At 72.0% G+C, this 57,281-nt stretch carries 50 protein-coding genes and 1 tRNA gene (2 of these 51 only partly in view); 41 read left to right on the forward strand and 10 right to left on the reverse strand.

Annotation, left to right across the window (positions count from 1 at the left end):
* The 4 genes in view from ileS to ndk are tightly spaced (at most 1 nt apart) and all read left to right on the forward strand, a layout consistent with a single transcriptional unit that may run on beyond the window.
* Window positions 1–1,381, forward strand: the 3' portion of a protein-coding gene (gene ileS / locus N3K63_RS07505) for an isoleucine--tRNA ligase (RefSeq protein WP_261579538.1). 1,985 nt of this gene lie to the left of the window's left edge; the window shows 1,381 of its 3,366 coding nt (coding positions 1,986–3,366); the start codon falls outside the window, past its left edge; it ends in the stop codon at window positions 1,379–1,381.
* On the forward strand, window positions 1,378–2,733 hold the full coding sequence (locus tag N3K63_RS07510) for a bifunctional folylpolyglutamate synthase/dihydrofolate synthase (RefSeq protein ID WP_261579539.1): 1,356 nt from the start codon (window positions 1,378–1,380) through the stop codon (window positions 2,731–2,733). The genes ileS and N3K63_RS07510 overlap by 4 nt, the downstream gene beginning before the upstream one ends.
* Window positions 2,726–3,127 (forward strand): DUF4233 domain-containing protein, encoded by a 402-nt coding sequence (locus N3K63_RS07515; protein ID WP_261579540.1) that lies wholly within the window; start codon window positions 2,726–2,728, stop codon window positions 3,125–3,127. Before N3K63_RS07510 ends, N3K63_RS07515 begins: the two co-directional genes overlap by 8 nt.
* Before the next feature lies 1 nt (window position 3,128).
* The gene (ndk, locus tag N3K63_RS07520; protein WP_261579541.1) at window positions 3,129–3,545 is read left to right on the forward strand and encodes a nucleoside-diphosphate kinase; all 417 of its coding nucleotides are present in this window, start codon (window positions 3,129–3,131) and stop codon (window positions 3,543–3,545) included.
* A 1,161-nt stretch (window positions 3,546–4,706) separates the two neighbouring features.
* Here the strand turns inward: ndk and N3K63_RS07525 are convergent.
* Complete coding sequence (locus N3K63_RS07525; RefSeq protein ID WP_261579542.1) at window positions 4,707–5,321, reverse strand: vitamin K epoxide reductase family protein; 615 nt, start codon at window positions 5,319–5,321, stop codon at window positions 4,707–4,709.
* A gap of 281 nt (window positions 5,322–5,602) precedes the next feature.
* Between N3K63_RS07525 and N3K63_RS07530 the strand changes: the two genes are divergently transcribed.
* Window positions 5,603–8,173, forward strand: coding sequence for an Rne/Rng family ribonuclease (locus N3K63_RS07530; RefSeq protein WP_261579543.1), 2,571 nt, complete (start codon window positions 5,603–5,605; stop codon window positions 8,171–8,173).
* Between the two features lie 6 nt (window positions 8,174–8,179).
* Here the strand turns inward: N3K63_RS07530 and N3K63_RS07535 are convergent, their stop codons facing one another.
* Window positions 8,180–8,452, reverse strand: coding sequence for a DUF4031 domain-containing protein (locus N3K63_RS07535; protein WP_261579544.1), 273 nt, complete (start codon window positions 8,450–8,452; stop codon window positions 8,180–8,182).
* 179 nt (window positions 8,453–8,631) lie between these two features.
* On the opposite strand from N3K63_RS07535, the gene rplU reads away from it, so the two are divergent.
* The 10 genes from rplU (at window position 8,632) to N3K63_RS07585 (ending at window position 15,714) form a co-directional block, all read left to right on the forward strand.
* Window positions 8,632–8,940 carry a 50S ribosomal protein L21 gene (rplU, locus tag N3K63_RS07540; protein ID WP_261579545.1) on the forward strand — a complete coding sequence of 103 codons (309 nt, stop codon included), beginning with the start codon at window positions 8,632–8,634 and terminating at the stop codon, window positions 8,938–8,940.
* A 19-nt stretch (window positions 8,941–8,959) separates the two neighbouring features.
* A complete protein-coding gene (gene rpmA, locus N3K63_RS07545) occupies window positions 8,960–9,217 on the forward strand; it encodes a 50S ribosomal protein L27 (RefSeq protein WP_261579546.1) in 258 nt (85 codons plus the stop codon).
* Between the two features lie 80 nt (window positions 9,218–9,297).
* Window positions 9,298–10,812, forward strand: coding sequence for a GTPase ObgE (gene obgE, locus N3K63_RS07550; protein ID WP_261579547.1), 1,515 nt, complete (start codon window positions 9,298–9,300; stop codon window positions 10,810–10,812).
* Entirely contained in the window at window positions 10,809–11,642 is an 834-nt protein-coding gene (proB, locus tag N3K63_RS07555; protein ID WP_261579548.1) for a glutamate 5-kinase, read from the forward strand. The genes obgE and proB overlap by 4 nt, the downstream gene beginning before the upstream one ends.
* 19 nt (window positions 11,643–11,661) lie before the next feature.
* The gene (locus N3K63_RS07560) at window positions 11,662–12,921 is read left to right on the forward strand and encodes a glutamate-5-semialdehyde dehydrogenase (RefSeq protein WP_261579549.1); all 1,260 of its coding nucleotides are present in this window, start codon (window positions 11,662–11,664) and stop codon (window positions 12,919–12,921) included.
* A gap of 43 nt (window positions 12,922–12,964) precedes the next feature.
* Window positions 12,965–13,189 (forward strand): hypothetical protein, encoded by a 225-nt coding sequence (locus tag N3K63_RS07565; protein WP_261579550.1) that lies wholly within the window; start codon window positions 12,965–12,967, stop codon window positions 13,187–13,189.
* Between the two features lie 8 nt (window positions 13,190–13,197).
* Window positions 13,198–13,794, forward strand: coding sequence for a nicotinate-nucleotide adenylyltransferase (nadD, locus tag N3K63_RS07570; RefSeq protein WP_261579551.1), 597 nt, complete (start codon window positions 13,198–13,200; stop codon window positions 13,792–13,794).
* Window positions 13,791–15,224 (forward strand): hypothetical protein, encoded by a 1,434-nt coding sequence (locus N3K63_RS07575; RefSeq protein WP_261579552.1) that lies wholly within the window; start codon window positions 13,791–13,793, stop codon window positions 15,222–15,224. Before nadD ends, N3K63_RS07575 begins: the two co-directional genes overlap by 4 nt.
* On the forward strand, window positions 15,224–15,616 hold the full coding sequence (rsfS, locus tag N3K63_RS07580) for a ribosome silencing factor (RefSeq protein ID WP_261579553.1): 393 nt from the start codon (window positions 15,224–15,226) through the stop codon (window positions 15,614–15,616). The genes N3K63_RS07575 and rsfS overlap by 1 nt, the downstream gene beginning before the upstream one ends.
* 25 nt (window positions 15,617–15,641) lie before the next feature.
* Window positions 15,642–15,714: transfer RNA gene (locus N3K63_RS07585), tRNA-Ala, on the forward strand.
* A gap of 95 nt (window positions 15,715–15,809) precedes the next feature.
* On the opposite strand, the gene N3K63_RS07590 is transcribed toward N3K63_RS07585, so the two are convergent.
* The gene (locus tag N3K63_RS07590) at window positions 15,810–16,274 is read right to left on the reverse strand and encodes a VOC family protein (protein WP_261579554.1); all 465 of its coding nucleotides are present in this window, start codon (window positions 16,272–16,274) and stop codon (window positions 15,810–15,812) included.
* Window positions 16,275–17,163: 889 nt separating this feature from the next.
* On the opposite strand from N3K63_RS07590, the gene nagE reads away from it, so the two are divergent.
* Window positions 17,164–19,179, forward strand: a complete 2,016-nt coding sequence (gene nagE / locus N3K63_RS07595; RefSeq protein ID WP_261579555.1) for an N-acetylglucosamine-specific PTS transporter subunit IIBC — start codon at window positions 17,164–17,166, stop codon at window positions 19,177–19,179.
* Window positions 19,180–19,210: 31 nt separating this feature from the next.
* Here nagE and N3K63_RS07600 read toward each other — a convergent pair whose 3' ends face one another.
* The 3 genes from N3K63_RS07600 to N3K63_RS07610 all read right to left on the reverse strand — a co-directional run bounded on the left by N3K63_RS07600 (window position 19,211) and on the right by N3K63_RS07610 (window position 21,761).
* On the reverse strand, window positions 19,211–19,921 hold the full coding sequence (locus tag N3K63_RS07600; RefSeq protein WP_261579556.1) for an SOS response-associated peptidase: 711 nt from the start codon (window positions 19,919–19,921) through the stop codon (window positions 19,211–19,213).
* Between the two features lie 92 nt (window positions 19,922–20,013).
* Entirely contained in the window at window positions 20,014–21,051 is a 1,038-nt protein-coding gene (locus N3K63_RS07605) for an App1 family protein (RefSeq protein ID WP_261579557.1), read from the reverse strand.
* Window positions 21,052–21,107: 56 nt separating this feature from the next.
* A complete protein-coding gene (locus N3K63_RS07610; protein ID WP_261579558.1) occupies window positions 21,108–21,761 on the reverse strand; it encodes a DedA family protein in 654 nt (217 codons plus the stop codon).
* 40 nt (window positions 21,762–21,801) lie between these two features.
* On the opposite strand from N3K63_RS07610, the gene pabB reads away from it, so the two are divergent.
* The 5 genes from pabB to holA all read left to right on the forward strand — a co-directional run bounded on the left by pabB (window position 21,802) and on the right by holA (window position 30,656).
* On the forward strand, window positions 21,802–23,094 hold the full coding sequence (pabB, locus tag N3K63_RS07615; protein WP_261579559.1) for an aminodeoxychorismate synthase component I: 1,293 nt from the start codon (window positions 21,802–21,804) through the stop codon (window positions 23,092–23,094).
* 96 nt (window positions 23,095–23,190) lie between these two features.
* Window positions 23,191–25,764: a leucine--tRNA ligase gene (leuS, locus tag N3K63_RS07620; RefSeq protein WP_261579560.1), complete on the forward strand. Its 2,574-nt coding sequence runs from the start codon at window positions 23,191–23,193 to the stop codon at window positions 25,762–25,764.
* 639 nt (window positions 25,765–26,403) lie between these two features.
* Complete coding sequence (locus tag N3K63_RS07625; protein WP_261579561.1) at window positions 26,404–27,030, forward strand: ComEA family DNA-binding protein; 627 nt, start codon at window positions 26,404–26,406, stop codon at window positions 27,028–27,030.
* Window positions 27,027–29,606, forward strand: a complete 2,580-nt coding sequence (locus tag N3K63_RS07630) for a ComEC/Rec2 family competence protein (protein ID WP_261579562.1) — start codon at window positions 27,027–27,029, stop codon at window positions 29,604–29,606. Before N3K63_RS07625 ends, N3K63_RS07630 begins: the two co-directional genes overlap by 4 nt.
* A 9-nt stretch (window positions 29,607–29,615) precedes the next feature.
* Window positions 29,616–30,656 carry a DNA polymerase III subunit delta gene (gene holA, locus N3K63_RS07635; protein WP_261579563.1) on the forward strand — a complete coding sequence of 347 codons (1,041 nt, stop codon included), beginning with the start codon at window positions 29,616–29,618 and terminating at the stop codon, window positions 30,654–30,656.
* 790 nt (window positions 30,657–31,446) lie between these two features.
* Here holA and rpsT read toward each other — a convergent pair.
* Window positions 31,447–31,707, reverse strand: coding sequence for a 30S ribosomal protein S20 (gene rpsT / locus N3K63_RS07640; RefSeq protein ID WP_261579564.1), 261 nt, complete (start codon window positions 31,705–31,707; stop codon window positions 31,447–31,449).
* A 182-nt stretch (window positions 31,708–31,889) separates the two neighbouring features.
* On the opposite strand from rpsT, the gene N3K63_RS07645 reads away from it, so the two are divergent.
* Window positions 31,890–33,137: an MFS transporter gene (locus N3K63_RS07645; RefSeq protein ID WP_261579565.1), complete on the forward strand. Its 1,248-nt coding sequence runs from the start codon at window positions 31,890–31,892 to the stop codon at window positions 33,135–33,137.
* Here the strand turns inward: N3K63_RS07645 and N3K63_RS07650 are convergent.
* Both N3K63_RS07650 and N3K63_RS07655 read right to left on the reverse strand, forming a co-directional pair.
* Window positions 33,103–33,885, reverse strand: coding sequence for an alpha/beta fold hydrolase (locus N3K63_RS07650; RefSeq protein ID WP_261579566.1), 783 nt, complete (start codon window positions 33,883–33,885; stop codon window positions 33,103–33,105). The two genes, N3K63_RS07645 and N3K63_RS07650, sit on opposite strands and share 35 nt — an antisense overlap.
* A 112-nt stretch (window positions 33,886–33,997) precedes the next feature.
* On the reverse strand, window positions 33,998–38,767 hold the full coding sequence (locus tag N3K63_RS07655) for an ExeM/NucH family extracellular endonuclease (RefSeq protein ID WP_261579567.1): 4,770 nt from the start codon (window positions 38,765–38,767) through the stop codon (window positions 33,998–34,000).
* A gap of 223 nt (window positions 38,768–38,990) precedes the next feature.
* Here N3K63_RS07655 and lepA point away from each other — a divergent pair, with 223 nt between their 5' ends.
* Genes lepA through era form a run of 11 tightly spaced genes read left to right on the forward strand, consistent with a single transcriptional unit; the run spans window position 38,991 to window position 49,919 of the window.
* Window positions 38,991–40,841 (forward strand): translation elongation factor 4, encoded by a 1,851-nt coding sequence (lepA, locus tag N3K63_RS07660; RefSeq protein WP_261579568.1) that lies wholly within the window; start codon window positions 38,991–38,993, stop codon window positions 40,839–40,841.
* Window positions 40,842–40,864: 23 nt separating this feature from the next.
* The gene (locus tag N3K63_RS07665) at window positions 40,865–41,515 is read left to right on the forward strand and encodes a DUF1990 family protein (RefSeq protein WP_261579569.1); all 651 of its coding nucleotides are present in this window, start codon (window positions 40,865–40,867) and stop codon (window positions 41,513–41,515) included.
* Window positions 41,515–42,732 (forward strand): radical SAM family heme chaperone HemW, encoded by a 1,218-nt coding sequence (hemW, locus tag N3K63_RS07670; RefSeq protein ID WP_261579570.1) that lies wholly within the window; start codon window positions 41,515–41,517, stop codon window positions 42,730–42,732. Before N3K63_RS07665 ends, hemW begins: the two co-directional genes overlap by 1 nt.
* A 58-nt stretch (window positions 42,733–42,790) precedes the next feature.
* A complete protein-coding gene (gene hrcA / locus N3K63_RS07675; protein WP_261579571.1) occupies window positions 42,791–43,828 on the forward strand; it encodes a heat-inducible transcriptional repressor HrcA in 1,038 nt (345 codons plus the stop codon).
* A gap of 36 nt (window positions 43,829–43,864) precedes the next feature.
* Entirely contained in the window at window positions 43,865–44,971 is a 1,107-nt protein-coding gene (gene dnaJ, locus N3K63_RS07680) for a molecular chaperone DnaJ (protein ID WP_261579572.1), read from the forward strand.
* 1 nt (window position 44,972) lies between these two features.
* On the forward strand, window positions 44,973–45,701 hold the full coding sequence (locus tag N3K63_RS07685) for a 16S rRNA (uracil(1498)-N(3))-methyltransferase (protein WP_261579573.1): 729 nt from the start codon (window positions 44,973–44,975) through the stop codon (window positions 45,699–45,701).
* A gap of 59 nt (window positions 45,702–45,760) precedes the next feature.
* The gene (locus tag N3K63_RS07690; RefSeq protein ID WP_261579574.1) at window positions 45,761–46,108 is read left to right on the forward strand and encodes an HIT domain-containing protein; all 348 of its coding nucleotides are present in this window, start codon (window positions 45,761–45,763) and stop codon (window positions 46,106–46,108) included.
* Window positions 46,109–46,154: 46 nt separating this feature from the next.
* Complete coding sequence (locus N3K63_RS07695) at window positions 46,155–47,174, forward strand: PhoH family protein (RefSeq protein WP_261580066.1); 1,020 nt, start codon at window positions 46,155–46,157, stop codon at window positions 47,172–47,174.
* The gene (ybeY, locus tag N3K63_RS07700) at window positions 47,171–47,638 is read left to right on the forward strand and encodes an rRNA maturation RNase YbeY (RefSeq protein ID WP_261579575.1); all 468 of its coding nucleotides are present in this window, start codon (window positions 47,171–47,173) and stop codon (window positions 47,636–47,638) included. The genes N3K63_RS07695 and ybeY overlap by 4 nt, the downstream gene beginning before the upstream one ends.
* Window positions 47,635–49,023 carry a hemolysin family protein gene (locus tag N3K63_RS07705; protein ID WP_261579576.1) on the forward strand — a complete coding sequence of 463 codons (1,389 nt, stop codon included), beginning with the start codon at window positions 47,635–47,637 and terminating at the stop codon, window positions 49,021–49,023. The genes ybeY and N3K63_RS07705 overlap by 4 nt, the downstream gene beginning before the upstream one ends.
* Window positions 49,020–49,919: a GTPase Era gene (era, locus tag N3K63_RS07710; protein ID WP_261579577.1), complete on the forward strand. Its 900-nt coding sequence runs from the start codon at window positions 49,020–49,022 to the stop codon at window positions 49,917–49,919. The genes N3K63_RS07705 and era overlap by 4 nt, the downstream gene beginning before the upstream one ends.
* Window positions 49,920–49,959: 40 nt before the next feature.
* Here the strand turns inward: era and N3K63_RS07715 are convergent, their stop codons facing one another.
* Window positions 49,960–50,823 (reverse strand): PAC2 family protein, encoded by an 864-nt coding sequence (locus tag N3K63_RS07715; protein WP_261579578.1) that lies wholly within the window; start codon window positions 50,821–50,823, stop codon window positions 49,960–49,962.
* Window positions 50,824–50,912: 89 nt separating this feature from the next.
* Between N3K63_RS07715 and N3K63_RS07720 the strand changes: the two genes are divergently transcribed.
* The 8 genes from N3K63_RS07720 to N3K63_RS07755 all read left to right on the forward strand — a co-directional run.
* Window positions 50,913–51,608 (forward strand): HAD family hydrolase, encoded by a 696-nt coding sequence (locus N3K63_RS07720; protein WP_261579579.1) that lies wholly within the window; start codon window positions 50,913–50,915, stop codon window positions 51,606–51,608.
* Entirely contained in the window at window positions 51,605–52,666 is a 1,062-nt protein-coding gene (locus N3K63_RS07725; RefSeq protein ID WP_261579580.1) for a tRNA (adenine-N1)-methyltransferase, read from the forward strand. Before N3K63_RS07720 ends, N3K63_RS07725 begins: the two co-directional genes overlap by 4 nt.
* Window positions 52,667–52,670: 4 nt before the next feature.
* Complete coding sequence (locus N3K63_RS07730; protein WP_261579581.1) at window positions 52,671–53,639, forward strand: FKBP-type peptidyl-prolyl cis-trans isomerase; 969 nt, start codon at window positions 52,671–52,673, stop codon at window positions 53,637–53,639.
* 30 nt (window positions 53,640–53,669) lie between these two features.
* Window positions 53,670–54,665 (forward strand): helix-turn-helix transcriptional regulator, encoded by a 996-nt coding sequence (locus tag N3K63_RS07735; protein WP_261579582.1) that lies wholly within the window; start codon window positions 53,670–53,672, stop codon window positions 54,663–54,665.
* A complete protein-coding gene (locus N3K63_RS07740; protein ID WP_261579583.1) occupies window positions 54,662–55,621 on the forward strand; it encodes a helix-turn-helix transcriptional regulator in 960 nt (319 codons plus the stop codon). The genes N3K63_RS07735 and N3K63_RS07740 overlap by 4 nt, the downstream gene beginning before the upstream one ends.
* 53 nt (window positions 55,622–55,674) lie before the next feature.
* Window positions 55,675–55,935: a twin-arginine translocase TatA/TatE family subunit gene (gene tatA / locus N3K63_RS07745; RefSeq protein WP_261579584.1), complete on the forward strand. Its 261-nt coding sequence runs from the start codon at window positions 55,675–55,677 to the stop codon at window positions 55,933–55,935.
* A gap of 65 nt (window positions 55,936–56,000) precedes the next feature.
* Window positions 56,001–56,753: a twin-arginine translocase subunit TatC gene (gene tatC / locus N3K63_RS07750; protein ID WP_261580067.1), complete on the forward strand. Its 753-nt coding sequence runs from the start codon at window positions 56,001–56,003 to the stop codon at window positions 56,751–56,753.
* On the forward strand, window positions 56,750–57,281 hold the 5' portion of the coding sequence (locus tag N3K63_RS07755; protein ID WP_261579585.1) for a DEAD/DEAH box helicase. Its footprint extends 1,931 nt past the window's final position; 532 of the gene's 2,463 nt are visible here — the first part of the coding sequence; its start codon is at window positions 56,750–56,752; the stop codon falls past the right edge of the window. Before tatC ends, N3K63_RS07755 begins: the two co-directional genes overlap by 4 nt.

The following is a 57,281-nucleotide window of genomic DNA, read 5'->3' on the forward strand; positions in this document are numbered from 1 at the left end:
CGACCGCGACGGCTCCGACGCGATGCGCTGGTTCCTGATGGCCTCGTCGGTGCTGCGCGGCGGCAACCTCGTGGTCACCGAGGAGGGCATCCGCGCCGGCGTGCGCGAGTTCCTGCTGCCGCTGTGGAGCGCCTGGTACTTCTTCGCCACGTACGCCAACGCGGCCGGCGGGGTCGACGGCACCGGGTACACCGCCCGTCGCCGCACCGACTCGACCAACCCGCTCGACCGCTACATCCTCGCCCTCGCCGGCGACCTCGTGCGCGAGGTGGCCGCCGACCTCGAGGCGCTGGATTCGACGATGGCCGCCGCCAAGCTGCGCGACTTCGCCGAGGCGCTGACCAACTGGTACATCCGACGCTCCCGCGACCGCTTCTGGGTGGGCGTGAGCGAGGACGACGCGGCATCCACCGAGGCCTTCGACACGCTCTACACCGTGCTCGAGACGCTCACCCGGGTGGCGGCGCCCCTCATCCCGCTCGTGTCCGAGCAGGTGTGGCAGGGCCTCACCGGCGGGCGCAGCGTGCACCTGCAGGACTGGCCCGACGCGGCCGAGTTCCCCGCGGCGCACGACATCCGCGCGGCGATGGATGCCGTCCGCGAGGTGTCCAGCGTCGCCAATGCGCTGCGCAAGAAGGAGGGCAAGCGCGTGCGCCTGCCGCTGCCGCGCCTGACGATCGCCGCCGCCGATGCGGCCGCGCTCGCGCAGTTCGACGACATCGTCCGCGACGAGCTCAACGTCAAGGAGGTCGAGGTCGTCGAGCTCACCGACGGGCTCGCCGAGGGCTACGGCATCAGCCAGCGCCTGGCCGTCAACGCCCGCGCGGCGGGGCCGCGTCTGGGCAAGCAGGTGCAGCACGTCATCGCCGGCGCCAAGGCGGGCCTGTGGAGCGAGAACGGCGGCGTCGTGGTCGTCGACGGCATCGCGCTGGAGCCGGGGGAGTACGAGCTCACCCTCGAGGCCGGCGGCGTGGCCGAAGGCACCGCCATCGCGCTGCTGCCGGGCGGCGGGTTCGTGCTGCTGGACACCCAGACCACCCCCGCCCTCGAGGCGGAGGGCCTGGCCCGCGACGCGATCCGCGTCGTGCAGGAGGCGCGCCGCAGTGCCGGGCTCGAGGTGAGCGACCGCATCGTGCTCGCCCTGAACGTCGACCCCGACACCGCCGATGCCCTCACCGCCCACACCGGCCTCATCGCCGAGGAGACCCTCGCGGTCGCCTTCGCGGTGCAGGCCACCGACGAGCTCGACGGGCTGGTCGACGAGGTCACCAGCCCCGGCGACGGCGTCTACCGCACCGGCGCCCGGGCGCTGGGCACCGCCAAGGCGCCCATCATCGTCACGATCGACCGCAACGTGACGGCATCCGAGGAGGACGCATGAACGACCGCACCCGCGCCGACGCGGTGTACGAGGCGCTGCTGACCCGTCAGGGCGAGCAGTGGGTGCAGCCGCGCGTGGAGCGCACCCGGCGGGTGCTCGAGCTGCTCGACGACCCGCAGCGCACCTACCGCGTCGTGCACGTGACCGGCACCAACGGCAAGACCTCGACGAGCCGCATCGTGGAGAGCATCGTGCGCGCCCACGGGCTGCGCACGGGCCTGTTCACGAGCCCCCACCTGGAGCGGTTCACCGAGCGCATCATGATCGACGGCGAGCCCATCGACGACGCGGCCGTCGCGGCCGCGTGGGACGAGATCGCCCCCATCGTGGAGCTCGTGGACACCGAGCTCGAGGCCGCCGGCGACGCCGCGCTCACCTTCTTCGAGCTGCTCACCGTGCTCGCCTTCGTGGCCTTCGCCGACGCGCCGGTCGACGTGGCCGTCGTCGAGGTGGGCATGGGCGGGGCGTGGGACTCCACGAACACCGCCGACGGGGACGTGGCGGTGTTCGCCCCGATCGACATCGACCACGCCGACCGCCTCGGCGACACGATCGCCGAGATCGCCACCGTGAAGTCGGGGATCATCAAAGACGGCGCGATCGCCGTGTCGGCCGTGCAGCACGCCGATGCCGCCGCCGTGCTGCAGCGCGCCGCCGTCGAGCGGCAGGCGACGCTCGCCGTCGAGCAGGCCCAGTTCGGCCTCACCGCGCAGCAGCTGGCCGTCGGCGGTCAGCAGATCAGCGTGCGCGGCCTCGCCGGTGCCTACGACGACCTCTACCTGCCGCTCTACGGGGCGCACCAGGGCCACAACGCCGCGCTGGCCATCGCCGCCGTCGAAGCGCTCATCGGGGGCGGCACGCAGCCGCTCACCCCGGAGATCGTGGGGGAGGGCCTGGCCCAGGTGACCTCGCCCGGCCGCCTGCAGCTGCTCGGCGTCGCGCCGACCGTGCTCGTCGACGCCGCGCACAACCCGCACGGTGCCCGCTCGCTCGTGGCGGCCCTGCGCGACTCGTTCGACTTCGACGAGTGGGGCCTCGTGCTCGGGGTGTTCGGCGACAAGGATGCCGACGGCATCGTCGCCGAGCTGTCCGGCGCCGCCGCGCAGGTGTTCGCGACCGAGCCCGCCTCCGAGCGGGCCGCGTCGGCCGACCGCATCGCCGACCTCGTCGAGGCCCACGGCGTTCCGGTGAGCGTGCACCGCGACCTGTCGGAGGCCGCCGAGGCCGCCCGCGCGTGGGCGGCCTCCGCCGATCGCCGGGCCGTCGTCATCGCGGGCAGCGTCGTGCTGGCCGGCGAAGCCCTGCAGCTGGCCGCGGCGGAGGACTGGAAGAGCGGCTGGCGCGATGACTGAGCGCCGCCGCCGCGGGGCCGCGGAGTCGCTGGCATCCATCGTTCTCGGCTTCGAGTCGGTGATCGTGTTCCTCGGCGGGCTCGTGCTGTTCGGGCTGCGCGCCCTGCCGGCGGGGATCGAGCCGTGGTGGGGGATCGTCGTGGGCAGCGTGCTCGCGGTGCTGATGGTGCTCACCGCCGGAGTCGTCCGCCACACCTGGGGCATCGCGCTCGGGTGGTTCTGGCAGCTGCTGCTCGTGCTCGGCGGGCTGCTCGAGCCCACCCTCGCCGTCGTCGGGCTCATTTTCGGCCTGATGTACGCCTATGCCACCATCAAGGGGGCGTCTTTGGACCGCCTCAACGCCCAGCGCCGCATCGATGCGGAGCGGGCCGCAGACCAACCGAATGGAGATTGACATGCCCACGGAAGAGACCCTCGTCCTCGTCAAGCCGGACGGCGTCGCCCGCGGGCTGACCGGCGCGATCCTCGCCCGCATCGAGGCGAAGGGCTACGCCCTCGTCGACATCAAGCTCGTCGAGCCCGACCGCGAGACCCTGGAGGAGCACTACGCCGAGCACGTCGGCAAGCCCTTCTTCGAGCCGCTCGTCGAGTTCATGCTGTCGGGCCCGTCGGTGGCCATCCGCCTCGCGGGCAACCGCGTGATCGAGGGCTTCCGCTCCCTCGCCGGCACCACCGACCCCACCACCGCCGCCCCCGGCACCATCCGCGGCGACTTCGGCCGCGACTGGGGCCTCAAGGTGCAGCAGAACCTCGTGCACGGCTCCGACAGCCCCGAGTCCGCCGCCCGAGAGCTCGGCATCTGGTTCGGCTGAGTCCGGTGTGACCCGCCCGGGCGGGTCCGTCGGCGCTCGTGCGGGGTCTGTGTCTCGTGCGGGCGTGCGCGGGTGCGCGGGGTACGTGTCCCGTGATGTGCGGGTGCTGGTGCCCCGACCCGCGGTTTGTGGGACCTGGCATCCGTGCGTGTCCCGTGTTGGGTGGGTGCTGACGCAGTGAGGTCAGCGTTCGCGTGACCTGCTGCTCTGGTGGGTCCCGCGATCGGTGGGTGGTGGTGCTGAGACCCGCAGTTTGTGGGACGCGGCATCCGCGCGTGTCCCGAACTGTGTGAGTGCTGCCGCACCCGCCGTCTGCGGACCAAGCATCCGTGCGTGTTCCGCATTCTGCGGGGTGATGGTGTGCTGACCCACGGTTTGTGGGACGTGGCATCCGTTGGTGTCTCGCATTCCGCGGATGCTGGTTCCCCGACCCGCGGTCTGTGGGCCCTCGCATCCGTGCGTGTCCCGTGTCTGGTGGGTCTTGCTGCCCGGACCAGCGGTTTGTGGGACCTCGCATCCGTGCGTGTCCCGTGATGTGTGGGTGCTGGTCCCGATGCCCGCGGTTTGTGGGACCTGACGTCCGTTGGTGTTCCGCATTCTGCGGGTGATGGTGTGCTGACTCGCGGTTTGTGGGACATGGCATCCGTTGGTGTCTCGCATTCTGCGGATGCTGGTGGCCCGACCCGCGGTCTGTGGGACCTGGCATCCGTGCGTGTCCCGCGATCTGCGGTCGGTGGTGCGCTGAGCCGCGTGGTCCCGGGGGCGAGGTGGTGGTCGGGTCGCGCGAAGGGCGGGGTGGATGCCGTCGCCCGCCGGTCCCGCTGCCGTCACCGCCTCAGCGGGACGCAGCGGCGCCCAGTCCCAGAATGCGCGAGTACCGGCAGCAAACAGCAGTCTGCGGGACGTGGTCTCTCGCCAGGTCCCGCTAACGGCGGGTGCTGAGGCCCGTCACCCGCGATCTGCGGGACGCGGTCTCGACACAGGTCCCGCTATCGGCGGGTGTAGAGCCCAATACCCGCACATTCCGGGACACGTTCCGGCGGCATGTCCCGCGATCTGCGACCACGGATGCGGTCAACCCGATATCCGGTCACCGCGATACCGGTCCCCCGACCCCCGGAGCACGCGGAGCACACCGCCCTCCCGCGCACCGGCGCTCACTCAGAACAGGATGTCGATGAGCTGCGGGACGGCGTCGAGGCGAATCTGGGCGAGAAGGAGCACGACGGCGTAGGTGACGAAGGCCATGAGCGGCACCCACGCCGACAGGGCCGCGCCGATCGAGCGCGCGCGCTCCGACGACGAGATCGTGCCGTTGCGCAGCAGCTGCACCCACACGGCGTAGAACGTCGGGATCGTCACGAGCCAGGTCACCATGCACCACGGGCAGAGGGTGCCGAGCACGAAGATGCTCTGCCCGATGAGCCACAGCACGAAACCGAACGCGAAGGTGATCCCGGCGGCGAAGCACCACCAGAACCAGCGGGCGAAGCGCGCTCCGGCCAGGATCGCCATGCCGACGACGATGGGGGCGACCCATCCGGTGAGGCCGAGGATCGGGTTGGGGAAGCCGAACGCCGACCCCTGCGGAGAGTCGAGGTTCGCCGAGCACTGCACGATCACACTGAAGTCGCAGGACGCCCCGTCGCCGGGGGAGGTGAGCGCGTGGAACTTCTCGAGCGTCAGGGCGAATGCCGCGATCCAGCCGATCACGCCGGCCACGACGAGCCAGATCGCGAACACGGTCGGACGGGCTTCTGCGGGGCGTGACGGCATCCGCCGATTATCCCATCCGCAGGCCTCCGGCACGCGCGGGACGGCGCGTCCGCGCAATCGAACGGGCCGCGTGCGATAATGGTGCCCGACGTCTCCGCGGCCGCGCCGCGATCCACGTCACAGCAGACTTCGGGCGACGACCGCCCAGTGCGATGCGCACCCAGCCCTGGAGCGGGTGCATCGCAGACCGAATGAGTTCGCGGCTCCTCCGAATCGGAGCGGCGCCGCCAGAGGTGAGCGGGACGGCACGCGGAGCCGTACCTGCGAGGAGTTGGCCAGCGATGGCAGATGCAAAAGACCACAACGACACCAGCGTCGAGCTCCCCGAGACGCCGGATGCCCTTCCCACCAGCGCCGATGAGACGGTGACCGGCGACGAGACGCCCGCGTCCGAACGCGCCGCAGAGCAGGCCCCCACAGAGGATGCCGTCCCGGCCGAGGTTGCTGCGGATGCTGCGCCCGCCGAGCCCGACGCGCCGGCCGAGGAGCCGGCCGAGGAGCCCGCGGCCGAAGCCGCGGAGCCCGCCGAGGCCGAGCCCGAAGCCGCTGAGCCCGTCGAGGACGCGGCGCCCGAGGCGCCCGCCGCCGAGGCTGACGTCCCCGCCGACACCGCCGCCCCCGCCGACACCGCCGCCCCGGCCGACACCGACGCCGTGGAGCGCACCCCCGAGGCCCCCGAGCCCGACGCCACCCCCGAGCCCGAGGCCCCGGCCGAGGACCTTCCGGTGACGGCCGTGACGCTGGGCCTGCTGCCCGAGGTGTTCGTCTCGCAGGTGTCGACCCAGCTGCACTTCTACGCGCCTGCCGTCGCGCTGCTGCCCACCCCGCCCGCCGACGACAGCGACGACGACAACGTCGCCGAGCAGTCCGGCAGCAGCCGTCGGCGCAACCGTCGCCGCAGCGGCGGGTCGCAGCGCGACGATGCCGCCGACGAGCCGGCCGCGCCCAGCGCGCCGAGCAACCAGGGCGGCCGCCGCCGCGCCGTCGAGCTCATCACCGAGCCGCAGCGCATCAAGGGCTCCACGCGGCTCGAGGCCAAGAAGCAGCGCCGTCGCGACGGCCGCGAGGCCGGGCGCCGCCGCGCCGTGGTGACCGAGGCCGAGTTCCTCGCTCGCCGCGAGTCGGTCGACCGCGTCATGATCGTCCGTTCCAAGAACGGCCGCGTGCAGATCGCGGTGCTCGAAGACAACGTGCTCGTCGAGCACTACGTCGCCCGCAACCAGGACGCGTCGCTCATCGGCAACGTGTACCTGGGCCGCGTGCAGAACGTGCTGCCCAGCATGGAGGCCGCCTTCGTCGACATCGGCCGCGGCCGCAACGCGGTGCTGTACTCCGGCGAGGTCGACTGGGATGCCGTCGAGACCGGCAACCAGCCGCGCCGCATCGAGCTGGCGCTCAAGAGCGGCGACCGCGTGCTCGTGCAGGTCACCAAAGACCCGGTGGGCCACAAGGGGGCCCGCCTGACGAGCCAGATTTCGCTGCCCGGCCGCTACCTCGTGTACGTGCCCGGCGGTGCGATGAACGGCATCTCGCGCAAGCTCCCCGACACCGAGCGTGCACGCCTGAAGAAGATCCTCAAGGAGGTGCTCCCCGAGTCGTCGGGCGTCATCGTGCGCACCGCGGCCGAGGGCGCCACCGAAGACCAGCTGACCCGCGACGTGCAGCGCCTCACCAACCAGTGGGAGCACATCAGCCGCCAGCTCGAGTCGATCCAGGCGCCTGCCCTGCTGCACTCGGAGCCCGACCTGCTGGTCAAGATCGTGCGCGACGTCTTCAACGAGGACTTCTCGCGCATGCTCATCCAGGGCGAGGACGCGCACCAGACGATCACCCAGTACCTCACCGGTGTGGCCCCCGACCTGCTCGAGCGCATCGAGAAGTTCGAGGGCGACCACGACCCGTTCGACGAGTTCCGCATCACGGAGCAGATCGAGAAGGCGCTCGACCGCAAGGTGTGGCTGCCCTCCGGCGGTTCGCTGGTCATCGACCGCACCGAGGCGATGACCGTCGTCGACGTCAACACCGGCAAGTTCGTCGGGTCGGGCGGCAACCTCGAAGAGACGGTCACCAAGAACAACCTCGAGGCCGCGGAGGAGATCGTCCGTCAGCTGCGGCTGCGCGACATCGGTGGCATCATCGTCGTCGACTTCATCGACATGGTGCTCGAGTCCAACCGCGACCTCGTGCTGCGCCGTCTGGTGGAGTGCCTGAGCCGCGACCGCACGAAGCACCAGGTCGCCGAGGTCACCTCGCTCGGCCTCGTGCAGATGACCCGCAAGAAGCTGGGGCTCGGCCTGCTCGAGACCTTCAGCGAGGCGTGCGAGGTGTGCGCCGGCCGCGGCGTCATCGTGCACCACGACCCCGTCGTCAAGCACCGCGCGCCGCAGCAGCAGTCAGGCTCCAACCGTCGCGGTCGCGGCGGCAACAGCAACGGCGGCGGCAACGGCAACGGCAATGCCCCGGCGGCCACGGCCACCGGCGGCACCCACACGATCACCGACGGGGTGAAGTCGGCGCTCGCCCAGATCGCCGCCTCCACCATCCAGCCCGCCCACGACGAGGCGGAGGCCCCGCAGGTGCCCGAGCAGGCGAGCGAGGCTCCGGCGCAGGACGAGCAGCCGCGCGGCGGCTCCCGTCCCGAGCGGTCGGGCGGCAAGGCCGAGCGTGCCTCCAAGCCGCGCCGCCGCAAGGGCGAGGGCGCCTCGGCGCCCAAGACCGAGAAGGACATGCTCCTCGACTCGGTCCTCAGCGCCCTTCCCGAGCCCAAGGCGCCCGGACAGGGCCGCGCACGGCGCCGTGTGACCACGGCCGCCCTCAGCGGCACCCCGGTGCAGGCCACGCCCGAGGACTGAGCCCGGTCAGCGGGTGCGCCGCTCCCGGGCGGTCACCCGCAGACCCGACGCGATGAGTCGGCGTACCAGCTCGTGACCCGTCACGTGCTGGGCGCCGGCGGCGATCAGCCGGTCGACGGCGTCTTCCGGGACGTCGTAGTGGTCACGGTCGAAACCGCGCCGGGGGATGCCGTTGGCGTCCGCGAACCGGTGCAGTTCCTCGATCGACGCGTCGCTGACCAGGTGGGCCCAGAGGCGGCCGTGCGCCGGCCAGCGTGCGTCGTCGATGAGGATCGCCATCCGCCGATCCTACGGCGGGCGACACGCGGAGCCGGCCGCTTTTGCCAGACCGGTGGGTCATCGGGTAAAGTTGACCCTTGGTGCGTCGAGGTCCGCCTCCGCACTGGATATCTTTCGGGACTTGCCGGTCCCACAAGGACAATCGGAGCCGAGCGCTCCACAGAAGAAACAGGTGTGAAGTGGTTTACGCAGTTGTGCGCGCCGGTGGCCGTCAGGAGAAGGTCCAGGTCGGCACCATCGTCGTCCTCGACCGTCAGCAGGCGAAGGTCGGCGACACGCTCGAGCTTCCCGCCGTGCTGCTCGTGGACGGCGACGCCGTCACGACCGACGCCGACAAGCTGGCGAAGGTCTCCGTGACCGCCGAGGTCCTCGGCGAGGAGCGCGGCCCGAAGATCGTCATCCAGAAGTTCAAGAACAAGACCGGTTACAAGAAGCGCCAGGGCCACCGCCAGGACCTCACGCGCGTCAAGATCACCGGCATCAAGTAAAGCCAGGGAGATACGCGAGATGGCACACAAAAAGGGCGCAAGCTCCACCCGTAACGGTCGTGACTCCAACGCACAGCGCCTCGGCGTGAAGCGTTTCGGCGGCCAGGCCGTCAGCGCCGGCGAGATCCTCGTCCGCCAGCGCGGCACCCACTTCCACCCGGGCGCCAACGTCGGCCGTGGTGGCGACGACACGCTGTTCGCCCTCGCCGCCGGTGCGGTCGAGTTCGGCCAGAAGGGCGGCCGCAAGGTCGTCAACATCGTGGCGGCTGCAGAGTAAGTCGCACAGCGAGCTTTCACAGCGAGGGGCGGGCGTGAGCCCGCCCCTCGCTTCATTTCATTTCACTTGAGGAGACCGACATGGTGACCTTCGTCGACCGCGTCACGCTGCACCTGCGTGCCGGAAAGGGCGGCAACGGATGCGTGTCGGTGCGCCGGGAGAAGTTCAAGCCCCTCGCCGGCCCTGACGGCGGCAACGGCGGGCACGGCGGCGACGTCGTGCTCGTGGCCGACCCGCAGGTGACCACGCTGCTGTCGTACCACCACTCGCCGCACCGCCACGCCGGCAACGGCGGGTTCGGCATGGGCGACAACCGCTCCGGCGCCGCCGGTGAGGGCCTGGAGCTGCTGGTGCCCGTGGGCACCGTGGTCAAAGACCTCGACGGCGAGACCCTCGTCGACATGGTCACCCCCGGCATGCGCTTCGTCGCCGCGCCGGGCGGCCAAGGGGGCCTCGGCAACGCCGCGCTCGCCTCGCCCAAGCGCAAGGCCCCCGGCTTCGCGCTGCTCGGCACGCCCGGATGGGAAGGCGATGTCCTCCTCGAGCTGAAGACCGTCGCCGACGTCGCCCTCGTGGGCTACCCGTCCGCCGGCAAGTCGAGCCTCATCGCCGCCATCTCCGCTGCGCGGCCCAAGATCGCCGACTACCCGTTCACCACGCTGCACCCGAACCTCGGCGTCGTGCAGGCCGGTGACGTGCGCTACACCGTCGCCGACGTGCCCGGCCTCATCGAGGGCGCCAGCGAGGGCAAGGGCCTGGGACTCGAGTTCCTCCGCCACGTGGAGCGCTGCACGGCGCTCGTGCACGTGCTCGACTGCGCCACCCTCGAGCCGGGCCGCGACCCGCTGAGCGACCTCGACGTCATCCTCGCCGAGCTGGCCGCCTACCCGGTGCCGGAGGGGCAGACCCCCCTCCTGGAACGTCCGCAGCTCATCGCCCTCAACAAGGTCGACGTTCCCGAGGCGCAGGAGCTCGCCGAGTTCGTGCGCCCCGACCTCGAGGCCCGCGGCTACCGCGTGTTCGAGATCTCCACCGTGAGCCACGCGGGCCTGCGCCCCCTCACCTTCGCGCTGGGCGAGATCATCGCCGCGCACCGCACCGAGCTGGCCGCGGCCCCCGCGCCCGAGCGCATCGTCATCCGTCCCACCGGGTCGGAGCGCGACTTCTCGATCCGCGTCGAGGGCGGCACCTACGGCAACGTGTACCGCATCCTCGGCGACAAGCCGGTGCGCTGGGTGCAGCAGACCGACTTCCAGAACGAAGAGGCCGTCGGCTTCCTCGCCGACCGGCTCGACAAGCTGGGCGTCGAGGACGAGCTGTTCCGCGTCGGCGCGGAGGCCGGCTCGACCGTCGTCATCGGCGAGGGCGACGGGATCGTCTTCGACTGGCATCCGTCGCTGTCGTCGGCCGCAGAGCTGATGACCGCCCCGCGCGGCACCGACCCGCGTCTCGACCTCAACCCGCGTCGCACCACGTCGCAGCGCCGTGAGCGCTACCACGAGCGCATGGATGCCAAGGCCGAAGCGCGCGCCGAGCTCGAGGCCGAGCGCCTCGCGCGGCGGGGAAGCGACGAGGTTTCGGAGGACCAGGCGTGACGCTGACCGGTCGCGGCGACCTGCCCGGCGTGCGCCGGCTGGTCGTCAAGGTCGGCTCGTCGTCGATCAGCGGCGACGGGGCCCACCGCATCGGCCCGCTCGTCGACGCCCTGGCCGCCGCCCACGCCCGCGGCACCGAGGTCGTGCTGGTGTCGTCGGGTGCGATCGCGACGGGGATGCCGTACCTCGCGCTCGACTCGCGTCCCACCGACCTGGCGACCCAGCAGGCCGCCGCCGCGGTGGGGCAGAACGTGCTGATCTACCGCTATCAGGAGGCGCTGCGCCACTACGCGATCGTCGCCGGTCAGGTGCTGCTGACGGCCGGCGACCTCGAGAACCCGACCCACCGGTCCAACGCGCGACGCGCGATGGAGCGGCTGCTCGGGCTGCGGATCCTGCCGATCGTCAACGAGAACGACACCGTCGCCACCCACGAGATCCGCTTCGGCGACAACGACCGCCTCGCGGCGCTGGTCGCCCAGCTCATCGGCGCCGAGGCGCTCGTGCTGCTCAGCGACATCGAGTGCCTCTACACCCGGCCGCCCGGCGAGCCCGGTGCGCAGCCGATCCGCGAGGTCGCGCACGGCGACGACCTCTCCGGCTACGAGTTCGGCTCGGTCGTGGTCAACAGCGTCGGCACCGGGGGAGCGGCCACCAAGGCCTCCGCCGCCAAGCTGGCCAGCGACGCCGGGGTGGCGGTGCTCGTCACCAGCGCCGACCTCGTCGGCGAGGCGCTCGGCGGCGCCGACATCGGCACGTGGTTCGCACCCGACCCCGAGCCCCGCGCGACCGCCTTCACCGGCGCTGTGCGCACCGGCTCGCACGGCTGAGCCCGACTAGACTGGCGCGATGACGACCATCGCCGCCACCGCCGAAGAGCGGATGCTGCTCGCGAAGGACGCCTCGCGCCAGATCGGCCTGCTCGGCGACGCCGACAAGGCCCGACTGCTGCGCGGGATCGCCGATGCCATCGACGCCGACGTGGCGCAGATCGTCGCCGCCAACGCCGACGACCTGGCCCGCGGCGACGCCGACGGCCTCAGCGCCGGACTGCTCGACCGGCTCCGTCTGGATGCCGGCCGCGTGGCCGCCCTCGCCGCCGCTGTGCGCGACGTCGCCGACCTGCCCGACCCGGTGGGGCGCGTGCTCGACGAGCGCGTGCTGCCCAACGGCATCCGTCTGCAGAAGGTGTCGGTGCCCTTCGGCGTGGTCGGCTCGATCTACGAGGCCCGGCCCAACGTGACCGTCGACATCGCCGCTCTCGCGCTGCGTTCGGGGAACGCCGTCGTGCTGCGCGGCGGGACCGCCGCCGCCTCGACCAACGCCGCCCTCGTCGCGGTGATGCGCGGCGCGCTCGTCGACGCCGGACTCGATCCCGAGGCCGTGCAGACGGTCGACGACTTCGGGCGCGCCGGCGCCGACGCGCTCATGCAGGCCCGCGGTGTCGTCGACGTGCTCGTGCCGCGGGGGAGCGCGGAGCTCATCGAGACCGTCGTCACCCGCTCGCAGGTTCCCGTCATCGAGACCGGCGCCGGCGTCGTGCACATCGTGCTCGACGCCACCGCCCCGCTGGAGTGGGCCAGCGACATCGTCGTCAACGCCAAGGCTCAGCGCCCGAGCGTCTGCAACGCCGTGGAGACGGTGCTCGTGCACCGCGACGCGGTCGACCGGCTCGTGCCGGTGCTCGGCGCGGCGCTGGCAGAGGCCGGCGTCACCGTGCACGGCGACGACGGCATCCGCGCCCTCCTTCCCGCCGCGCTGCCCGCCGGCGAGGACGACTGGGCCACCGAGCACATGAGCCTCGACCTGTCGATGCGCGTCGTCGACGACCTCGACGAGGCGCTCGCCCACATCCGCACCTACTCCACCCACCACACCGAGTCGATCATCACCGCCGACGAGGCCAACGCCGAGCGCTTCCTCGCCGAGGTCGATTCGGCCGTCGTCATGGTCAACGCGTCGACCCGCTTCACCGACGGCGGCGAGTTCGGCTTCGGTGCCGAGGTGGGCATCTCGACCCAGAAGCTGCACGCGCGGGGCCCGATGGGCCTCGCGGAGCTGACCAGTACCAAGTGGCTCGCCCGTGGCGCCGGGCAGATCCGCCCGTGACGCCGTAAACTGGCCCCTGCGCACCCGACCGAACGGAGCCCGTATGACCCTCGCCACCATCGCCGCCCTTGCCGGGGCGGCGGAGCATCACGGCAACCCCCAGGCCGAGACCTTCATCTTCGGCGTGATCGCGTTCGTCGTCTTCCTGGCGCTGGGGCTGGTGACCGTTTCGTACCGCAACGTGGCCAACCGCCACGCGCACAAGGCTGACGCCTACGCCAAGACCCACCCCGTCGACCTGTCGCAGGCGGGCCACGGCCACCACTGAGGGCTCCGATGACAACGGAGCGGGCCCCGCGGATCGGGGTCATGGGCGGCACGTTCGACCCGATCCACCACGGTCACCTCGTGGCCGCGAGCGAGGTGGCGCAGTCGTTCGACCTCGATGAGGTCGTGTTCGTCCCCACCGGGCGCCCCTGGCAGAAGCAGGAGGTCAGCCCCAGCGAGCACCGCTATCTCATGACGGTGATCGCCACGGCATCCAACCCGCGCTTCACGGTGAGCCGCGTCGACATCGACCGCACCGGGCCGACCTACACGATCGACACGCTCCGCGACCTGAAGGCGCAGCGTCCCGACGCGCAGCTGTTCTTCATCACCGGCGCCGATGCGATCGCGCAGATCCTCGGATGGCGCGACCACGACGAGCTGTGGGAGCTCGCCCACTTCGTGGCCGTCTCGCGTCCGGGGCACGTCCTCAGCACCGACGGACTGCCCAGCGAGGTCGTCAGCCAGCTCGAGGTCCCCGCCCTCTCCATCTCTTCCACGGACTGCCGGGCACGCGTACGTCGCGGTCACCCGGTGTGGTACCTCGTACCCGACGGGGTCGTCCAATACATTGCGAAGCACCATCTGTATCGGAGCAAGGCATGAGCACACCCGACCAGCCCGACGAGCCGCAGCTGACCCGACGTCAGCTGCGCGAACTGCGCAACACCGCCGCCACGCCGATCATCACGCCCGAAGAGGCGGCCGCTGCCGCCGAGGCGCAGCAGGCGCCGGCGCCGGTGGCACCCCTCCCGCGGGCGGCCGAGCCGGTGGAGATCCCCGCCGCGCCCGAGCTTCCCGACGACCCGGAGCCCGCCGACGACGGCAGCGAGGGGCCCGTGCTCACCCGCCGCCAGGTGCGCGACCGTGAGCGCCTGCGCACCGCGTCGGTGCCGGTGATCGACCCCGACGGCGCGATCGCCGAGCAGGCGGATGCCGAGGGGCACGAGGCCGATGGGACTGACGGCGCCGAGGGCGCCGAGGGTGCCGAGGCCGGTGACGACGTCGACGCGCACGCGGACGCCGACGAGCACGAGGGTGCCGACGAGCACGCGGATGCTGACGAGCACGCGGATGCTGACGAGCACGCGGATGCTGATGAGCGCGCGGACCGTCCGTCCGACGTCGCCGCGGGCGAGCAGTCGGACGAGGTGTCGCCGTGGGCACCGGTGGCCGCGACGCCGGCCGCCGAGGATGCGGACGGTGACGACCACGCTCCGGCCGACGGTGACGCCGAGGCGTCCGAGCCGGTCGACCACGCCGACGACGAAGACGATGAGACGCCCGCGGCCGCCGCGGACGATGAGACCCCGGCGGGCGAGACCGAGGACGCCGAGACTCCCGACGCCGAGACGACCGAGTCGTCGGAGTCGGAGTGGGCGGACGGGACTGCGGCCGACGAGACGCCGGAGACGGTGGTTGCGGTCGAGGTCGTCGTCGACGACGACGACGAGGTCGAGGCTGCCGACGCCGATGCCGAGGCCGACCCGCTCGCCGTGCTCACCACGGATGGCGACGATGCCGCGGAGGCGCGTCGTGCGGCGATCTCGCCGACGTTCGGCGCGAATCTGTTGGGCGCGGAGTCCGTCGAGGCCCCGCTGCCGCCGTCGTTCGACCAGGTGCTCACCCGCGGCAGCGGTTCGTCGTCGTCGGGCACCTCGAACGCCCTGATCCTGTCGCAGACCCCCGAGACCGGTGCGTTCACGGCGCCCGTCACGGCCACCGGCGAGGTGCTGATCACCGGCACCTTCCTGCTGCCCGACAACTACGGGTCGACCGGCAGCGCCCCGGGCACCGCCGACGGCAAAGACATCGATGCGGTGCTCGTCGACGGCGAACTGCCGCCGGCATCCTCGCCGACGCCGATCGCCGCCAGCTCGGCGATCAGCACGATCAAGGCCGCCGACGACATCATCAAACCCCCGGCGCCCGAAAAGGGCAGCCGACTCATGATGGTGCTGGCCATCACCGCGGGGGTGCTCGCCGTCGCTCTGGCCGGCGTGCTCATCCTCGCGTTCGCGACAGGAGTGCTGTGATGACCGCCGCTGATTCGACCCGTCTGCTCGTGCAGGCCGCCGCCGAGGCGGCCGCCGGCAAGGGCGGCGAAGACCTCGTCGCCTTCGACGTCTCCCAGCCGCTGCCGCTCGTGGATGCCTTCCTGCTCGTCACCGGTCGCAGCGAGCGCAACGTCGCCGCCATCGCCGACGAGGTCGAGGAGAAGATGCTCGAGCAGGGCGTCAAGCGCCTGCGTCGCGAGGGCCGCGGCGAGTCGCGCTGGGTGCTGTTGGACTTCGGCGACCTCGTCGTGCACGTGTTCCACGAGGAGGAGCGTTCCTTCTACAGCCTCGAGCGACTGTGGAAAGACTGCCCGATCATCCCGATCGAGGCGCCTGTGGTTCAAGGCACCGGTTCAGATGTAGTAAGCTGAACAAGTTGCCGGGAACGGCAGCCGAGGGCCTGTGGCGCAGCTGGTAGCGCACCTGCATGGCATGCAGGGGGTCAGGGGTTCGAGTCCCCTCAGGTCCACGAAAAACCCCCGCTCAGGCGGGGGTTTTCGTGTTTTCCGGGGGCGCGTGGGGTGCTCCGGGGGAGTCCGCCCGTGCTGGAGGGACAGGGCCGGGTCAGCGGGGTCGTTCCTCATCGGTTGTGAATCCCTCGCGCGCTGCACGCTCCTCCAGCGTCTCCAGCTCCTGGAAGAACGTCACCTGCCAGCCATCCGGCCCCTGCACCCGCGCGTTCAGGCTCTGGAACGGGGTGCGCACCGGCGCCGCGATCACCTCGGTGCCCTCATCGCGCACGGTCGCGACCGCCTGCTCGGTGTCGGCCACCTCGAGCGCGATCCGCAGCACGCCCGGCGCGTGCGGCGCGTTCTCGACCTCGTCGATGTTCCGCGCATGGGCTGGCGTGGCGAGCTCGATCGTCGCGATCCCCGCGTGCAGGATCGCCACCCGGTCGTCGCCCTCGGTCGCGAAGGCCAGCTGCTCCGGCATCCCCAGCACGTCGCGGTAGAAGCGCACGGCGCTGTCGAAGTCGGCGGTCTCGATGATCAGGCGGAGCTGGCGGGGAGCGTTCTCGTGCGATGTCATGCCCCTCATTCTTCCCGCGCGCGGCGGCGGCGGCATTCGCCGTGTGTGCGACGGGCGTGCGGGGGAGGTCCCGCACCGTGTGGGTGCCCGCGCACCGCACTCACCGTTCGCGTGACCCGCGCCGAGTGGAGGTCCCGCGACCTGTGGGTGCCGCATCCGTCACCCGCGGATTGTGGGACATGCACCGTGGGGAGGTCCCGCGACCTGTGGGTGCAGCATCCGTCACCCGCGGATTGTGGGACACGCGCCGAGGGGAGGTCCCGCGACCTGTGGGTGCAGCATCCGTCACCCGCGGATTGTGGGACATGCGCCGTGGGGAGGTTCCGCGACCGGTGGCTGCAGGATCCGTCTCGCGCCGATAGTGGGACACGCGCCGAGAGCGGGTCCCGCAACCTGCGGATGCCGCACCCTCGACCCGCGGTTTGCGGGACGCGCGCTGAGAGCGGGTGCCGCGACCTGTGGGTGCAGCACCCGTGACCCGCCGATTGTGGGACATGCGCTGAGAGCGGGTCCCGCCACCTGTGGGTGCAGCATCCGTCACCCGCCGCCTGCGGCGACACCCGGGCATGTCCCGCAAGCTGCGGGTGCAAGCGCCCGCCACCCGCCTTCTGCGTGACGCACCCCGGAAGCATGTCCCGCAACTCGCGGGTGCTGCGCCCACCACCCACCAGCTGCGTGACGCGCCCCCACGCCGTGTCCCACAGAGTGCGGATCCCACGCCCTGACACCGGCCACTCGCGGGACCTCGCGCCCGCACCCACCGCCGCGAAACGAATTCGTTAACCTTCTTTCGTTTTAACCGGGCGAGTCCTGTGCGTTTGCTGGGAGCGAGGAGTAGCGTCGCTTCGAACCCGTACCCACGGGCGACCTCTCTCAGGTTGGAGTCCTCATGAAGTTCTTCCAGAGACTCGGCAGATCGATCATGCTTCCGGTGGCTGTGCTGCCGGTCGCCGCAATCCTGTCCGGAATCTCGTACTGGATCGCCTCGGCCGCGGGCGGTGCGAACGTCGTCTCGACGTTCCTCGGCGCCGCCGGCGGCGCGCTGCTCGACAACATGCCGCTGCTGTTCGCGGTCGGCATCTCGATCGGCATGGCGAACAAGACCGACGGCACATCGGCGCTGGCCGGTCTGGTGTCGTGGCTGACGATCACCACGCTGCTGAGCCCCGCCAATGTCGGCGGTCTGCTCGGAATCGGCGACGTCGCCGAGGTGAACCCCGCGTTCGGCAAGATCCAGAACGTGTTCGTCGGCATCATCGCCGGTCTCATCGGCGCCTGGTGCTACAACAAGTTCAAGGACACCAAGCTGCCCGACGCGCTGTCGTTCTTCTCGGGCAAGCGCTCGGTGGCGATCGTGACGGCCGCCTTCTCGCTCGTGGTGGCCGTGGTGCTGCTGTTCGTCTGGCCGGTCATCTACACGGGCCTCGTGATGTTCGGCGAGTGGATCGCCACGATGGGTCCCTTCGGCGCCGGCCTCTACGGCTTCTTCAACCGCCTGCTCATCCCGACCGGCCTCCACCACGCGCTGAACTCGGTCTTCTGGTTCGACGTGGCCGGCATCAACGACCTCACGAACTTCCTCAACGGCGCCAACGGCGACGGCGTCTACGGTGTGACCGGTCAGTACATGGCCGGCTTCTTCCCGATCATGATGTTCGGCCTGCCGGGTGCGGCGCTGGCCATGCTGCTCACCGCGAAGGACAAGCGCCGCAAGATCACCTACGGCATCATGCTGTCGGCGGCCATCGCCTCGTTCTTCGTCGGCGTCACCGAGCCGCTCGAGTTCGCCTTCATGTTCGTGGCGCCCTGGCTCTTCCTCGTGCACGCCGTGTTCACCGGCATCTCGGTCGGGTTGGCGGCATGGCTGCCCACCCGCCTCGGCTTCGGCTTCTCGGCGGGCTTCATCGACATGGTGCTGCAGTGGGTCAACCCCCTCACGCAGAACCCGTGGATGCTGTTGCTGATGGGTGTCGGCTGGTTCTTCATCTACTTCTTCACGTTCTACTTCCTCATCAAGCGCTTCCGCCTGAAGACCCCCGGACGCGAGGAGGACGAAGACACGCAGGACGCCGACAACATCGAGACGAGCCTCACCGGCTACCACGGCACCGCGGAGAAGTTCATCACCGCGCTGGGCGGCAAGGACAACATCATCGACGTCGACAACTGCGCGACCCGTCTGCGCATGGAGATCGAGAACCCCGCCGTCATCGACGAGCACGCCCTCAAGCGCGCCGGTGCCGCGGGCGTCATCAAGCCCGGTGGCAAGTCGGTGCAGGTCGTCTACGGCCTGAACGTGCAGTTCGTGAAGGATGCCATGGACGACATCATCAACGACCGCACCGAGCGCATCGAGGCTTTCGGCCGTGCGACGGCCGCCGAGACCGGCGCCGCCATGGGCGCGGCCACGATGCTCGGCGTGCCGAACGTGGCCGCCGGTGCGGTGGCCGCCGGTGCGGCCGCGCAGCAGCGGTCGGCCGAGCAGCGCACGGCGCCGTCGGCGGTCGTGACGCTGCGCCAGCCGGTGGCGGGCACCGTCGTGCCGCTGTCGGAGGTGCCCGATCCGATGTTCGCCGAGGGGACCATGGGCCCGGGCCTGGCGGTCGACCCGACCGGTGACACGATCGTCGCCCCGGCCGATGCCACGGTCGCGTCGGTGTTCCCGACCGGTCATGCGATCGGGTTGGCGCTGAGCGATGGCACCGAGCTGCTCATCCACGTCGGCATCGACACCGTCACGCTCAAGGGCGACGGTTTCGAGACGCTCGTGCAGGCAGGTCAGCAGGTGACGGCGGGAACGCCGCTGCTGCGGTTCGACGTCGCGAAGATCCGCGCCGCCGGCCTCTCGCCGATCACCCCGGTGATCGTGCTGAACAACGAGTCGGCGACCGTCTCGTTCTCGTGAGACATCGGGTGACCGGGGCGCCCCGCCCCGGTCACCCGATCGGCTCGATGAGCTCGGGGCCGTTGTTGCGCACGTTGCCCACGGCACGGTCGACGACGTAGGCCTCGAGCGTGTCGGCGAGGGTCGGCGCCGCATCGATGGCGGCATCCAGCACGTCGCCGACGTTGTCGGTGGTCGGGTCGAGCCAGGCATCGGCGAAATCGGGGTCGAGGAACAGCGGCATCCGGTCGTGGATGGAGCCGAGGTCGCCCACCGCGTCGCGGGTCATGATCGTGAAGCTCAACAGCCACCGGGCGGGGTCGTCATCGGCCTTCGCCGGGTCTTTCCACCACTCGTAGAGGCCGGCGAACATCATCGGCGAGCCGTCGGCGGGCCGGATGAAGTGCGGCGTCTTCACGCCGTCTTCGGTCTTCCACTCGTAGTAACCCGTCGCCGGCACGACCGCGCGACGCTTGATGAGCGCCTGACGGAACATCGGCTTGTCTTCGACCTCTTCCGAGCGCGCGTTGAACGCCCGCGAGCCGACGCCGGTGTCTTTGGCCCATGCGGGCACCAGGCCCCACCGCGCGGCCTCGAGCCGGCGGGTGGGCGGCTCGGTCTTCGCCGAGTCGAGCACGATCGCCACCCGGTCGGTGGGGGCGATGTTGTACGACGGCTCGGGCAGGTCGTCGCCGACGACGTCGACGCGCAGCACCCCCACGAGCTCGGATCCGGCCTGGGCCACCACGAAACGTCCGCACATGGGTGCCACCCTACGCGCGGCCACCGACAGCGCGTCGCGCCCGCGGGACGACGGCGCCCGCCGGCCCGCGGCCGCGGCGTCGCGCCGGTCGGTCAGTCCTCGTCGATGACGCCGACCTCGGCGAGCCGGTCGAGCAGACCCGCGCCGTCGATGTCGGAGACCCACGGCACCTCGGCGGCGGTGTGGTCGTTCACGGCGGTGCGACCACCGGCGAGCACGGCCTCAGTGGGGGAGAGCTTGCGGATCGCGACCGCGCGCACCCGGTCGGGGAACTCCGCGGTGAACGCGGTGTACAGCTCGTCGTCGTGCTGCCCGTCGTCGCCGATCAGCATCCACTTCATCTGCGGGAACTCGCGCGCGAGACGGCGGAGGTTCTCCTCCTTGTGGGCCTTGCCGCTGCGGAACCACCGGTCGTGGGTGGGGCCCCAGTCGGTGAGGAGCATCGAGCCCGGCGGGAACAGGTGGCGCCGCAGGAACCGCACGAGGGTGGGTGCGACGTTCCACGCGCCCGTGGACAGGTAGATGATCGGCGCACCCGGGTGATCGCGCACCAGCCGCTCCAGCAGCACCGCCATGCCGGGCACCGGCTGCCGGGCGTGCTCGTTGAGCACGAACGAGTTCCAGAACGCCACGAACGGGCGGGGGAGCGCGGTGACCATGACGGTGTCGTCGATGTCGGAGATCACGCCGAACCGGGTCTCGGCGCCCACGACGAACACGCGGGTCTCGATCGGCGCCGAGCCCTCCACGCTCATCGTGATGGTCTGCCACCCGGCATCCAGGCGTGCCGGCAGGGTCGCGTCGATGACGCCGCCCCGGTCGGCCACCACGTGGTGCTCGACCCCGTCGATGGTGACGGTCACCGTCGCCCGGGCCACGGCGACGGCCGCGAAGCTGCGCCAGCCGCGCACGCCGGCGAACTCGCTGCGCTGGCGCCGCTTCGACATGGCGGGGACGATCAGCACCCGGCCGAGCACGCGCACCCAGTCCTCCCCGCCGTAGCCGGGGAAGGCGGCCACCGTCGCGCGCTGCCCGCGGGCACGCGCCCGCCGTTCGCGCCAGGCGTGGAAGCCGTACTCCAGTCTGGCGAGCCAGAGCACCTTCGAGTTCGCTTCAGCGGGAGACGTCATCGTCCCCAGTCTTTCACGCCCGCGCGCCGGGGCAGCCCCGGGAACGGGATCGGCTTTCAGGAGGCGTCGTCGTCCAGGCGCAGGTGCCGGGCCTCGCGGCGCGAGATGACGCGCTTGATCACGACGACCAGCACGAGGAAGACGACGATCACCGCGACGAACACGTACCCGGCGTAGTGCAGCTGATCGGCGAGCTCGCGGTAGGTGCCGGCGGCGGCCGCCGTCACGCTGACGTACAGGGTCGCCCACACCACGCAGGCCGGCGCCGTCCACGCGAGGAACCGCCGATACGAGTAGCCGCTCATCCCGACCGTCAACGGCACCAGCGAGTGCAGCACCGGCAGGAACCGCGACAGGAAGATCGCCGGCCCGCCGCGGCGTCGCAGATACAGCTCCGCCCGCGTCCAGTTGTGCTCGCCGACCATGCGCCCCACCCGCGAGAAGCGGATCTTGGGGCCGAGCCACCGCCCGAGCCAGAAGCCGATGCTCTCACCCAGCAGGGCGCCGACGACGACCGCGAGCCCGAGCACGATCCCCTCCAGCGGCGTGGCGACCGCGGTGCCCGCGATGATGACGATCGTGTCGCCGGGCACGACCAGTCCGACCAGCACGCTCGTCTCGAGCATGATCGCGACCCCGGCCAGCACCGTGCGCAGCACCGGGTCGACGCTCTGCACCGTGTCGAGCAGCCAGGTGAGGAACTCGTTCACGATCCCAGATTAGGGCGCGCCGCCCGTCTAGCCTGGGAAGGTGCCCGAACCCCTCGTCGCCCGCGCGCTGAGCGCCTGGATCGACCCGGCCGAGCGGTTCGTCTCCGGTCCCGGTCGGGGCCCCGACGCGTTCTGGCTCGACGCCGGTCCGGATGCCGTCGACGGGTGGAGCTGGTTGGGTGCCGGCACCCCGGTCGCCGACGCGCCCCGCGAGGTCGCCTGCGCACGCGACGAGCCGGACCGCGCGTGGGGGCCCTTCGGCGGGGGCTGGGTGGGCTGGCTCGCCTACGACGATGCGGCCGCCCGTGCGGGGGCGCCGGCCACCCCGGATGCCGGGACCGCGGCGGCCGCCTTCGTGCACGTCGACCGGTTCCTCGCCGTCGACCACGCCGCCCGGCGGCAGTGGGCGGTGGCCCCGGCATCCGCGATCGACGCCTTCGCCGCCGAGGTCGAGCAGTGGCGCGGGGTCTCGGCGAGCGCGCCGCCCGCCCCGGCCACGACCGCGCGGGCGCGCCACACCGCCGGTGCTTACGCCCACCTGATCGCGCGCTGCCGCGACGCGATCCGCGAGGGCGACGCCTACCAGCTGTGCCTCACGACCCGCTTCGACGTCGACGGCGACATCGACCCGCTGGCGGCCTATCTGCGGCTGCGGGCGGCCTCGCCCTCGCACCACGGCGGGTACCTGCGCACCGGCGGCATCGCGCTGGCCTCGGCGACCCCGGAGAGATTCCTCGAGATCACCGCCGGGCGCGTGCGCACGAGCCCGATCAAGGGCACGCGTCCGCGCGGGGCGGATGCCGCCGCCGACGCGGCCCTGGCCCGGGAGCTGGCCGCGAGCATCAAGGAACAGGCCGAGAACGTCATGATCGTCGACCTCATGCGCAACGACCTGCAGCGGGTGTGCGAACCCGGCTCGGTGATCGCCGAGCGCCTGCTCGAGGTGGAGAGCTACCCGGCCGTGCACCAGCTGGTGAGCACCGTGTCGGGGCGCCTGCGCGACGGCATCCGCATCGGCGATGTGCTGGATGCCGCCTTTCCGGCCGGCAGCATGACGGGCGCCCCGAAGCTGTCGGCCATGTCGATCCTGCACGCGCTGGAGCAGGGCCCGCGGGGCGTGTTCTCGGGCTGCTTCGGATGGATCGGATCCGACGGCGCCGCCGACCTCGCGATGGTGATCCGCTCGATCGTGGTGCATCCCGGCGGCGCATACGTCGGGGCCGGCGGCGGCATCACCTGGCGCTCCGACCCCGCCGAGGAGGTGGCTGAGGTGGCGCTGAAGGCCCGCCGGCCGCTCGCTGCGATCGGAGCCGCCCTGCCGAACGGCTGGTGAAAAGGCCGTTCCGGTAGGCTGGGGACACGCGCCCGCGCGTTCCCGCGCGCCTTCCGCGCGTTCCCGAACTTTCCGCACGATTGGTTCCGCCGTTCCATGAGCACCCCCGTCGAGTCCGCCGCCGCACGCAACCCGTTCGATCCGTACGCCATCCAGCAGAAGTGGCAGGAGCGCTGGGAGGCGGCCGACCCGTTCCGTGCCGGCGGCGAGAGCGACACCCGCCCGCGCAAGTACGTGCTCGGCATGTTCCCCTACCCCTCCGGCGACCTGCACATGGGTCACGCCGAGAGCTACGCCTACGTCGACATCGTGGCGCGGTTCTGGCGCCACCGCGGCTACAACGTGCTCAACCCCATCGGGTGGGACTCGTTCGGCCTGCCGGCCGAGAACGCCGCCATCCAGCGCGGCGCCGACCCGCGCGAGTGGACCTACGCCAACATCGCCCAGCACAAGAAGAGCTTCCGCGAGTACGGCTCGTCCTACGACTGGTCGCGCATCCTCCACACCAGCGACCCCGAGTACTACCGCTGGAACCAGTGGCTGTTCCAGAAGATGTTCGAGCGGGGCCTGGCGTACCGCAAGGAGAGCCCGGTCAACTGGTGCCCCAACGACCAGACCGTGCTCGCCAACGAGCAGGTCGTCGACGGCCACTGCGAGCGCTGCGGCGCCGAGGTCATCAAGAAGAAGCTGACGCAGTGGTACTTCAAGATCACCGACTACGCCGACCGGCTGCTCGACGACCTGAACCAGCTCGAGGGCTTCTGGCCGCACAAGGTGCTGCAGATGCAGCGCAACTGGATCGGCCGCTCCATCGGCGCCGACGTCGATTTCGAGATCGAAGGCCGTGACGGCAAGGTCACCGTCTTCACCACGCGCCCCGACACCCTGCACGGGGCGACGTTCATGGTCATCGCCCCCGACTCCGACCTCGCCGCGGAGCTCGCCGCCGGGTCCTCCGACGACGTGCAGGCGCGCTTCCAGGACTACCTCGCGACGGTGCAGAAGACCAGCGAGATCGACCGGCAGATCACCGACCGGCCGAAGACCGGCGTGTTCCTCGAGCGCTACGCCGTCAACCCGATCAACGGCGACCGCCTGCCGATCTGGGCCGCCGACTACGTGCTGGCCGACTACGGCCACGGCGCCGTCATGGCCGTGCCCGGCCACGACCAGCGCGACCTCGACTTCGCCCGCGCGTTCGGCCTGCCGGTGCGCGTGGTGGTCGACACCACCGCGCCGGTCACCGGTGCCATCCCGGTGATCGAGCTCGACGAGCAGGGCGTGCCGATCGATCCGGGCAACCCCCAGCTCGACGAGCTCGACCCCGCCACCACCGGCATCGCCCTCACCGGCGACGGCCGCATGGTCAACTCGGGCTCGCTCGACGGCCTCAGCAAGCGCAACGCCATCGCCCGCGCGATCGAGGAGCTGACGGCATCCGGCAACGGCCGCGCCAGCAAGACCTACCGCCTGCGCGACTGGCTCATCTCCCGGCAGCGGTTCTGGGGCACCCCGATCCCCATGATCCACACCGAGGACGGGCGCATCGTGCCCGTGCCCGAAGACCAGCTCCCGCTGACGCTCCCCGACGCGCAGGGCCTCGACCTCGCGCCCAAGGGCACCTCGCCCCTGGGTGGGGCGACCGAGTGGATGCAGACCGTCGACCCCGAGACCGGTGAGCCGGCGCTGCGCGACCCCGACACGATGGACACGTTCGTCGACAGCTCGTGGTACTTCCTGCGCTTCCTCGCCCCCCACGACGCCACCGAGGCGTTCCCGCGCCGTGAGGCTGACCGCTGGGCGCCCGTCGACTCCTACATCGGCGGTGTCGAGCACGCGATCCTGCACCTGCTGTACGCGCGCTTCATCACCAAGGTGCTCTTCGACCTGGGCGAGATCGACTTCACCGAGCCGTTCTCCAACCTCATCAACCAGGGCATGGTGCTGCTGGGCGGCTCGAAGATGTCCAAGAGCAAGGGCAACCTCGTCGAGTTCGCCGCCAGCATGGTCGACCCGGGTGCGGATGCCGTGCGCGTGGCGATCGCGTTCGCCGGCCCCGTCGAAGACGACATCGAGTGGGAGGACGTGTCCACCACCGGTGCGCAGAAGTTCCTCGCCCGAGCCTGGCGTGTGGCCGAAGACGTCACCAGCGCGCCCGACGTGGTGTGGGCCGAGGGCGACACCGCCCTGCGGCGCGTCACCCACCGGCTGCTGGCCGACGCCCCCGGCCTGGTCGAGCAGACGAAGTTCAACGTCGTCGTCGCCCGCCTGATGGAGCTCGTCAACGCCACCCGCAAGGCCATCGACACCGGTGCCGGCCCCGCCGACCCGGCCGTGCGCGAAGCCGCCGAGGCGATTGCGATGATCCTCGACCTGTTCGCCCCGCACACCGCGGAGGAGATGTGGGAGATCCTCGGCTACGAGCCCTTCGTCGGCCTCGTGCCCTGGCGTCAGGCCGACCCGACCCTGCTGGTCGAGGAGTCGGTCACCGCGGTCGTGCAGATCGACGGCAAGGTGCGCAGCACCCTCGAGGTGCCCGCGCGCATCAGCCCCGACGAGCTCGAGGCCCTCGCCCGCGCCGACGAGAAGGTGCTCCGCTCGCTCGGCGACCGCGAGATCGTCCGCGTCGTCGTGCGCGCCCCGAAGGTCGTGAGCTTCACCACCGCCTGAGTGGTGGGCGCTGCGGCGCTGGGCGCTGGTGCTGCGGTGCTGGTGTGCTGGGCGTTGCGGCGCTGCGCCGCTGCGGTGCTGCGGTGCTGCGGTGCTGCGGTGCTGGGCGTTGTTGCTGAACGGGACGCCCCTGAGGGGTTGTCCCGTTCGGTGTTGGTGGGGCTGTGCCCCGTTCGCTCGCGCCCTGTTGCGGCCCCAGGCGCCCCCACTCGGCAGTTGGGCGCCAGTGAACGCGAGCCCCGGGGCGTCCCGGAGGTTCACTCGCGGCCAAGTGTCGCCTTGGGGGTCCTCACGCCGCAGTTGGGCGCCAGTGCACGTGGGGAGGCCGCGCCCAGGTTCGCTCGCGCCCAAGCGTCGCCTTGGGGGTCCTCACGCCGCAGTTGGGTGCCAGTGAACGCGGGGCGGTGCGCGAGCCCGTGGCTCGCTCGCGCCTTGATGTGGCCTCGCGGGGCCCCAGGGGACAGTTGGGCGCGAGTGAGCGATGGGCAGACAGCCCGGCGGGGCCTCGGGGGTGAGGGTGTGCGGCGGCGCGGATGCGTGATCGCACAGCTTCCTCACCGGAGGGGTCGCGGGGCGATTCCTCCACGGATCGGGCAGGTCGGCGTCTGACGCAGGGCGAGGCCTGCGAGCCTCGGTGGAATGACGGCCGGCGACGGGCAACGACGAAGGAGGCTCGGCCTCGGCGCCGCGATCGTCCTGGTGATCGCCATCGCCGCGGTCACCGTCGGCATCGGCGTCGTGCGCACGGTCGCCGCGCCGGCAGCCTCGGTACCCCGCCCGACCGCCGCGACCACCACCGCAGACGCGGGGGTCACGCCGGCAGCGCTCTACGTGCACGTCGCCGGCGCGGTCGCCGCTCCTGGGCTCTACCGCCTCGACGCGGGCACGCGCGTCGTCGACGCCATCGGCGCCGCCGGGGGCCTCGCCCCCGATGCCGATCCCGCCGCGGTCAACCTCGCGCGGCCGCTCTCCGACGGCGAGCAGCTCATCGTCCCGCGGGTCGGCGACGTTCCCGCGGCCGGAGCCGGCGGCGCGAGCGACACGGGCGGGAACGCCGGTGGCGTCGGGCCCGACGGCAAGATCGACCTCAACACGGCGGATGCGACGGCGCTCGAGACGCTCCCGCGCATCGGGCCGGCCTTGGCCGAACGCATCCTGCAGTGGCGGGAGCAGAACGGACGTTTCACGAGCGTCGACGATCTGCTGTCGGTGCCGGGCATCGGCGACAAGATGCTGGCCGGCCTCCGGGATCTGGTGCGGGTATGACCGGGCGCCGAGCGCGACGCACCGACCTGCGACTGGTGCCGGTGGCCGCGGTGGCATGGGCCGTCGCCGCGCTCACCACCGCGCTGCCGGGCACCGCCGTCGCCGTCGCGGCTATCGGCGGTACCGTCACGGTGGTGGCGCTGCTGGTCGCGGCGCGCGCGGCGCGGGGCGGCGCGGGGACAGCGTCGAGGACGGATGCGACGCATGAGAGCGACGGGCGACCACACGGCGCCGCGTCGCGCGCGGCGATGGCGAGAGCTCTGGGCCCGCGCGTCGCACTTCCCACCCCGGATGCCACGGCTCCGCCCGCTGACCCGGTGCACGGCCGGATGGAAGAGGCGCGGCCGGAGCCACAGCAGGGCGCGGGGCAGGCACGCGGCACCCCGGCATCACACACGCGGCACAGAGCCCCTCGCCGCCGCATCGAACACTGGCAGGGCCTCGCGGCGCTCGTGGCGGTCGCCGCTGCGGTGGGCGTCGGCGTCGCGTTGCACGTGGCGGCGGCGGCCCCCGCGCGCGACGCGGTCGCAGCGCTGCCGGTCGATGGTGGCCGCTCGCTGCGGCTGGAGGCAGTCGTCGTCGGGAAAGTCGAGCCGGGAGCGGTCGGCATCCGCTTCGACGCCCATCTCGAGCAGGTGGCGGTCGGTTCCGCCGTGCAGGCCGTGAGCGCGCCGATCGTCGTGCGCGCCGACGCCCGCGTCGACGGCCTCGACGTCGGGGCGCGGGTGGCGCTGGAAGGCACCGCGTTCCGCGCCGATGCGGGGGCGCGGGCGGTGCTCGTCGTCGACGCGTCGACTCTCAGCGTGCGGGCCCCGCCGCAGGGGGTGTTGGCGGCCGCGGCCGGTCTGCGCGGAGGACTCCACGAGGTCGTCCGCGGGCTCCCCGAACCGGGAGCGGGGCTCGTCCCGGGTCTTGCGGTGGGCGACACGGCCGGGGTGTCCGCCGAGCTCGACGCGGCCATGAAGGCGTCATCGCTGTCGCACCTCACCGCCGTCTCCGGGGCCAACTGCGCGCTGGTGGTCGGCATCGCCTTCGCAGCGGCGGCGCTGTGCGGCGCGCGCCGCTGGGTGCGCGTCACGCTCGCTCTCGCCGTGCTGGCGGGCTTCGTCGTCCTGGTCACACCCGAACCCAGCGTCGTGCGCGCGGCGGTGATGGCCGCCATCGGGATGCTGGGACTCGTGCTCGGCCGCATCGGCGCGGGCGTGTCGCTGCTGACGGCCGCCGTCACCGGCATCCTGCTGCTGGACCCGTGGCTGTGCACCTCGCTCGGTTTCGCGCTCTCGGCGGCTGCGACCGCGGCGCTGCTGCTGCTGGCGGGGCCGCTCGCCGACGGGCTCAGCCGATGGATGCCGGGCCCCGTGGCGCTGGCTGTCGCGGTGCCCCTGGCCGCTCAACTGGCGTGCGGACCGCTGCTGATCCTCATCGCGCCGACCGTACCGCTGCAGGGTGTGCTCGCCAACATCCTCGCCGGGCCCGCCGCGCCCGCCGCGACGGTGCTGGGGCTGGCGGCCTGCCTGCTGGCGGGGGTGCCCGTGCTGGGGGCAGGACTGGCGGGGCTGGCCTGGCTTCCCGCCGCATGGATCGCCGGCACGGCCGAGGTGCTCTCCGGCATCCCCGCGGTGCCATGGCCGGACGGGCCCCTCGGCGCGGCGCTGCTCGCGGTCGTCGGCGGGGCGGTGGCCGTGACCGTCGTCGCCGTCCGCGGTCGCCTGCGCGCCGCGTCGGTCGTGGTCGTCTGCGCGGCCGCCGGGATCATCGCCGGGGCGGGGCCGGGGCTGGGACTTGTCGAACGGGCCACGACGCCGGGGGAGTGGACCGTCGTCGCGTGCGAGGTCGGGCAGGGGGATGCCGTGCTGCTGCGCAGCGCGGGTCGCATCATGCTCGTCGACACCGGGCCCGATCCGGAGCCGCTGGGCGCCTGCCTCGATCGGTGGGCGGTCGGCCGCATCGACGTGCTGGTTCTCACGCACTTCGACGCCGATCACCGCGGCGGGATCGCCGCCGTGACCGGTCGGGTCGACCTGCTCGTGCACGGTCCCACCGACGACGCAGCCGACGCCGCGCTCGTCGACGAGCTGGTCGCGGGAGGCGCCCGCGCGGTGGCCGTGACGACCGGGATGACGGGCGTGCTGGGCGAGGCGACGTGGCGGGTGCTCTGGCCGCGCACGCGCGCCGAGCCCGGCAACGACGCCAGCGTCGTCGTCGACGTGTCAGGCGGCGGGCTGCCGTCGACCCTGCTGCTCGGCGACCTCTCCGCCTCGCCGCAGCAGTCGATCCTGGCATCCGGAGCACTGCGCGGCCGCTACGACGTGGTCAAGGTCGCACATCACGGCAGCGCCGACCAGTCGCCCGACCTCTATCGCGCGACGCGGCCCGGAATCGCGCTGGTGACCGTGGGCGAGAACGACTACGGGCACCCGCGGGCGTCGATCCTCGAGACCCTCGCCACCGTGGGCGCTTTCACGGCGCGCACCGACCGGGGCGGCGACGCGGCGCTCTGGCTCGACGGCGACGTGCTGCGGGTGTGGCGCCGCCGGCCCGACGAGGCGGCGGGCGACGTCGCACCCGGTGGCTAGGCTGGTCGGATGACGCCCGCGCCCCGTCGATCCGCCTCCCGCACGCCCGCGCGCTCGGCGATCCCGCAGCAGTCCTGGCGCGCCCCGCAGCCCGCGCCGATCGTGCTGGTCTCCGGCCCCGAAGAGATCTGCGCCGAGCGCGCGACCGCCGGCATCCGCGACTACCTGCGCGCCGAAGACGAGAGCCTCGAAGTCAGCGACCTGCGCGCCGACGACTACGCGCCCGGTTCCCTCCTCGGACTCACCTCGCCCAGCCTGTTCGGTGAGCCGCGTCTCGTGCGCGTGGGCGGCGTCGAGAAGTGCAGCGACGCGTTCCTCACCGAGGCCCTCGCCTACCTCGAGTCGCCGCAAGAGGGTGCCACCGTCGTGCTGCGACACACCGGGGCGAGCGTGCGCGGCAAGAAGCTGCTGGATGCCATCCGCTCCGGCCTCGGCGGCGGCGTCGAGATCGCGTGCCCCGCGGTCAAGCGCGACTCCGACCGGTTCGACTTCGCCGCCGGCGAGTTCCAGGCAGCGGGCAAGCGCATCGCCCCCGCGGCGCTGCGCTCGCTCGTCGGCGCGTTCACCGATGACCTCACAGAGCTCGCCGCGGCCTGCCAGCAGTTGATCTCGGATGTCGCCGGCGACATCGGCGAGCAGACCGTCGAGCGCTACTACGGCGGCCGCGTCGAGACGACGGCGTTCACCGTCGCCGACACCGCCATCGCCGGACGCTACGGCGACGCGCTCGTCGCCCTGCGCCACGCCCTCACCAGCGGCGCCGACCCGGTTCCCCTGGTCGCCGCGATCGCCTCGAAGCTGCGCACCATGGCGCGTGTGGCCGGCTCGCGCGAGCCGGCCGCCGCCCTCGCCGCGCGCCTGGGCATGAAGGACTGGCAGGTCGACCGCGCCCGCCGCGACCTGTCGGGGTGGAACGAGGCCTCACTCGGCCTCGCCATCCAGGCCGCCGCCCGCGCGGATGCCGAGGTCAAAGGCGCGTCCCGTGACGCCGTCTTCGCCGTCGAACGCCTCGTGACCGTCATCGCTACCCGCGCGCCGTACGGTTCCTGAGCCGGAGCCTCCTGCGCCGGGGGTCGGTGCCGGTGTCGGTCGTGGGGCTGCGCGCCGACGGCATCCGGGTGTTGCGGGCGCCATACCCGCGCTATGTGGGACCTGCCTCGGCGGCGCGTCCCGCGAACGGTGGCTTGCGGGCGCGGTATGCGCGTTCTGGACGACGTGTCTCGGTGCCGTGTCCCGCGAAAGGTGTCAGCGTGTCCCGGAGACGGTGGGTTGAGGGCGCTAGATCCGCATTCTGTGTGGCGTGCCTCGGTGCCGTGTCCCGGAGACGGTGGGTTGAGGGCGCTGGATCCGCATTCTGTGTGACGTGCCTCGGTGCCGTGTCCCGGAATCGGCGGGTTGCGGGCGCTGCACCCGCGGTCTGTGGGACTTGCCTCGGTGCCGTGTCCCGGAATCGGTGGGTTCTGGGCGCTGCACCTGCGTTCTGTGGGACTTGCCTCGGTGCGATGTCCCGGAATCGGTGGGTTGCGGGCGCTGCATCTGCATTCTGTGGGACCTGCCCTAGCTGCGTGTCCCGGAGACGGTGGGTTCTGGGCGCTGCGCCCGCGTTCTGTGGGACCTGGCTGCGCTCGGCGCGGGTGGCCCCGCCTTGGGGTTCACTCGCGCCTAGATGTGGCCTCGGGCCGCGCGAGGCGGCAACTGGGCGCCAGTGAACAGCGGGAGCGGTTCCGGTACCGCGCCGCGCACGGCCCCGCCGCCGAGCGGGCGCCGCAGAGCAACCACCCGCGCCGTGAACGACGAAGGCCCGCCCCTGACGGGACGGGCCTTCGGGTGCGCGCTCGGATCAGAGAGCGGCGACCTGCTTCGCGATGGCCGACTTGCGGTTCGCGGCCTGGTTCTGGTGGATGACGCCCTTGCTCACGGCCTTGTCGAGCTTCTTGGACGCCTTCGCGAGGGCCTTCTCCGCGGCGGCCTTGTCGCCGGCGGCGACGGCCTCGCGGGTGCGGCGCACCTCGGTCTTCAGCGCGCTCTTGACGGCCTTGTTGCGCTCGTGCGCCTTCTCGTTGGTCTTGTTGCGCTTGATCTGCGACTTGATGTTCGCCACGTTCGACGTATCTTTCGTTCGGAGTTATCGGTTGGATGTGCCGGGTGGGCGGTAGAGGGGCGCCTCCGGCGGTCGCACGGTGTGGGAACCGTACGCGCAAGCCAAACAGTGAGTCTACCAGGTTCCGGCGCGTCGCATCGGACATCGACGGCCGCGCGGCCCCGCTGCGGCATGATCATGCCATGCGCGTCGGACCCCGCTGGTTCCTGCTGTTCACCCTCGCCTGGCTGGCCCTGTGGACGGTGCAGCTCACACCGCTGCAGCTGCTCATCCCGCTGCAGCTGGACACCCCCGACGATGCCTCCGGGTGGGTGTCGGGCGTCGTGTGGTCGGGACTCGTGCTCGCCGTCGGCGGCGTCGCGGGCGTGATCGCCGCGCCGATCGCGGGCGGACTGTCCGACCGCACGCGCGGACGGTTCGGCAGACGCCGTCCCTGGGCGCTGGCCGGCGTCGTGGTCGCGGCGGTCTCGCTGGTGGGCATCTCCGTCGCCTCCGGCCCCTGGAGTGTGGGGCTCGCCTGGATCGGCGTGTCGGTGGGCACCGCGGTCGCCTCGGCGGCGTTCACGGCGATGATCGCCGATCAGCTCGCGGGGCAGCGCGGCACGGCATCCGCGGTGGTGTCGTCGTCGCAGGCGCTCGGGATCGTGCTCGGCGTCGGCGTGGTCGTCGTGTTCGGGCTCAGTGTGATGGCCGGCTACCTGGTGCTGGCCGGCTTCCTGCTGGTGGCCGGCGCCGCCGCCGCGCTGCTGCTGCCCGACCCGCCCGAGGCCGCGGCATCGGAGCGGGCGCGCACACCGCGGCGGCTCGGCGAACGGCTCGCGGCGCTGCGCGACCGCGACTTCGCGTGGCTGCTGGCCGGACGCCTCACCGTCAACATCGGCAATGCCCTGGGCACCGGGCTGCTGCTGTTCTTCCTGCTGTACGGCCTCGGCCTCGACCCAGCGACGGCGGAGGAGGACCTGCTGCTGCTGATCGTCGTCTACACGGTCTTCGTCGTGGCCTCGTCGGTGGTCGCCGGCGGCATCTCCGACCGCACCGGCCGCCGCCGCGGCATCGTCGTGTGGTCGGCGATCGTGCAGGGCGGCGCCGCGCTGCTGCTGGCCGCGTTCCCGTCGCTGACGGTCGCGATGGTCGCCGCGGCGCTGCTGGGCGTCGGCTACGGGGCCTACATGGCGGTCGGGCTCGCCTTCGCGACCGACCTGCTGCCCCACCCCGACGACCACGCTCGCGACCTCGGCTTCGTGAACGTCTCGGCCAGTCTCGGGCAGCTGCTCGGCCCGCTCATCGGCGCCGGACTCGTCGCCGCGGTCGGCGGCTTCGCCCTCATGTTCGCCGTCGGCGGCGCACTGTCGATCGTCGGCGGCATCATGACCCTCGCCATCCGCCGCCGCGACGTCACGACCCCGCAGACGGCCCCTGCTCGGGCGTGACCGCCGGCTCGACACTCCCCGGCGCACCCTCGCCCTGTTCGAGCGTCACGAGCGCCAGCTCGAGCATCAGGTTGAACACGTCGGGGCGCATCGCCGTCACGAGATGGGTCGTGCGCGGCACGACGTACAGCTCGGCGTGGGGCACTGCGGCGGCGAAGACGCGCTCGTTGAAGCGCAGCTGATCGAACTCGCCGTTGATGAACCAGGTCGGCACCCGGATGCGGCGCAGCGCCGCCACCAGGTCGAGCGACGACAGCGAGGCCAGCGCGATGTCCTGTGCATCGTAGGCGTAGCCGCCCGCCCCGAAGTCGGCGCGGGTCTCCACCGGCAGCGTGCGGTCGAGCATCCGGTCGGCCAGCCACTGCCCGCGGCCGGGAAGGGCGTCGACGCGGCGGGCCAGCGCCCGGTAGGTCGCCAGCGCGATGCCGCGGGGGAAGGCGGTGCAGGATGCCGCGACGAAGCCGGCCACCGGCGGCGGCTCCTCCGCGCCGACGTAGGCGGTCGACACGAGCCCGCCCATGGAATGACCCACCAGCAGCACGGGGCCGCGCGCGGCGGCGGAGCGCACCGCGTCGTCGATCGTCTCGAGCGCGCCGGGGAGGGTGAAGGTCTCACCCATGCGGGTGCCGTGTCCGGGCAGATCGAGGGCGACGGCATCCGTGCCGCGCTCGGCGAGATAGGCCAGCTGTGCGCGCCACATCGTGGCGGACGTGCGGATGCCGTGGACCATCACCACCGAAACCGACATGCCCCCAGCCTGTCAGAACAGGCCGGGGGCGGGTCGGGATGCCCAGCACTCGCTCAGTGCAGCAGCATTGCTCTGCTCCGGAAAGCGCTCAGCAGCACTCAGCAGCATGCGCTCACCGCAGCGCGTACACGCTCACCTCGTTGCTGACGGAGCCGTCGACCGTGGCCGGGTCGCTGGGCACGAACACCGCCGTGTAGCGGTGCGTGCCGCGGCTGAGCACGCCCAGGCGCAGCGTCGCGACGCCCCGGCGCACCTCGGCGGTGCCCACGAGCGTGCCCTCGGGCCCGCCCTCGCGATACTCGACGACGCCCTCGGGGCGCCCGCCGTCCTGCGAGACGGCGGCGATGAGCGTGGTGGGCAGGAGGCGGTTGAGGTGCACCGGCAGCAGCGCGATGAGGCGCGTCGAGGTGGCCGCCTTGACGACGGTCTGCTCGACCTGCAGCGGCACCTGCACGACCGTGCCCGACGGCGCCGCCGTGAGGGTGAGGGTCACCGCGCCGGCGGGGGTGCCCGCGGGGATCGTCGCGGTCACCGTGGCCGCGCCGGCGGCGACCGGCACCTCGCCGAGCACCTGGTCGCCCAGGGCGACGGTCACCGAGGTGTTCTCGGGGGCGCCGCGGCTGGTGAGGTTGAGACCGGCCACCGAGAACTCGACGGTCTCGCCCGCGGCGACCGTCTCGGGGACGCCCGAGACCTGCACGGCGTGCTTGGCGTAGTCCGGCGCCACGGGGGAGCGGTCGGCGAGGAAGTCGATCCACTGCTCGTAGTCGAGCAGGCCGGTGTCGACATAGCCGGTGCCCTCGGTGAAGGCGCGGAAGTTGTCACCGCCGGTGGCCAGGAACGAGAACGTGCCGATGCGGTACTCGGCGGCCGGGTCGATCGGGGCCCCGTCGACGGTCACCGACGTGATGCGCGAGCCCTCCGGCAGGGCCGGGTCGTAGGTGTACGACACGTTGTCGGACAGCCCGAGCTGCAGGTAGGGGCGCGAGGGCACGTTGCCCGCGGCGTCCCGCTGCCACTGCTGCTCGAGGAGCGTCGTGAACTGGGCGCCGGTGAGGGTGACCAGGGCCAGCGTGTTGTTGAACGGCAGCACGGCGTTGGCCTGCGAGTACGAGATCGTCCCGTCGGGAAGACCCGGCACCGCGGTGGAGCCGAACTCGGCCTGCGTGTCCCACAGGTCGGCGCGCAGGCCGCCCGGGTTGGTCACACCGATCTGGGCGCCGCTGGGCAGGGCCGACAGCGAGTCGCGCAGCATGTCGGCGACGGTGTTGCCCAGCACCGACTCGCTGGCGCGGTCGTCGCGAGTGCCGCCGGTGTAGACGCCGTTGACGAACGCCCCGCCGCTGTAGGCGGTGGTGAGGTCGCCCGACACCTCGGCGACGGCCGTGTTGCCGATCTCGGCCGCTGCGGCCAGCGCGTCGGCGACGATCTGCGACACCTCGGCCACCCGCGGGTAGGCCGCGACGAGGTCGGCGTCGGCGGTCGTGGTGCGCGGGATGTTCGTCTCGGTGTGGGCGGTCGCCTCGCCGGTGGCCGGGTCGACGGTCAGCGTGATGCGGCCGAGGTTGGCGCCGTAGGAGCCCGTCTGCACGACGGGACGCGTGCGGTCGGTGCCGGGGATCTGCGCCGACCACGCGTACTCCTTGTGCGTGTGACCGGTGAAGATCGCGTCGACCTCGGCGGAGGTGTCGTCGACGATCGCGGCGAAGGCGCCGCCGGCGGCGAGCTCCTCGTCCAGCGTCGCCCCGTCGGGCGTGCCCGCGCCGGCACCCTCATGGTAGAGGGCGACGAGCACGTCGGCCTCGCCGTTGGCGGGGTCGCCGTCGCTCAGCTGCGCGGCCACGCGGTTGACGGCTTCGACCGGGTCGCCGAAGTCGAGGTCGGTGATGCCGGCGGGGGAGACCAGCGTGGGGGTCTCCTCGGTGACGGCGCCGATGACGCCGACGGTGAGCCCGCCCGCCTCGAGCAGCGTGTACTCGTCCAGCGCCGGGGTGGTCGTGCCCGCGAGGTACACGTTGGCCCCCAGCTGCGGGTAGTCGGATGCGTCGCTCACGCGACCGGCGAGGTCGGCGAAGCCGCGGTCGAACTCGTGGTTGCCCACGGCGCTGGCCTGCAGCCCGAGGGCGTTGAGCACATCGATGGTGGGCTGGTCCTGCGCGACGGCGGAGGGGAACAGCGACGCGCCGATGTTGTCGCCCGACGACAGGAACAGCACGGGCCCGGATGCCGCGGCGCGCTGCTGCTCGACGGTTCCCGCGAACTTCACCGTGTTGGCGTCGATGCGGCCGTGGAAGTCGTTGATGCCGAGCAGGGTGAGCTCCACCGGAGCGGCCTGGGCCGACAGGCCGACGACGACGGGGTCGTGGTCGGAGGAGCGGTAGGCGTCGGGGGCGTAGAACTCGGTGCCGTGGTAGCGGAACCGGCTGTACTCCAGCGCGAGGGCCTCACCGGAGTTGATGTTCCAGATGTCGGCGCCGGTGGCCCGGCCCAGAGCCGCCTCGTTGAGCAGGATGTGGTCGAGCGAGCCCGACAGCCCCTGGAAGCTGTACGACGACGAGTCCACCTCGAGGGCGGCCTCCGCGTCGGCGTAGCCGGCGGCGAAGAGCACCTGCAGCGGGTCCTCCTGCGAGTAGGAGTTGAAGTCGCCGGCGAGGGCGACGGCATCCACGTCGCCGCGCACCTGGTCGACCCAGTCGCGCAGAGCCGTCGCCTGACGCACCCGCGACTCGTTCGACGAGCCCTGGCCGTCGCCGGTGTCGGCGTCGCCGGGCCACGGGCCGGCGGAGCCCTTCGACTTGAAGTGGTTCACCACGAACAGCAGCGGTGCGCCGCCGGCCGCCGGCTCGAACACCTGCGCGATGGGTTCGCGCGCGTTGCCGAAGGCCTGGTCGTCGCCGCTCTGGTCGCCGAGAGCGCGCGCGGCGCCCACGGGCGTGGCCGCTGCGGTGCGATAGATGATCGCGTTGGTGATGACGTCCTGCTCGGATGCCGGGGGCAGATCTGCCGACGAGGGCACGAACGCCCACTCCTGGCGACCGGCGGCCGCGTTGAGGGCGGCCACCAGGGTGGCCGTGGCCTCGTCGGGCTGCTCGCCGAGGGCGGCCGAGTTCTCGATCTCCATGAGACCGACCACATCGGCGTCCAGAGCGGAGATGGCCGCGACGATCTTGTCCTGCTGACGCTCGAGGTCGCCCGCGTCCCACGCGCCGCGCTGGTCGCAGCCCTCGCGCACGGTCACGCCGTCGCCGAAGCGGTCGCTGTAGGCCACGCACGAGGCGCTGTCGGTGCCGAGGGTCGTGAAGTAGTTGAGCACGTTGAACGACGCGATCGACAGGTCGCCGCCGACGGCGTCCGGGCCCGCCGAGCGGGTGTTCTCGAACACGACCTCGTCGGTGCCGCTGCCGTCGGCCACCAGCGCGGTGGTGGGGTTCAGCTTCCACGCGTTGTTGCGGTAGTCGACGATGACCGGGGCGGAGAAGCTCACGCCCGCGCCCACGATGATCGGCTCGTCGAGGGAGACGTAGGCGGGGGTGAGGGCGGCGTTCGCGGCGCTGAGGAAGTTGGTCGTGGCGCCGTCGTCGAGGGTGACCGCACGGGCGGCGTTGTCGGCGACGACCGCGGCGGCCTCGGCCGAGCCGGGGGCCGCGACGTCGGTGGGCTGCCGCAGCGGCTCGTCGCCGGCAGCCAGGCCCACCTCGCCGTACTGGTTGGTGCTGTAGGTGTTGGTGACGGTGAAGGCGCCGTCGGGTGCGATGAGCATCGACTCGAGGGCCTCGCGCTCGGCGGCCGTGCGCGGCCAGCCGACGGCGACCGGCACCGGGGCGGCCGCGTCGGCGACCTTCACGGCGCCGCCGGCGCCCACGGTGAGCTGGGTGAGACCGAAGTACTCCGACACCGCGCCGGTGACCTGCACGGTGTCGCCCGGGGCGACCTCGCCCACTGCGCCGGGCGCATAGACGAAGACGGCGTCGGAGGCCGTGCGGGCGGCGTCGCCGCCGGAGCCCGGGGTCTGGATGACGTAGCCGTTGAAGCCGCCGGTGGGGTAGTGGGCGGTCACGACGCCGGTGGTGGTGACCGTCTGCCCGGCCAGCGGCGAGGTCTCGCCGGTGCCCTGGATCTCGGCGATCGCCACCGTCGCCGGCGCGGTCGGCGTCGGAGTGGGCGTGGGCGTGGGGGTGACGGTGGGCGTCGGGGTGGGGGTGGTGGTGCCGCCCAGGCCCTGCGGGCTCGGGACGCCGGCGGTGAAGTCCGCCGCGTTGTCGGCGGTGTTGGCGAACTGGGCGTTGCGGGAGACGCTCGTGGCGTTGGAGGTGGCGGGAGCGGGCGCCGAGCCGGCGAACGCCGAGGCGGTCGGCCCCCAGCCGACCAGGTCGACGACCTCGGGCAGGGCGGCGGTGCCACCGGCCCCCGACAGCGCGGTGGTGGTGTTCACCAGCGCGACCTTGCCGGTCGTCCCCGACAGGGCGATGGTGCCGTCGACGTCGGCGGTGAATCCCGGCAGCGCCGTGTTGGCGCCGGTGGCCTGCCCGATGAGCAGCTGCTGCCCGGCCGGCAGCGTGAGATCGCCCAGCGGGGTGACCGCCCACGAGGCGCCCGTCGCCGAGGCGTACTGCACGCTGTAGCCGCTGAGCGAGGCCGGGGCGTCGCCCACGTTGGCCAGCTCGATGAAGTCGCGGTTGAAGGCGGCGCCGTTGTTGCCGCCGCCGCCATAGACCTCGGAGATCACCAGGTCGGCCTCGACGCTGACCGCCGCCGCCGCGGGCAGCGGCGCGAGGGCGAGGCCGGCGGCGACGGTGGCGGCCGCGGCGATGGCCGCGACCGTGCGGCGGCCGCGCGGCGGGGAGGCGATGGTGGGGGCGGGCAGGGCGTTGCTGTGCGTCACGATGCGTCTCCGGGGCGGCTCGGGCGCGACTGGGGATATCGCGCAGCTTCCGACCGCAAGATTGAGCATTCGGGGTGGTCCCGCCCCGCGACAAGAGGCAGAACGGTTAACTCTTTCTCATCGACCGCTGCCCTGGCGCGTCGCGGCGGGTGTCGGCTATTCTCCGGTTCCGCCGCGGGCGGCGACGGCCGGGCGTGCACCCGGCCGGTAGACTCCTCCAGACATGTCTCCGCGCGCCCTGAAGCCTCTCGAGCCGTCTGCGACCCCTCCAGAGCTGATCCGCAACTTCTGCATCATCGCCCACATCGACCACGGCAAGTCCACGCTGGCCGACCGCATGCTGCAGATCACCGGCGTGGTCGCCGACCGCGACATGCGCGCGCAGTACCTCGACCGCATGGACATCGAGCGCGAGCGCGGCATCACGATCAAGAGCCAGGCCGTGCGGATGCCGTGGGCCAGCGACGACCGCACGTTCGCACTCAACATGATCGACACGCCCGGTCACGTCGACTTCACCTACGAGGTGTCGCGCTCGCTCGCCGCGTGCGAGGGCGCGATCCTGCTCGTCGACGCCGCACAGGGCATCGAGGCCCAGACCCTGGCGAACCTGTACCTGGCGCTGGAGAACGATCTGCAGATCATCCCGGTGCTCAACAAGATCGACCTGCCCGCCGCCGACCCCGAGAAGTACGCCGCCGAGCTGGCGAACCTCATCGGCGGGAAGCCGGAGGACGTGCTGCGGGTCAGCGGCAAGACCGGCATGGGCGTGGAGGAGCTGCTCGACCGCATCGTGGAGCAGATCCCCGCCCCCCGCGGCGATGCGAACGCGCCCGCACGCGCCATGATCTTCGACTCGGTCTACGACTCCTACCGCGGCGTGGTCACCTACGTGCGCATGGTCGACGGCAAGCTCGAGCCGCGTGAGCGCATCCAGATGATGTCGACGCGCGCGCAGCACGACCTGCTCGAGATCGGCGTGTCCAGCCCCGAGCCGGTGCCCACCAAGGGTCTCGGCGTGGGGGAGGTGGGCTACCTCATCACCGGTGTGAAGGACGTGCGCCAGTCGAAGGTCGGCGACACGATCACCAACCACCGCAAGCCCGCCACCACCGCCCTGGCCGGCTACACCGACCCCAAGCCGATGGTGTTCTCGGGCGTCTACCCGATCGACGGCAGCGACTACGCGGTGCTGCGCGAAGCGCTCGACAAGCTGAAGCTGTCGGATGCCTCGCTGCAGTACGAGCCCGAGACCTCGGTGGCGCTCGGCTTCGGGTTCCGCTGCGGGTTCCTGGGGCTGCTGCACCTGGAGATCATCACCGAGCGACTCGCGCGCGAGTTCGACCTCGACCTCATCACGACGGCGCCGTCGGTGACCTACGAGGTCACCACCGACACCGGTGAGACGGTCGTGGTCACCAACCCGAGCGAGTACCCCGACGGCCGGGTGGCCGAGGTGTCCGAGCCGGTCGTGAAGGTCGGCATCCTGCTGCCCAAGGACTACGTCGGCACGGTGATGGAGCTGTGCCAGACTCGCCGCGGCACCCTGCTGGGCATGGAGTACCTGAGCGAAGACCGCGTCGAGCTGCGCTACAACATGCCACTGGGCGAGATCGTCTTCGACTTCTTCGACCAGCTCAAGTCGAAGACGCAGGGCTACGCGAGCCTGGACTACGAGCCGGCCGGCTCCCAGACGGCCGACCTGGTGAAGGTCGACATCCTGCTGCAGGGCGAGAAGGTCGACGCGTTCAGCTCGATCGTGCACCGCGAGAAGGCCTACGCCTACGGGACCCTCATGACCGAGCGGCTGCGCAAGCTCATCCCGCGCCAGCAGTTCGAGGTGCCCATCCAGGCCGCCATCGGCGCCCGCATCATCGCCCGCGAGAACATCCGCGCGATCCGCAAGGACGTGCTCGCCAAGTGCTACGGCGGTGACATCACCCGCAAGCGCAAGCTGCTCGAGAAGCAGAAGGAAGGCAAGAAGCGCATGAAGATGGTGGGTCGCGTCGAGGTGCCCCAGGAGGCGTTCATCGCCGCCCTGTCGGGAGATGTCGACGGCAAGGACAAGAAGTAGACGCCGCGGTTAGGCTGGCATCCATGCGTCGCGGAAGCTTCCAGGAAGGCACGGTCGACTACGCCGCCGTCGGTGCCACCCAGGCCGCCGACCTCATGGGGTACCCGCCGGAGAAGAGCAGGCCCGCCGAGCAGTCGTGGCGTCTGGGCAGCGGTGAAGACCGCTTCGCCGGCGCCGCAGATTCGCTGTTGGCGTGGGGCGCGCTGCGCGGTGCCGGTCTCTCGGTCACCGATGTGCGCCCGGCCTCGGGCCCGATGTACTCGGGCGTGAGCTTCGACGCCGACGGCAACGCCGTGGCGCCCTCGCGCCTCGAGGCCGAGCAGCGCTTCGACGCCGACGGCATGCCCTACGTCGGCGCCGGTTCGTCGGCGCGGATCTCGGGCCGGGTCAAGGGGCACAGCGCCGACGCGTCGGTGCGGGTGATCTTCGTCGTCGAGGAGCCCCGCCGCGTCGGGTTCGCCCTCGGCACCATCGGCGATTCGGTCGTCAGCGGCGAGGAGTCGTTCATGATCGACTGGTACGACAACGACGAGGTGTGGTTCACGGTGCGCGCCTTCGACCGCCCCGTGTCGGCGTTCTACCGGATGCTGCCGCCGCTGGTCACCCGCCGTCGCCGGGAGCTCTTCCAGGGTTACCTGCGCGCCATCTCGCCGCTGTACACAACCCCGTCCTGATGGGTTCTGCTCTTCCGATCGGCGATCCCGCACCCGCCGACGGCGCCCTGCCGCGAGAGCTCGTCGTGTCGCCCGACACCGACTTCGGCGCGTACGTGCACGTGCCGTTCTGCCGTGTGCGCTGCGGCTACTGCGACTTCAACACCTACACCGCCACCGAACTGCGCGGCGCCCGGCAGGACGCCTACGCCGATGAGGTGCTGCGCGAGATCGCCCTCTCGCGCGGCGTGCTGGCCGCCGCCGGAGCGCTGCGACCGGCATCCACGGTGTTCTTCGGCGGGGGCACGCCCACCCTGCTGCCCGCCGGCGACCTCGCCCGGATGCTGGGCGGCATCCGCGACACGTTCACGCTGGCACCGGGCGCCGAGGTCACCGTCGAGGCCAACCCCGACACCGTCACCGACGCGGTGGCCGATGAGCTGGCCGCGGCGGGGGTGACCCGCATGTCGATCGGCATGCAGTCGGCGGTGCCGCACGTGCTGGCCGCGCTCGACCGCACGCACGATCCCGCCGCCGTGGCGACCGCCGTCGCCGCAGCCCGGCGGGCCGGTCTCGATGTCAGCGTCGACCTCATCTACGGGGCGCCGGGGGAGTCGACGGCCGACTGGCGCACCTCGCTCGAGGCGGCGATCGCCCTCGAGCCCGACCACATCTCGGCCTACGCGCTCATCATCGAAGACGGCACCGCGCTGGAGCGTCGCATCCGCCGCGGCGAGGTCGACGCGCCCGACGACGACGTGCAGGCCGACATGTACGAGCTGGCCGACGAGCTGCTGGGCGCGGCGGGGTTCAACTGGTACGAGGTGTCGAACTGGGCGCGCGGTGACGCGCACCGGTCGCGCCACAACCTCGCCTACTGGCGCGGCACCGACTGGTGGGGCTACGGGCCGGGTGCCCACAGCCACGTCGCCGGGCTGCGGTGGTGGAACGTCAAGCATCCCGCCGCGTACGCGCAGCGCCTGGACGCCGGGTCGTCGCCGGCCGCCGGCCGTGAGCGCCCCGACGCCGAGGCGCGGCGGCTGGAGAGCGTGCTGCTGCGCTCGCGCATCGTCGACGGCCTGCCGCTGAGCGAGCTGCCCGACGCGCCCCGGCGCGCCGTGGCCGCCCTCATCGCCGACGGGATGATCGAGGGCGCCGCCGCCGTGCGCGGCCGTGTCGTGCTCACCCTGAAGGGCCGACTTCTCGCGGATGCCGTCGTGCGCGCTCTCACTGAGTAGAATTGGCACTCACGGCTGACGAGTGCCAACCGATGCGAGTGGCCGACGAGGAGGGGTGATGGTCTCGGAACGCGGTCTGCAGGTGCTGCGGGCGATCGTGCAGGACTACGTCGACACCCGCGAGCCCGTCGGCAGCAAGTCGATCGTCGACCGGCATCACTTCGGGGTCTCGGCGGCGACGATCCGCAACGACATGGCCCTGCTCGAGGACGAAGAGCTCATCGCCGCGCCCCACACCTCGTCGGGACGCATCCCGACCGACAAGGGGTATCGCGTCTTCGTCGACCACCTCGCCGAGGTGCGGCCGCTGTCGCCGGCCCAGCGCGCGGCGATCACGTCGTTCCTCGACGCCCCGGCCGACCTCGACGACCTGCTCGTGCGCACGGTGCGCTCCCTGTCGCGCCTGACCGGCCAGGTCGCCCTCGTGCAGTACCCGTCGTTCGCTCGGGCCCACGTGTCGCACGTGGAGTTCGTGCACCTGGGCGGCGGGCGCATCGTCGTCATCGTCGTCACCGACACCGGCCGCGTCTCGCAGCGCGTGGGGTTCCTGCAGAGCGACCTCGACGAGGCCGACGTCGCCCACGTGAAGGCGGCCGTGGCGGCGCTGGTGACCGGCTCGAGCGTGCGCGACGGCCTGCAGACGGTGGCCGACCTCCTCGCCACCCCCGGCGACGGCTCCCGCGTCGACGCGGCGGTGCGCGGCGTCGCCCGCATCCTCGCCGAGGAGCTCGAGGAGTTCCGCCAGGACCGGCTGGTCATGGCGGGCACCGCCACCCTCGCCCGCAGCGAGGCCGACTTCCGCGGCAGCATCTACCCGGTGCTGGAGGCGATCGAGGAGCAGGTGACGGTGCTGCGCCTCATGAGCGAGATGGTCGCCGACGAGCAGGGGCTCGCGGTGAGCATCGGCCGGGAGAACGAGCCGTTCGGTCTCGGCGAGGCCTCGGTGCTCACCAGCGACTACGACCCGGCCGGGTCGCGGGCGCGCGTGGGCGTGCTGGGCCCGACCCGCATGGACTACCCGACGAACCTGGCGGCGGTGCGAGCCGTCGCCCACTATCTCGGCCGGCTGCTCGACGAAGACGAGCGAGCCCGCTGACAGCGGACCAAGCCCCACGGGGCGGGAAAGGCGAAAGTGGCTGACCACTACGAGGTGCTGGGCGTGTCGCGCGAGGCGACGCCCGATGAGATCAAGAAGGCCTACCGGCGTCTGGCGCGCGAGCTCCACCCGGACGTGAACCCGGGCGAAGAGGCGTCGGAGCGCTTCAAGCTCGTCACGCACGCCTACGACGTGCTGAGCGACCCCGAGCAGCGTCAGCGCTACGACATGGGCGGTGACGGCGGCGGCTTCGGCGGTGCCGGCGGGTTCGGCGGCTTCGGCGACATCTTCGAGACGTTCTTCGGCGGGGGCGGTGGCCGCGGCGGACGCCCGCGCGACCGTCGCGAGCGCGGCCAGGACGCCCTCGTGCGGGTCACCCTCGACCTGGCCGACGTCGTGTTCGGCGTGCACCGCGACCTCGAGGTCGACACCGCCGTGCTGTGCGAGACCTGCTCGGGCTCGTGCTGCCAGCCCGGCACCCAGCCGGTCACCTGCGACATCTGCCACGGCGCCGGTCACGTGCAGCGCACCGTGCGCAGCCTGCTGGGCAACGTCGTCACCTCGCAGCCGTGCACCACTTGCCAGGGCTACGGCACCACCATCCCGTACCCGTGCTCCACGTGCGCCGGTCAGGGGCGCGTGCGCGCGCGGCGCACCGTGTCGGTCGACATCCCCGCCGGCGTCGAGTCGGGCCTGCGCCTGCAGATGCCCGGCTCGGGCGAGGTCGGCCCTGCCGGCGGCCCCAACGGCGACCTCTACCTCGAGGTCACCGTCGCCCCCAACGAGGCGTTCAGCCGCGAGGGCGACGACCTGCTGGCCACCCTCGAGGTGTCGATGCCCGACGCCATCCTCGGCGCGGGCGCCACCATCACCTCGCTCGACGGCGACGTCGACCTGGAGGTGAAGGCGGGAGCGCAGTCGGGCGACGTCCTCACCGTGAAGGGCCGCGGCATCACGCCGCTGCGCGGCGGCCAGCGCGGCGACCTGCGGGTCGGCATCCACGTCGTGACGCCCACGCGACTCGACGCGAAGGAGCGCGCCCTCATCGAGGAGTTCGCCAAGCGCACCAAGGCCCCCGGGCCGCGCCTGGCCGAATTCCACCAGGGTCTGTTCGCCAAGCTCCGCGACCGCTTCCGGGGCTGAGATGGCGCTGCACTTCGTCGTCGACGACCTGGCGGATGCCGGGGAGAGCGTCGTGCTCACCGGGGCCGAGGCGCACCACGCCGTGGCCGTGCGGCGGGTGCGCGTGGGCGAAGAGGTGACCGTCGGCGACGGCCGCGGCCTGTGGCTGACCGGTGTGGTCGCCGAGCCGCCCGCGCCCAAGCAGCTCACCGTGCGCATCACCGCGCGCCGCCAGGTGCCGGCCCCGACGCCGCGCCTCGTGCTGGTGCAGGCCCTCGCCAAGGGCGACCGCGACGAGCTCGCGATCCAGGCGGCGACCGAGCTCGGCGTCGACGAGATCGTGCCGTGGCAGGCGGCGCGCAGCGTGTCGCGCTGGGACGCGGCCAAGGCCGCCAAGGGCGTCGCCCGCTGGCAGAGCATCGTGCGGGAGGCGGCCAAGCAGGCCCACCGCGCGTGGGTCCCCGCCGTCACCGCCCCCGTCACGACGGCGCAGCTGGCCGGCCGCTGCGCCGACGCCGACGTGCTGCTGCTGGAGCCGACGGCATCCGACCCGCTCTCGCGGCTGCCCCTGGCCACCGGCCGCGACATCGTGCTGGTCGTCGGACCCGAGGGCGGCATCGCCCCCGAGGAGCTCACCGCGCTCGGCGCCGCCGGAGCGCGTGCGGTGCGCCTGGGCGACACCGTGCTGCGCACCTCGACGGCCGGGCCCGCCGCCCTCGCCGTCGTCAGCGCCGGCCTCGGTCGCTGGTGAGCGGGACGCCCATCAGCCGCGCCCGCGACGACGGCCCGGCCCCTCAGTAGACTGGGCGTATGAGCGAGCCGTCGATCTTCACGCGCATCTACAACGGCGAGATCCCGTCCGAGATCGTCGCGGAGACCGAGAACGTCTTCGCCATCCGCGACATCGCCCCGAAGGCCCCGGTGCACCTGCTGGTGATCCCGAAATCGCAGGACTACCGCGACGTCGTGGAACTGGCCGCCGGCGACCCGGCGCTGCTGGCCGAGGTCGTGGGACTGGCCAACTCGCTGGCCCACGAGCACACCGGCGGCGATTTCCGCCTGATCTTCAACACCGGCGCCGACGCCGGACAGACCGTCTTCCACGTGCACGCGCACGTGCTGGGCGGCGGCCTCACCGAAGGGAGTCTCGGTGCCTGACGGCCCCGAACCGATCATCGACCGCATCTACGCCGACGGCGTGGCGATGGTGCAGCTGCTCGGTCCGCAAGACCGGCTTCTGCGCGTCGTCGAGCGCGAGCACCCCGACGTGCAGGTGCACGTGCGCGGCAATGAGATCACGCTGACCGGCGAGGCGGATGCCGTCGCGGCGGCGCGCTCGCTCGTCGACGAGCTGATCTCCCTGGCCCGCTCCGGCCAGGGCCTCGACCCGTCGGACGTGCAGGCGTCCTCGCGCATCATCGACGCGGGCCTGCGCCCCTCCGAGGTGCTCGGCGAGGCGATCCTGTCTTCGCGCGGCAAGGTCATCCGCCCCAAGACCGTCGGTCAGAAGGCCTACGTCGACGCGATCGAAGACCACACGATCGTCTTCGGCATCGGCCCCGCCGGTACCGGCAAGACCTATCTCGCCATGGCGAAGGCGGTGCAGGCGCTGCAGCGGCGCGAGGTCAGCCGCATCATCCTCACCCGTCCCGCCGTCGAGGCGGGGGAGCGGCTGGGGTTCCTGCCGGGCACGCTCACCGACAAGATCGACCCGTACCTGCGGCCGCTCTACGACGCGCTCAACGAGATGATGGACCCCGAGCTGGTGCCCAAGCTCATGGCATCGGGCACCATCGAGGTGGCGCCGCTGGCCTACATGCGAGGCCGCACCCTCAACGACTCTTTCGTCGTGCTCGACGAGGCGCAGAACACCACCCCCGAGCAGATGAAGATGTTCCTCACCCGCCTCGGGTTCGGCACGCGCATGGTCGTCACCGGCGACATCACGCAGGTCGACCTGCCCCAGGGCGCGTCGGGCCTGCGCCTGGTGACCCGGGTGCTGAAGGACATCGACGACATCCACTTCGCCTACCTCACCAGCGCCGACGTGGTGCGTCACACCCTCGTGGGACGCATCGTCGACGCCTACACCGAGTACGACGAGCAGCGACTCGTCGCCCGTCGCGAGCGCGACGAAGCGAGCGAGTTCGCCAACCGCGCGGAGCGCCGCGCCGCGCGCCCGTCCGGTCCGCGCGACCACCAGCCCAAGCGAGGACGCTCATGACGATCGAGATCACCAACGAGTCCGGATTCCCCATCGACGAGACGGTGCTGCTGCGGCTCACCGAGAACAACCTCGCCGAGCTGCACGTCAGCGCGGATGCCGACCTCGCGATCCTGCTCGTCGACGAGGGCGCCATGGAGGCGCTCCACGTGCAGTGGATGGACGAGCCCGGCCCCACCGACGTGCTGAGCTTCCCGATGGACGAGCTGCGCCCCGGCACCGAGGAGCAGCCCACCTCGCCGGGCCTGCTCGGCGACATCGTGCTGTGCCCGCAGGTGGCCGAGACCCAGGCCGTCGCCGCCAAGCACTCCACGGTCGACGAGCTGATCCTGCTCACCACGCACGGTCTGCTGCACCTGCTCGGCTTCGACCACGCCGAGCCGGAGGAGGAGCGGGAGATGTTCGGCCTGCAGCGCGAGCTGATCGCCGCCTTCCACGACTCCGAACGTCGACGACGCGCATGACCGAAGCGCTCCTGCTCGTCGCAGCGGGTCTCCTCGTGGCCCTCGGCGGTCTCATGGCCGCCATCGACGCCGCGCTCGGGGTCACCTCGCGCTCCGACATCGCCGACCTCGCCCAGACCGGACGCAACCAGCGCGCCCTGGCGCGCATCGCCGGCGAGCCCGAGGCGCACGCCAACGCGGTGATCTTCATCCGCATCCTCGCCGAGACGACGGCGGCCGTGCTGGTCACCGTCGCGTTCACGGTCATCCTCGAGAGCACCTGGTGGGCCATGCTCGCCGCGGCCGTGCTGATGACGGCGGTCTCGTTCGTGCTGGTGGGCGCGAGCCCGCGCAGCGTCGGCCGCCGTCACGCCAAGGGCCTGCTGCGTGCCTGCGCGCCGCTCGTGCGCGGCGCGCGCATCGTGCTCGGGCCGCTGGCGCACCTGCTGGTCGCCCTGGGCCAGCGCCTCACCCCGGGCGTGAGCCGCAGCGCGTCGTTCACCTCGGAGGAGCAGCTGCTGAGCATGGTCGACGAGGCCGCCTCGCAAGACCTCATCGAGGCCGACGACCGCGACCTCATCCACTCGGTGTTCGACTTCACCGATGCGTTCGTGCGCTCGGTGATGGTGCCGCGCACCGACATGGTCACCATGGACGCCGCCGCCACCACGCAGGAGGCGATGCACCTCTTCCTCGACAAGGGCGTCTCGCGCATCCCCGTCGCCGACGGCGAGGCCGATGACATCACCGGCGTGGTCTACCTGAAAGACCTGGTGCAGTTCGCCTACCGCGACGAGACCGCCTGGCGCGACGTGCCCGTCACCCAGATCGCTCGGGCGGCGGTGTTCGTGCCCGAGTCGATGAAGGCAGAGACCCTGCTGCAGCAGATGAAGCGGGATGCCGTGCACGTCTGCCTCGTCGTCGACGAGTACGGGGGCGTGGCGGGCCTGGTGACCCTGGAAGACCTCATCGAAGAGCTCGTGGGCGAGATCGCCGACGAGTACGACCCGCGCGCGGCCGAGGTCGTCGACCTCGGCGACGGCCGCTTCCGCGTCAGCGCCCGACTGGGCCTGGACGAGGTGGGCGAACTGTTCGGCGTCGAGCTCGACGACGACGACGTCGACTCGATCGGGGGTCTCCTGGGCAAGGCGCTCGGGCGCATCCCGCTGCCCGGAGCCACCGTCGAGGTGCAGGGGCTCGTCCTCACCGGCGGAGCCTCGCGCGGCCGCGGGCGGGGCCTGGCGACCGTGTTCGTCGAGCGCAGCACCGCCCTGCAGGCCCTCTCCGACTCCCTCACCCCGCGCGCCCCGCGCACCGGGTCGATCTCCATCATCGGCCCGACCGGGACCGACACCCACGACCCCCGCAGCACGGCGAAGACCGCCACGAAAGAGGACGCGCGATGAGCGACGCAGAGTTCCGGTCCGGATTCGTCACCTTCGTCGGGCGCCCGAACGTGGGCAAATCCACGCTCACCAACGCCCTGGTCGGCGAGAAGGTCGCCATCACCAGCGACAAGCCGCAGACCACCCGTCGCGCGATCCGCGGCATCCTCACCCGGCCGTCCGGCCAGCTGGTGATCGTCGACACCCCCGGCATCCACAAGCCGCGCACCCTGCTGGGCCAGCGCCTCAACGACCTCGTCGAGCAGGTGCTGGGCGACGTCGACGTGATCGGGTTCCTGGTGCCCGCCACCGACAAGGTCGGCCCGGGCGACCGCCGCATCGCCGAGTCGCTCGACGGCTACGGCCGCGCCCGCAAGGTCGCCATCGTCACCAAGACCGACATCGCCTCGCGCGACCAGATCACCGAGCGGCTCATGGAGGTCGACAGCCTGCGCGAGGACTGGGCCGCCGTCATCCCGCTGTCGGCGGTGGCCGGTGAGCAGCTGGACGTGCTCGCCGACGAGCTGCTGACGCTCATGCCCGAGGGCCCCGCCCTCTATGAGGAGGGCGTCGTCACCGACGAGTCGGTGGAGGACCGCATCGCCGAGATCATCCGCGAGGCGGCGCTGGAGGGCGTGCGCGACGAGCTGCCGCACTCGATCGCGGTGACCGTGGAAGACATCGCCGAGCGCGAAGACGGCGAGATCACCGACATCCACGCCAACATCGTCGTCGAGCGCGACAGCCAGAAGGGCATCATCATCGGGCACAAGGGGTCGCGGCTGCGCGACGTCGGCTCGCGCGCCCGCGCGCAGATCGAGCCCCTCGTGGGCACGAAGGTGTTCCTGAAGCTGCACGTGCGCATCGCCAAGGAGTGGCAGCGCGACCCGAAGCAGCTGGGGCGGCTCGGCTTCTGAGGCGGCGCCCCGGCCCGGCCGCTCTCGCGGCCGGCGGGTGTCAGCGGCGCGGGTCGTCGCGGCCGGGCTTGGTGGGCCCGTCGCCGCCGCGGCGCAGGTACCGCTCGAACTCCTGGGCGATCGCATCGCCCGAGGCCTCGGGGGAGTCCCACGTGTCGCGGGTCTGCTCGAGCTGGTGGATGTACTCCGTCATCTCCTCGTCGTCGGCGGCGGCCGCGTCGATCGACGCCTCCCACGCCAGCGCCTCGGCGGGCAGCTCGCCCCGGGGGATCTCGGCGCCGGTGATCTCGGCCAGCCGGTCGATGAGCGCCAGGGTCGCCTTGGGCGACGGCGTGTGCCCGGCGACGTAGTGCGGCACGCTCGCCCAGAGGGCGGCGGTGGGGATGCCGGCGGTCTCGGCCGCGGCGGTGAGCACGCTGAGGATGCCGACCGGCCCCTCGTAGCTCGGCCGTTCCAGGTTGAGGGCCACCCGCAGCCGCTCGTTGTCGGTGCCCGAGAAGATCGAGATCGGGCGGGTGTGGGGCACGTCCGACATCATCGAGCCGAGCGCGACGATGCCGGTGATGTCCTCGCTGAGGGCCGCGTCGATGAGCTCGGCGGCGAAGCCCTGCCAGGCGCGCGCCGGCTCGACACCGGTCAGCAGCCACAGTCCCACGCCCGCGGGACGGCGGCGCGGTCGCCACAGCGTCGTGTCGGGCCACACCAGCGAGCGCGAGCCGTCGGCATCCATCCGCATCTGCGGGCGCGTGTACTGGTAGTCGAAGTAGAGCTCGGGATCGACGGTGAACGCGGAGTCGTACGTTCCCCGCTCCCGGATCTGCGTCGCGGCGGCCGTGGCGGCCTCGCCGGCGTCGTTCCAGCCGTCGAAGGCGACGACGAGCACGCGGTCTCCGAGTGTGTCCACCCCGCTCCTTCCGTATCCCTGCGGTCCACCCACGATACGCCCGTCGCCCGCCGCGGGGGCGGCGCGGCACGGCTCTATACGATGGAACGATGACCTCCGCGCCCCCCGCCGCCGTCCTCTGGGACATGGACGGCACGCTCGTCGACACCGAGGGCTACTGGATGGCCGCCGAGACCGCCCTCGTCGAGCGCCACGGCGGCACCTGGACCCACGAGCAGGCGTTGACCCTCGTCGGCAGCGGCCTCGAACGCTCCGCCGAGATCCTGCAGGAGGCGGGCGTGCGGATGTCGGTCACCGACATCATCGACCACCTCACCGCCGAGGTGAGCCGCCGCCTGGCCGAGGAGGGCAACCCGTTCCGCCCGGGCGCCCGCGAGCTGCTGGCCGAGCTGAAGGATGCCGGCATCCCCACCGCCCTCGTGACCATGTCGCTGCGCAGCATGGCCGAGACCGTCGCCGGCCAGATGGGTTTCGACGCCTTCGACGTGGTCGTCGCCGGCGACGACGTCACCCGTCCCAAGCCCTTCCCCGACCCCTACCTGCAGGCGTGCGCGCTGCTCGGGGTCGACGCCGCCGACACGGTGGCCCTCGAAGACTCGCCCACCGGGGTGCGCGCGGCGGTCGCCGCCGGAGCCACCACGGTCGGCATCCCGCTCATGGTCTCGCTCACCGGCGCCGGTGCCACCGGCATCTGGGAGAGCCTGCAGGGACGCACCCTGCAGGATCTGGCCGACATCCACGCCGCGCACCGCGCGGCACATCCCCACCCCGAGGTGAACGAATGAACGCCGACCTGCGCCCCGCAGGCCCCTTCCGCTACGGCGATCGGGTGCAGCTGACCGGACCCAAGGGTCGCCTGCACACCATCACGCTGCGCGAGCAGGGGGAGCTGCACACCCATCACGGCGTGCTCAAGCACGAGCAGCTGGTCGGCCAGCCCGACGGCTCGGTGGTCACCGGAAGCGGCGGCCACGAGTACCTCGCGCTGCGCCCGCTGCTGCGCGACTTCGTCATGTCGATGCCGCGCGGTGCGGCCATCGTCTACCCGAAGGACGCCGCGCAGATCCTCGCCTCGGCCGACATCTTCCCCGGCGCCCGCGTCGTGGAGGCCGGCGTCGGATCGGGCGCCCTGTCGCTGTGGCTGCTGCGCAGCATCGGCAGCGAGGGCTCGCTGGTGTCGTTCGAGCGTCGCGAGGAGTTCGCGCAGGTCGCCGAGGCCAACGTGGAGACCTTCCTCGGGCACACCCCCGACACCTGGCGCGTGGTCGTGGGCGACCTCGTCGAGTCGCTGCCCGCCGAGGTGGAGCCGGGCACCGTCGACCGCGTCGTGCTCGACATGCTCGCGCCCTGGGAGTGCATCGACGTCGTCGCCGACGCGCTGACCCCCGGCGGCGTCGTGCTCTGCTACATCGCCACGGCCACCCAGCTCAGCCGCGTCGCCGAGTTCATCCGCGCGTCGGGGCTGTTCACCGAGCCCGAGGCCACCGAGACGATGGTGCGCGGCTGGCACGTCGAAGGACTCGCCGTGCGCCCCGACCACCGCATGGTCGCCCACACCGGGTTCCTTCTCACCGCGCGCCGCCTCGCGCCCGGCGCGGTGCCGCCCGACGTGCGCCGCCGCGCGCTGAAGAAGCCCAGCTACGCCGACGAGGACGTGGAGATGTGGACGCCCGGCGCCGTCGGCGACCGCGCCATCACCGACAAGAACCTGCGCAAGCGCGTGCGCGACGCCGAGCGCGCCCGCGCGGGCGCCCGGATCGCGAGCGCCCGTCCCGACGACGCGGCCGCCGACGGCGCGACTGTGGACGGTGCAGGGGAGCCCCGGGACGAGCACGTAGACTGATCCGGTGCGCCGGATCCCCGCAGTTGTCGCCGTCATCGGCTTGTCCGCTCTCGCCCTCGTGGGCTGCTCGTCAGCCTCGTCGACCGGCGCCGCCGCCGACTGCGAGCGCGGCGACCACGGGTCCAGCGCGCTCGGTCTGATCACCGCGACCGGTGAGGTCGGCACCCCCGGCATCACCCTCACCGACCCGGTCTACGTCGACAGCACCTCGTTCACCGACGAGACCGTCGGCGACGGCCCCACCATCACCACCGGTGCCCAGGACGTCGTCTTCTCGGTGGCCGTGGCCAACGGCGCCACCGGCACCGACGTGCTGCAGAGCGGCACCCCGGTGCGCGCGGTCGACTTCTGGAAGGCCGATTACGCCGGCTTCGCCGACATGCTCATGTGCGCCCGCGAGGGCTCGCGCATCATCGGCGCCGTGCCGTTCGACGCGCTCTCCGAGCAGGCCGCGCAGAACTGGGGCGTGCAGGAGGGGCAGTCGATCGCCGTCGTCATGGACGTGCAGAAGGTCTACAAGCCCGCCGCCGACGGCGCCCCGCAGTACAACGACCGTCGCGGCATGCCCACCGTCGTCCTCGCCCCCGACGGGCGTCCCGGCATCATCGTCCCCGACGGTGCCGCCCCCGACGACCTCGCCGTCGAGGTGCTCAAGAAGGGCGACGGCCCGACGGTCGGCGCCGGCGACGCGATCCGCGTGCACTACACCGGCGTGAACTGGGCCGACAAGAAGGTCTTCGACTCGACGTGGGAGAAGGGCGCCTCCACCGCGCTCAGCCTCGACGCGGTCGTGCCCGGCTTCGCCCAGGCCCTCGACGGCCAGACCGTGGGATCGCAGATCCTCGTGGTCATCCCGCCCGAGCTCGGCTACGGCGACCAGGCCTCCGCCGCGGTGCCGGCGAACTCGACGCTCGTGTTCGTCATCGACATCCTCGGTGTCGACGACCCCGCCACGGCCTCGTCGTCGCAGTGACCCGTCCGCCCGCGGCCTAGGATGGGGCGCGTGGCAACGGACTTCCGCGCGGCTCCCGAGGAGCGGCTGGTGAACCTCGTCGTCGCGCTGTTGGCGACCGACCAGGGACTGACCAAAGACACGATCCTCTCGTCGGTGTCGGGCTATCGCGAACAGCAGGATGCCGGCACGTCCAAGGACGCGCTCGAGAAGATGTTCGAGCGCGACAAGGAGAACCTGCGGGGCCTCGGCGTCCCCATCGAGACGATCGGCGACCACGCCGACCCCGACGATCTGCGCGAGGCGCGCTACCGCGTGCCCACCGCCGAGTACGAGCTGCCCGCCGACATCACCTTCAGCCCTGCAGAGCTGGCCGTGCTGAACCTCGCCGGCGGCGTCTGGAGCGAGAGCTCGATGTCGGCCGACGCGCGCAGCGCGCTGCGCAAGATCAGCGCGCTCGGCATCGAGGTCGACGCGCCCATCATCGGCTACGCCCCCCGCATCAGCCTGCGCGAGGCGTCGTTCGCCCCGCTGCAGAGCGCCATCGAGCAGGCGCGCGTGGTGGAGTTCGACTACCTCAAGGGCGGGGAGGATGCCGCCCGTCGGCGCCGCATCCGCCCGCTCGCCCTCGTCGAGTACGAGGCGCGCTGGCATCTGTTCGGCTTCGACCTCGATCAGGACGCCGACCGCACCTTCCTGCTGTCGCGCATCTCGTCCGACGTCGTGCTGACGCGCGCGACCTTCGACCTCGAACTGCGCGAGCACGCGGGGGAGCGGGCCCTGGAGGGACTGCGCGCCGTGGCCCGTCGGCAGCGGGCGCTGCTGGAAGTGGCCCCCGGCACCGAGGCGGCGCTGCGCCTGAGCCGCCGCGCCCAGCCGGCCGACCAGGGCATCCACGTGCCGTTCGTCGACGTGCACGTCTTCGCCGACGAACTGGCCTCGTACGGACCCGAGGTGCGGGTGGTCGAGCCCGTCGCCCTCCGCGACGAGGTCGTGGCCCGCCTGCGCCTGGCCGCCCGGCGACACGCAGCGGAGGACGCCGCATGAGCCCGAAGCCGCTGCTGGCCACCGATCGCGCCGCCCTCATCCTGCAGCTCGTGCCCTACCTCATCGGCAAGGGCGAGGTCTCGCTCGACGAGGCGGCCCGCGAGTTCGAGGTCACGCCCGCGCAGATGCGCGGCATGGTCGAGAAGCTCACCGTCATCGGCCTGCCCGGCGAGGGCGGGTTCTGGCAGATGGCCAACGACCTGTTCGACATCGACTGGGACCTGCTCGACCAGCAGGACCTCATCGTCATCACCAACAGCGTGGGCCTCGAGCGCACGCCACGGTTCACCGCCCGCGAGGCCGCCGCGCTCCTGGCTGGTCTGCAGCTGGCCGCCGGGCTTCCCGGCGTCGGCGACAGCGACACCGTGCAGGGCCTGCTCGCCAAGCTCGCCCGCGGGGCCTCGGCGACCCCGGCCGATGTGATCGTCGCCCCCGATGCCGTCGACGACGTGCGCGTGACCGTCGCCGAGGCGCTGCGTCGCGGGGTGGCCGTGTCGTTCTCGTACACGCCGCCCGAGCGCGAGACGACCACGCGCACCGTCGACCCGGTGAAGGTGCACGTCGAATCGGGGCAGTGGTACCTGCAGGGCTGGTGCCACCTGCGCCAGGCGATGCGCACCTTCCACCTCGACCGGGTGGGAGAGGTGCGCCTCACCGACATCCCGATCACCCACGGCGGTGAGCGGGTGCCCGACCTGTTCGAACCCAGCGAGACGGATGCCGTCGTCGACGTGCAGGTGCGCGCCGACATCCTGCCGCTGCTGGCCGGGTTCCTCGACGCGCAGTCGGTCAGCGGCGACGGCGAGGTGCGCCGGGCGCAGCTGCGCGTGGCCGACGAGCGCAGCCTCAAGCGTCTCGCCGCGCGCCACGCCGGCGCGTTCGAGGTGCTCGCCCCCGAATCGGCCCGCCGTGCCGCAGCCGCCTGGGCCGACGCGGGTCTCGCGCAGTACGGCTGAGCCATAGCGCACCCGGTTAGACTGTCCACACCCACACCAACGAGGGGACCCTCATGTTCCAAGGTATGACCGGATGGCACCTGCTCATCATCCTCATCGTCATCCTCCTGCTGTTCGGGGCGGCGAAGCTGCCGGCTCTGGCCAAGAGCGTCGGTCAGTCCGCCCGCGTGTTCAAGGGTGAGATGAAGGCGATGAAGGACGAGGACGTTCCCGCCACGGGCACCACGGCGCCGGGCACCGCCGTCTCGCAAGCCGACGCGACGCCGTCGGCCACGGCCGCCGACCCGGGCGCCGGTACCGACCCCAAGCCGTAACCCACGTGGCCACGGCCGAACGCCCGCGTCTGGGAGAGGACGACGGCCCCCGCCGCGACCGCAGGATGTCGCTCGCGGAGCACCTCAAAGAGCTGCGCAAACGGTTCGTCATCGGCGCCATCGCCCTCGTCGTGGGCATGGTGGCCGCCTGGTTCCTCACCGACCCCATCATCTGGGCGATGACCGAACCCATCCGCGTGGTCGCCGAGACCCGCGGGGAGGACGACGTCGTCACCCTGATGTACCAGAGCATCACCGGCCCCTTCGACATGCGCCTGCGCATCTCGTTCGCCGTCGGCATCCTCGTGTCCGCACCGGTGTGGCTGTGGCAGCTGTGGGCGTTCCTCATGCCCGGCCTCACCCGCAAAGAGGTCAACTACACGATCGGCTTCGTCTCGGCCGCCGTGCCGCTGTTCGCCGCCGGCGTCTACGTCGGCTGGCTGATCATGCCCCACATCGTGGAGCTGATGGCCACCTTCACCCCCGAGGGCGCCTCGAACATCTACGACTCGAAGTACTACTACGACTTCGTCTTCAAGCTGCTGGTGGTCGTGGGCGTCTCGTTCGTGCTGCCGGTGTTCCTCGTGGCGCTCAACCTCGCCGGCATCATGAGCGGCAAGGCGATCCTCAAGGGCTGGCGCGCGGCGATCCTCGTGGCGACGATCTTCGCGGCGCTGGCCACCCCGTCGGCCGACGTGGTGAGCATGCTGCTGCTGGCCGGCATCCTCACCGTGCTGTTCTTCGCCGCGGCCGGGGTGTCGATGCTGTTCGACCGGCGGCGGGCCAAGCGCGAGAAGGCGATGGGTATCGACCTGTGACAGATCCGGCTGGGCGCTACGCCCGCGCCCAGGCCCAGCAGGCCCATCCGATCACCGCGGACTTCGCCGCCGCGCAGCGTTTCGACCTCGATCCGTTCCAGATCGCCGGATGCCATGCGCTCGAAGACGGCCGCAGCGTGCTGGTGGCGGCGCCCACCGGCGCCGGCAAGACCATCGTGGGTGAGTTCGCCATCCACCTGGCGATGCAGACCCCCGGGGACAAGGCGTTCTACACGACGCCGATGAAGGCGCTGTCGAACCAGAAGTTCCGCGAGCTGCAGGCCGTCTACGGCGAAGACGAGGTGGGCCTTCTCACCGGCGACACCAACATCAACGGCTCGGCGCGCGTGGTCGTGATGACCACCGAGGTGCTGCGCAACATGCTCTACGCCGATTCGCCGGCGCTGCGAGGCCTGCGCCACGTCGTGATGGACGAGGTGCACTACCTGGCCGACCGCTTCCGCGGCGCGGTGTGGGAAGAGGTCATCATCCACCTGCCGCCCGCGGTGCGGCTGGTGTCGCTGTCGG

Origin of the sequence: Microbacterium festucae (assembly GCF_025421715.1) — a bacterium.
Classification (GTDB): domain Bacteria; phylum Actinomycetota; class Actinomycetes; order Actinomycetales; family Microbacteriaceae; genus Microbacterium; species Microbacterium festucae.

Bases quoted from the DNA above. Each gene is read 5' to 3' on its own strand.
- rpmA (WP_261579546.1), top strand. From the start codon at position 8,960: ATGGCACACAAAAAGGGCGCAAGCTCCACCCGTAACGGTCGTGACTCC.
- N3K63_RS07705 (WP_261579576.1), top strand. From the start codon at position 47,635: ATGACCGAAGCGCTCCTGCTCGTCGCAGCGGGTCTCCTCGTGGCCCTC.
- N3K63_RS07525 (WP_261579542.1), bottom strand. From the start codon at position 5,321: ATGCCGTCACGCCCCGCAGAAGCCCGTCCGACCGTGTTCGCGATCTGG.
- leuS (WP_261579560.1), top strand. From the start codon at position 23,191: ATGAGCACCCCCGTCGAGTCCGCCGCCGCACGCAACCCGTTCGATCCG.
- N3K63_RS07695 (WP_261580066.1), top strand. From the start codon at position 46,155: ATGGTGCAGCTGCTCGGTCCGCAAGACCGGCTTCTGCGCGTCGTCGAG.
- N3K63_RS07690 (WP_261579574.1), top strand. From the start codon at position 45,761: ATGAGCGAGCCGTCGATCTTCACGCGCATCTACAACGGCGAGATCCCG.
- holA (WP_261579563.1), top strand. From the start codon at position 29,616: ATGACGCCCGCGCCCCGTCGATCCGCCTCCCGCACGCCCGCGCGCTCG.
- ybeY (WP_261579575.1), top strand. From the start codon at position 47,171: ATGACGATCGAGATCACCAACGAGTCCGGATTCCCCATCGACGAGACG.
- N3K63_RS07575 (WP_261579552.1), top strand. From the start codon at position 13,791: ATGAGCACACCCGACCAGCCCGACGAGCCGCAGCTGACCCGACGTCAG.
- N3K63_RS07560 (WP_261579549.1), top strand. From the start codon at position 11,662: ATGACGACCATCGCCGCCACCGCCGAAGAGCGGATGCTGCTCGCGAAG.
- obgE (WP_261579547.1), top strand. From the start codon at position 9,298: ATGGTGACCTTCGTCGACCGCGTCACGCTGCACCTGCGTGCCGGAAAG.
- N3K63_RS07590 (WP_261579554.1), bottom strand. From the start codon at position 16,274: ATGACATCGCACGAGAACGCTCCCCGCCAGCTCCGCCTGATCATCGAG.
- N3K63_RS07565 (WP_261579550.1), top strand. From the start codon at position 12,965: ATGACCCTCGCCACCATCGCCGCCCTTGCCGGGGCGGCGGAGCATCAC.
- N3K63_RS07600 (WP_261579556.1), bottom strand. From the start codon at position 19,921: ATGTGCGGACGTTTCGTGGTGGCCCAGGCCGGATCCGAGCTCGTGGGG.
- nagE (WP_261579555.1), top strand. From the start codon at position 17,164: ATGAAGTTCTTCCAGAGACTCGGCAGATCGATCATGCTTCCGGTGGCT.
- tatC (WP_261580067.1), top strand. From the start codon at position 56,001: ATGTCGCTCGCGGAGCACCTCAAAGAGCTGCGCAAACGGTTCGTCATC.
- N3K63_RS07510 (WP_261579539.1), top strand. From the start codon at position 1,378: ATGAACGACCGCACCCGCGCCGACGCGGTGTACGAGGCGCTGCTGACC.
- N3K63_RS07530 (WP_261579543.1), top strand. From the start codon at position 5,603: ATGGCAGATGCAAAAGACCACAACGACACCAGCGTCGAGCTCCCCGAG.
- ndk (WP_261579541.1), top strand. From the start codon at position 3,129: ATGCCCACGGAAGAGACCCTCGTCCTCGTCAAGCCGGACGGCGTCGCC.
- tatA (WP_261579584.1), top strand. From the start codon at position 55,675: ATGTTCCAAGGTATGACCGGATGGCACCTGCTCATCATCCTCATCGTC.
- N3K63_RS07665 (WP_261579569.1), top strand. From the start codon at position 40,865: ATGCGTCGCGGAAGCTTCCAGGAAGGCACGGTCGACTACGCCGCCGTC.
- N3K63_RS07625 (WP_261579561.1), top strand. From the start codon at position 26,404: ATGACGGCCGGCGACGGGCAACGACGAAGGAGGCTCGGCCTCGGCGCC.
- N3K63_RS07650 (WP_261579566.1), bottom strand. From the start codon at position 33,885: ATGTCGGTTTCGGTGGTGATGGTCCACGGCATCCGCACGTCCGCCACG.
- N3K63_RS07645 (WP_261579565.1), top strand. From the start codon at position 31,890: ATGCGCGTCGGACCCCGCTGGTTCCTGCTGTTCACCCTCGCCTGGCTG.
- lepA (WP_261579568.1), top strand. From the start codon at position 38,991: ATGTCTCCGCGCGCCCTGAAGCCTCTCGAGCCGTCTGCGACCCCTCCA.
- era (WP_261579577.1), top strand. From the start codon at position 49,020: ATGAGCGACGCAGAGTTCCGGTCCGGATTCGTCACCTTCGTCGGGCGC.
- N3K63_RS07720 (WP_261579579.1), top strand. From the start codon at position 50,913: ATGACCTCCGCGCCCCCCGCCGCCGTCCTCTGGGACATGGACGGCACG.
- N3K63_RS07630 (WP_261579562.1), top strand. From the start codon at position 27,027: ATGACCGGGCGCCGAGCGCGACGCACCGACCTGCGACTGGTGCCGGTG.
- N3K63_RS07535 (WP_261579544.1), bottom strand. From the start codon at position 8,452: ATGGCGATCCTCATCGACGACGCACGCTGGCCGGCGCACGGCCGCCTC.
- nadD (WP_261579551.1), top strand. From the start codon at position 13,198: ATGACAACGGAGCGGGCCCCGCGGATCGGGGTCATGGGCGGCACGTTC.
- N3K63_RS07725 (WP_261579580.1), top strand. From the start codon at position 51,605: ATGAACGCCGACCTGCGCCCCGCAGGCCCCTTCCGCTACGGCGATCGG.
- N3K63_RS07605 (WP_261579557.1), bottom strand. From the start codon at position 21,051: ATGACGTCTCCCGCTGAAGCGAACTCGAAGGTGCTCTGGCTCGCCAGA.
- hemW (WP_261579570.1), top strand. From the start codon at position 41,515: ATGGGTTCTGCTCTTCCGATCGGCGATCCCGCACCCGCCGACGGCGCC.
- N3K63_RS07740 (WP_261579583.1), top strand. From the start codon at position 54,662: ATGAGCCCGAAGCCGCTGCTGGCCACCGATCGCGCCGCCCTCATCCTG.
- hrcA (WP_261579571.1), top strand. From the start codon at position 42,791: ATGGTCTCGGAACGCGGTCTGCAGGTGCTGCGGGCGATCGTGCAGGAC.
- rsfS (WP_261579553.1), top strand. From the start codon at position 15,224: ATGACCGCCGCTGATTCGACCCGTCTGCTCGTGCAGGCCGCCGCCGAG.
- N3K63_RS07515 (WP_261579540.1), top strand. From the start codon at position 2,726: ATGACTGAGCGCCGCCGCCGCGGGGCCGCGGAGTCGCTGGCATCCATC.
- N3K63_RS07685 (WP_261579573.1), top strand. From the start codon at position 44,973: ATGGCGCTGCACTTCGTCGTCGACGACCTGGCGGATGCCGGGGAGAGC.